At 59.7% G+C, this 57,303-nt stretch carries 51 protein-coding genes; 20 read left to right on the top strand and 31 right to left on the bottom strand.

All coding sequences use genetic code 11. From position 1 onward, the window contains the following. The first annotated feature begins 50 nt into the window (after positions 1 to 50). Positions 51 to 701 (top strand): trimeric intracellular cation channel family protein, encoded by a 651-nt coding sequence (locus GTU76_RS21005; RefSeq protein WP_016987947.1) that lies wholly within the window; start codon positions 51 to 53, stop codon positions 699 to 701. 125 nt (positions 702 to 826) lie between these two features. On the opposite strand, the gene GTU76_RS21000 is transcribed toward GTU76_RS21005, so the two are convergent. Then, the gene (locus GTU76_RS21000; protein ID WP_180699486.1) at positions 827 to 1,594 is read right to left on the bottom strand and encodes an SDR family oxidoreductase; all 768 of its coding nucleotides are present in this window, start codon (positions 1,592 to 1,594) and stop codon (positions 827 to 829) included. A 22-nt stretch (positions 1,595 to 1,616) separates the two neighbouring features. Continuing rightward, positions 1,617 to 2,684, bottom strand: a complete 1,068-nt coding sequence (locus tag GTU76_RS20995) for a phosphotransferase family protein (RefSeq protein WP_180699485.1) — start codon at positions 2,682 to 2,684, stop codon at positions 1,617 to 1,619. A gap of 190 nt (positions 2,685 to 2,874) precedes the next feature. On the opposite strand from GTU76_RS20995, the gene GTU76_RS20990 reads away from it, so the two are divergent. Further along, positions 2,875 to 3,270 (top strand): DUF4280 domain-containing protein, encoded by a 396-nt coding sequence (locus tag GTU76_RS20990; RefSeq protein WP_016985257.1) that lies wholly within the window; start codon positions 2,875 to 2,877, stop codon positions 3,268 to 3,270. 342 nt (positions 3,271 to 3,612) lie between these two features. Here GTU76_RS20990 and GTU76_RS20985 read toward each other — a convergent pair whose 3' ends face one another. The 12 genes from GTU76_RS20985 to tssB all read right to left on the bottom strand — a co-directional run bounded on the left by GTU76_RS20985 (position 3,613) and on the right by tssB (position 17,409). Continuing rightward, complete coding sequence (locus GTU76_RS20985; protein ID WP_016982920.1) at positions 3,613 to 4,155, bottom strand: toxin-antitoxin system YwqK family antitoxin; 543 nt, start codon at positions 4,153 to 4,155, stop codon at positions 3,613 to 3,615. 12 nt (positions 4,156 to 4,167) lie between these two features. Then, the gene (locus GTU76_RS20980) at positions 4,168 to 6,177 is read right to left on the bottom strand and encodes a type VI secretion system Vgr family protein (protein WP_180699484.1); all 2,010 of its coding nucleotides are present in this window, start codon (positions 6,175 to 6,177) and stop codon (positions 4,168 to 4,170) included. A 29-nt stretch (positions 6,178 to 6,206) separates the two neighbouring features. Next, positions 6,207 to 7,175 (bottom strand): hypothetical protein, encoded by a 969-nt coding sequence (locus tag GTU76_RS20975; protein ID WP_016982922.1) that lies wholly within the window; start codon positions 7,173 to 7,175, stop codon positions 6,207 to 6,209. Positions 7,176 to 7,195: 20 nt separating this feature from the next. Continuing rightward, a complete protein-coding gene (locus tag GTU76_RS20970; RefSeq protein WP_180699483.1) occupies positions 7,196 to 8,110 on the bottom strand; it encodes a hypothetical protein in 915 nt (304 codons plus the stop codon). A gap of 36 nt (positions 8,111 to 8,146) precedes the next feature. Then, positions 8,147 to 8,980, bottom strand: a complete 834-nt coding sequence (locus GTU76_RS20965) for a hypothetical protein (RefSeq protein WP_016982925.1) — start codon at positions 8,978 to 8,980, stop codon at positions 8,147 to 8,149. A 35-nt stretch (positions 8,981 to 9,015) separates the two neighbouring features. Next, positions 9,016 to 11,556 carry a type VI secretion system ATPase TssH gene (tssH, locus tag GTU76_RS20960; protein ID WP_180699482.1) on the bottom strand — a complete coding sequence of 847 codons (2,541 nt, stop codon included), beginning with the start codon at positions 11,554 to 11,556 and terminating at the stop codon, positions 9,016 to 9,018. A 1-nt stretch (position 11,557) separates the two neighbouring features. Further along, positions 11,558 to 12,583, bottom strand: a complete 1,026-nt coding sequence (tssG, locus tag GTU76_RS20955; protein ID WP_180699481.1) for a type VI secretion system baseplate subunit TssG — start codon at positions 12,581 to 12,583, stop codon at positions 11,558 to 11,560. After that, on the bottom strand, positions 12,547 to 14,340 hold the full coding sequence (tssF, locus tag GTU76_RS20950; RefSeq protein ID WP_016982928.1) for a type VI secretion system baseplate subunit TssF: 1,794 nt from the start codon (positions 14,338 to 14,340) through the stop codon (positions 12,547 to 12,549). The genes tssG and tssF overlap by 37 nt, the downstream gene beginning before the upstream one ends. Continuing rightward, a complete protein-coding gene (gene tssE, locus GTU76_RS20945; RefSeq protein WP_175554665.1) occupies positions 14,324 to 14,767 on the bottom strand; it encodes a type VI secretion system baseplate subunit TssE in 444 nt (147 codons plus the stop codon). Before tssE ends, tssF begins: the two co-directional genes overlap by 17 nt. A gap of 15 nt (positions 14,768 to 14,782) precedes the next feature. Continuing rightward, entirely contained in the window at positions 14,783 to 15,280 is a 498-nt protein-coding gene (locus GTU76_RS20940; protein WP_016982930.1) for an Hcp family type VI secretion system effector, read from the bottom strand. Positions 15,281 to 15,354: 74 nt separating this feature from the next. After that, a complete protein-coding gene (tssC, locus tag GTU76_RS20935) occupies positions 15,355 to 16,836 on the bottom strand; it encodes a type VI secretion system contractile sheath large subunit (RefSeq protein WP_016982931.1) in 1,482 nt (493 codons plus the stop codon). Between the two features lie 30 nt (positions 16,837 to 16,866). Next, complete coding sequence (gene tssB / locus GTU76_RS20930; protein ID WP_180699480.1) at positions 16,867 to 17,409, bottom strand: type VI secretion system contractile sheath small subunit; 543 nt, start codon at positions 17,407 to 17,409, stop codon at positions 16,867 to 16,869. A 227-nt stretch (positions 17,410 to 17,636) separates the two neighbouring features. Here tssB and GTU76_RS20925 point away from each other — a divergent pair, with 227 nt between their 5' ends. The 5 genes from GTU76_RS20925 to tssA are packed head-to-tail and all read left to right on the top strand — an operon-like array spanning position 17,637 to position 25,140. Beyond that, positions 17,637 to 18,083, top strand: coding sequence for a hypothetical protein (locus tag GTU76_RS20925; protein ID WP_016982933.1), 447 nt, complete (start codon positions 17,637 to 17,639; stop codon positions 18,081 to 18,083). A gap of 45 nt (positions 18,084 to 18,128) precedes the next feature. Then, complete coding sequence (gene tssK / locus GTU76_RS20920) at positions 18,129 to 19,460, top strand: type VI secretion system baseplate subunit TssK (protein WP_180699479.1); 1,332 nt, start codon at positions 18,129 to 18,131, stop codon at positions 19,458 to 19,460. Between the two features lie 18 nt (positions 19,461 to 19,478). Next, a complete protein-coding gene (locus GTU76_RS20915) occupies positions 19,479 to 20,243 on the top strand; it encodes a DotU/TssL family secretion system protein (protein WP_180699478.1) in 765 nt (254 codons plus the stop codon). Further along, positions 20,240 to 24,061, top strand: a complete 3,822-nt coding sequence (locus tag GTU76_RS20910) for a type VI secretion system protein (RefSeq protein ID WP_180699477.1) — start codon at positions 20,240 to 20,242, stop codon at positions 24,059 to 24,061. Before GTU76_RS20915 ends, GTU76_RS20910 begins: the two co-directional genes overlap by 4 nt. Beyond that, a complete protein-coding gene (tssA, locus tag GTU76_RS20905; protein ID WP_180699476.1) occupies positions 24,058 to 25,140 on the top strand; it encodes a type VI secretion system protein TssA in 1,083 nt (360 codons plus the stop codon). Before GTU76_RS20910 ends, tssA begins: the two co-directional genes overlap by 4 nt. Before the next feature lie 8 nt (positions 25,141 to 25,148). Here tssA and GTU76_RS20900 read toward each other — a convergent pair whose 3' ends face one another. From GTU76_RS20900 to GTU76_RS20880, 5 genes are all read right to left on the bottom strand, one after another. Further along, the gene (locus GTU76_RS20900) at positions 25,149 to 26,105 is read right to left on the bottom strand and encodes a 2-hydroxyacid dehydrogenase (RefSeq protein WP_180699475.1); all 957 of its coding nucleotides are present in this window, start codon (positions 26,103 to 26,105) and stop codon (positions 25,149 to 25,151) included. Between the two features lie 170 nt (positions 26,106 to 26,275). Continuing rightward, positions 26,276 to 26,704 (bottom strand): hypothetical protein, encoded by a 429-nt coding sequence (locus tag GTU76_RS20895; protein ID WP_016982939.1) that lies wholly within the window; start codon positions 26,702 to 26,704, stop codon positions 26,276 to 26,278. Between the two features lie 15 nt (positions 26,705 to 26,719). Next, a complete protein-coding gene (locus GTU76_RS20890; protein WP_175554661.1) occupies positions 26,720 to 27,202 on the bottom strand; it encodes a DUF4822 domain-containing protein in 483 nt (160 codons plus the stop codon). 346 nt (positions 27,203 to 27,548) lie between these two features. Further along, positions 27,549 to 28,073 (bottom strand): cysteine hydrolase family protein, encoded by a 525-nt coding sequence (locus GTU76_RS20885; RefSeq protein ID WP_016982941.1) that lies wholly within the window; start codon positions 28,071 to 28,073, stop codon positions 27,549 to 27,551. 219 nt (positions 28,074 to 28,292) lie between these two features. Beyond that, the gene (locus GTU76_RS20880; RefSeq protein ID WP_016982942.1) at positions 28,293 to 28,676 is read right to left on the bottom strand and encodes a tautomerase family protein; all 384 of its coding nucleotides are present in this window, start codon (positions 28,674 to 28,676) and stop codon (positions 28,293 to 28,295) included. Positions 28,677 to 28,915: 239 nt separating this feature from the next. Between GTU76_RS20880 and GTU76_RS20875 the strand changes: the two genes are divergently transcribed. From GTU76_RS20875 to GTU76_RS20865, 3 genes are all read left to right on the top strand, one after another. Beyond that, a complete protein-coding gene (locus GTU76_RS20875) occupies positions 28,916 to 29,110 on the top strand; it encodes a hypothetical protein (RefSeq protein WP_016982943.1) in 195 nt (64 codons plus the stop codon). A gap of 50 nt (positions 29,111 to 29,160) precedes the next feature. Then, positions 29,161 to 29,331: a hypothetical protein gene (locus GTU76_RS20870; RefSeq protein ID WP_016982944.1), complete on the top strand. Its 171-nt coding sequence runs from the start codon at positions 29,161 to 29,163 to the stop codon at positions 29,329 to 29,331. Between the two features lie 254 nt (positions 29,332 to 29,585). Beyond that, a complete protein-coding gene (locus GTU76_RS20865) occupies positions 29,586 to 30,866 on the top strand; it encodes an HAAAP family serine/threonine permease (RefSeq protein WP_016982945.1) in 1,281 nt (426 codons plus the stop codon). 176 nt (positions 30,867 to 31,042) lie between these two features. On the opposite strand, the gene acnB is transcribed toward GTU76_RS20865, so the two are convergent. Then, positions 31,043 to 33,652 carry a bifunctional aconitate hydratase 2/2-methylisocitrate dehydratase gene (gene acnB, locus GTU76_RS20860; protein WP_175555712.1) on the bottom strand — a complete coding sequence of 870 codons (2,610 nt, stop codon included), beginning with the start codon at positions 33,650 to 33,652 and terminating at the stop codon, positions 31,043 to 31,045. A gap of 468 nt (positions 33,653 to 34,120) precedes the next feature. On the opposite strand from acnB, the gene GTU76_RS20855 reads away from it, so the two are divergent. Then, positions 34,121 to 34,591, top strand: coding sequence for a DUF1289 domain-containing protein (locus GTU76_RS20855; RefSeq protein WP_026000439.1), 471 nt, complete (start codon positions 34,121 to 34,123; stop codon positions 34,589 to 34,591). Positions 34,592 to 34,678: 87 nt separating this feature from the next. Here the strand turns inward: GTU76_RS20855 and GTU76_RS20850 are convergent, their stop codons facing one another. Beyond that, positions 34,679 to 35,542, bottom strand: a complete 864-nt coding sequence (locus GTU76_RS20850; protein ID WP_038366282.1) for a universal stress protein — start codon at positions 35,540 to 35,542, stop codon at positions 34,679 to 34,681. A 159-nt stretch (positions 35,543 to 35,701) separates the two neighbouring features. Between GTU76_RS20850 and GTU76_RS20845 the strand changes: the two genes are divergently transcribed. The 3 genes from GTU76_RS20845 (at position 35,702) to GTU76_RS20835 (ending at position 38,440) form a co-directional block, all read left to right on the top strand. Beyond that, complete coding sequence (locus GTU76_RS20845) at positions 35,702 to 36,304, top strand: MiaE family protein (RefSeq protein ID WP_016982950.1); 603 nt, start codon at positions 35,702 to 35,704, stop codon at positions 36,302 to 36,304. Positions 36,305 to 36,445: 141 nt separating this feature from the next. Then, a complete protein-coding gene (locus GTU76_RS20840; protein WP_016982951.1) occupies positions 36,446 to 37,153 on the top strand; it encodes a response regulator in 708 nt (235 codons plus the stop codon). After that, positions 37,154 to 38,440 (top strand): ATP-binding protein, encoded by a 1,287-nt coding sequence (locus GTU76_RS20835; RefSeq protein WP_180699474.1) that lies wholly within the window; start codon positions 37,154 to 37,156, stop codon positions 38,438 to 38,440. It begins immediately after the preceding gene. A 132-nt stretch (positions 38,441 to 38,572) separates the two neighbouring features. Here GTU76_RS20835 and GTU76_RS20830 read toward each other — a convergent pair whose 3' ends face one another. Both GTU76_RS20830 and GTU76_RS20825 read right to left on the bottom strand, forming a co-directional pair. After that, a complete protein-coding gene (locus GTU76_RS20830) occupies positions 38,573 to 40,765 on the bottom strand; it encodes a TonB-dependent siderophore receptor (RefSeq protein WP_180699473.1) in 2,193 nt (730 codons plus the stop codon). Positions 40,766 to 40,995: 230 nt separating this feature from the next. After that, entirely contained in the window at positions 40,996 to 41,484 is a 489-nt protein-coding gene (locus GTU76_RS20825) for a GFA family protein (protein ID WP_175554658.1), read from the bottom strand. A 138-nt stretch (positions 41,485 to 41,622) separates the two neighbouring features. Here GTU76_RS20825 and glsB point away from each other — a divergent pair, with 138 nt between their 5' ends. Further along, a complete protein-coding gene (gene glsB, locus GTU76_RS20820; RefSeq protein ID WP_016982955.1) occupies positions 41,623 to 42,531 on the top strand; it encodes a glutaminase B in 909 nt (302 codons plus the stop codon). A gap of 189 nt (positions 42,532 to 42,720) precedes the next feature. Beyond that, positions 42,721 to 44,223 (top strand): aldehyde dehydrogenase family protein, encoded by a 1,503-nt coding sequence (locus tag GTU76_RS20815; RefSeq protein ID WP_016982956.1) that lies wholly within the window; start codon positions 42,721 to 42,723, stop codon positions 44,221 to 44,223. A gap of 88 nt (positions 44,224 to 44,311) precedes the next feature. On the opposite strand, the gene GTU76_RS20810 is transcribed toward GTU76_RS20815, so the two are convergent. The 3 genes from GTU76_RS20810 to cynS form a co-directional block, all read right to left on the bottom strand. Continuing rightward, on the bottom strand, positions 44,312 to 44,971 hold the full coding sequence (locus GTU76_RS20810) for a carbonic anhydrase (protein WP_016982957.1): 660 nt from the start codon (positions 44,969 to 44,971) through the stop codon (positions 44,312 to 44,314). 12 nt (positions 44,972 to 44,983) lie between these two features. After that, entirely contained in the window at positions 44,984 to 45,220 is a 237-nt protein-coding gene (locus GTU76_RS20805) for a DUF2790 domain-containing protein (RefSeq protein WP_016982958.1), read from the bottom strand. 80 nt (positions 45,221 to 45,300) lie between these two features. Next, on the bottom strand, positions 45,301 to 45,768 hold the full coding sequence (gene cynS, locus GTU76_RS20800) for a cyanase (protein WP_016982959.1): 468 nt from the start codon (positions 45,766 to 45,768) through the stop codon (positions 45,301 to 45,303). Positions 45,769 to 45,889: 121 nt separating this feature from the next. On the opposite strand from cynS, the gene cynR reads away from it, so the two are divergent. Further along, the gene (gene cynR, locus GTU76_RS20795; protein WP_180699472.1) at positions 45,890 to 46,777 is read left to right on the top strand and encodes a transcriptional regulator CynR; all 888 of its coding nucleotides are present in this window, start codon (positions 45,890 to 45,892) and stop codon (positions 46,775 to 46,777) included. Between the two features lie 230 nt (positions 46,778 to 47,007). On the opposite strand, the gene GTU76_RS20790 is transcribed toward cynR, so the two are convergent. The 3 genes from GTU76_RS20790 to GTU76_RS20780 form a co-directional block, all read right to left on the bottom strand. Continuing rightward, complete coding sequence (locus tag GTU76_RS20790) at positions 47,008 to 47,337, bottom strand: hypothetical protein (protein WP_016982961.1); 330 nt, start codon at positions 47,335 to 47,337, stop codon at positions 47,008 to 47,010. Between the two features lie 510 nt (positions 47,338 to 47,847). Beyond that, positions 47,848 to 48,351 (bottom strand): GNAT family N-acetyltransferase, encoded by a 504-nt coding sequence (locus GTU76_RS20785; protein WP_016982962.1) that lies wholly within the window; start codon positions 48,349 to 48,351, stop codon positions 47,848 to 47,850. Positions 48,352 to 48,399: 48 nt separating this feature from the next. Further along, entirely contained in the window at positions 48,400 to 50,343 is a 1,944-nt protein-coding gene (locus GTU76_RS20780) for a DNA topoisomerase III (protein WP_180699471.1), read from the bottom strand. A 277-nt stretch (positions 50,344 to 50,620) separates the two neighbouring features. Between GTU76_RS20780 and GTU76_RS20775 the strand changes: the two genes are divergently transcribed. Together GTU76_RS20775 and GTU76_RS20770 are read left to right on the top strand one after the other, a co-directional pair. Beyond that, complete coding sequence (locus GTU76_RS20775; RefSeq protein WP_180699470.1) at positions 50,621 to 52,027, top strand: serralysin family metalloprotease; 1,407 nt, start codon at positions 50,621 to 50,623, stop codon at positions 52,025 to 52,027. A gap of 290 nt (positions 52,028 to 52,317) precedes the next feature. After that, a complete protein-coding gene (locus GTU76_RS20770; RefSeq protein ID WP_180699469.1) occupies positions 52,318 to 52,686 on the top strand; it encodes a DUF427 domain-containing protein in 369 nt (122 codons plus the stop codon). Positions 52,687 to 52,741: 55 nt separating this feature from the next. On the opposite strand, the gene GTU76_RS20765 is transcribed toward GTU76_RS20770, so the two are convergent. Then, entirely contained in the window at positions 52,742 to 54,364 is a 1,623-nt protein-coding gene (locus GTU76_RS20765; protein WP_016982967.1) for an MFS transporter, read from the bottom strand. Between the two features lie 139 nt (positions 54,365 to 54,503). Next, a complete protein-coding gene (locus GTU76_RS20760) occupies positions 54,504 to 56,156 on the bottom strand; it encodes a GMC family oxidoreductase (RefSeq protein ID WP_180699468.1) in 1,653 nt (550 codons plus the stop codon). A gap of 133 nt (positions 56,157 to 56,289) precedes the next feature. On the opposite strand from GTU76_RS20760, the gene GTU76_RS20755 reads away from it, so the two are divergent. Beyond that, on the top strand, positions 56,290 to 57,174 hold the full coding sequence (locus GTU76_RS20755) for a LysR family transcriptional regulator (protein WP_180699467.1): 885 nt from the start codon (positions 56,290 to 56,292) through the stop codon (positions 57,172 to 57,174). Positions 57,175 to 57,303 lie beyond the last annotated feature (129 nt).

Genomic DNA, 57,303 nt, shown 5'->3' with positions numbered 1-57,303 from the left:
GGTGACATGTACGTCGACGGGCAGGTCACTCGACACATCACCACAACCCGTTGCGTCACGCAGTAGCGCCGGCCGGGCGTAAGTCCCGGGTTGAGCGGATTGTGCTGGTGGCCGACCTTGCCGGTACGGCGGTGTTTGCCGTGGAAGGTGCCATCGCGGCGATGCGCAGCCAACTCGACCTGCTCGGGGTGATGGTGATTGCGTTTATCGTCGCGCTCGGCGGCGGGGTCACCCGTGATCTGCTGATCGGCGCAACGCCACCCAATGCTGTGGCCGACTGGCGCTATCCGGCGCTGGCGTTTTTCATGGGCGGGTGGGCGTTTGTCTTTCATGAACAGGTGCTGGGCTGGTCCGGTTCAACCCTGATTGTGCTGGACGCGGCGGGGTTGGCGCTGTTTGCCGTGGCGGGTGCGCAGAAGGCCTTGAATTTCGGCATCACGCCGTTTGTGGCGATGCTGATGGGCACGATCACGGGCGTTGGCGGTGGGGTGATTCGCGATATTGTGCTGGCGCGGATACCAGTAGTGTTGCAGGCGGATTTGTATGCCAGTTCGGCGTTTGTTGGCGCGGCGGTGTTGATCGTTGCGCGCAGACTGGGCGTTTCGCCGGTCGCGGCGGCGCTGTTGGCCGGGGCGGCGTGTTTGATTCTGCGATTGCTGTCGGTGCATTTCGGCTGGCAACTACCGAAAGTCATTGCCTGATACACAACCCTTGTAGGAGTGAGCCTGCTCGCGATAGCGGTGTGTCAGTCAACATTTATGTATTTGACACACCGCTATCGCGAGCAGGCTCACTCCTACAGGGGGTTATTTGTTTGCAATGGGGATCAGGACAGGAACCCACCGTCGACATTCAGCGCAACACCCGTGGTGTAGCTCGACGCATCACTGGCCAGGTACAACACCGCGCCGGCCATTTCGCTCGGATCGGCTACACGCTTGAGCGGAATCTGCGTCAGCGCTTGCTTGAGGATCGCGTCGTTCTTCACCAGTGCCGAGGCGAACTTGGTGTCGGTCAGGCCCGGCAGCAGGGCGTTGCAGCGGATGCTGAACTGCGCGCATTCCTTGGCGAAGACTTTGGTCATGTTGATCACCGCGGCCTTGGTCACCGAGTAGATGCCCTGGAAAATCCCCGGCGAAATACCGTTGATCGATGCGACGTTGATGATGCTGCCGCCACCGTTTTCGCGCATCAGCTTGCCGGCCTCAACCGACATGAAGAAGTAGCCACGAATGTTGACGTCGACGGTCTTCTGAAATGCGCTCAGATCGGTGTCCAGCACGTTGCAGAATTGTGGATTTGTCGCGGCGTTGTTGACCAGAATGTCGAGGCGGCCGAACTGTTCCTTGATGCCGGCGAACACTTGAGCAATCTGTTCCATTTCACCGATATGGCAGGCCACTGCGGTGGCTTTGCCGCCCGCGGCAATGATCGCATCGGCAACGTGCTGGCAGCCATCGAGTTTGCGGCTCGAGACGATCACGTGGGCGCCTTGCTGGGCGAGCAGTTTGGCGATGGCTTCACCGATGCCACGGCTGGCGCCGGAGACGAAAGCGATCTTGCCGTCGAGGTCGAACAACTGAGTCTTGGACATAAGGGTTCCTGGGTGTGGGCCGTCAGAGGCTCGATTTCGCAATGACCTGCAAGCTCATCTGCTCCAGCAGTTTGTTCATGTGAATGAACTGCGCGAAGCGTTTGTCCTGAGTCTGGCCGTGGTAGAAGCGGTAGTAGATCTGCTGCACGATGCCGGCCAGGCGGAACAGACCGTAGGTGTAGTAGAAGTCGAAATTGTCGATCTGGATGCCCGAACGCTCGGCGTAGTAATCGACGAACTCGCGGCGGGTGAGCATGCCCGGTGCGTGGCTCGGCTGGCGACGCATCAGTTGCACTGGCGCCGGGTCATCGGCCTGAATCCAATAGGCGAGGGTGTTGCCCAGATCCATCAGCGGGTCGCCGAGGGTGGTCAGTTCCCAGTCGAGCACGCCGATGATCTGCATCGGATTCTGTGGGTCGAGGATGACGTTGTCGAAGCGATAGTCGTTGTGGACGATGCTCGAGGTCGGATGGTCGGCCGGCATTTTGTCGTTGAGCCAGGCTTTGACCTTTTCCCAGTGTGGCGCGTCGGGGGTCAGGGCTTTTTCGTAGCGTTCGCTCCAGCCTTTGATCTGGCGCGCGACGTAGCCTTGCGGTTTGCCCAGATCACCGAGGCCGCAGGCGTTGTAATCGACACGGTGCAGTTCGACGAAGCGGTCGATGAAGCTCTTGCACAGCGCTTCGGTTTTCGCTGAATCGAGGCCCAGTTCCGCCGGCAGTTCCGAGCGCAGGATGATCCCTTTGACCCGTTCCATCACGTAGAACTCGGCGCCGATCACCGATTCGTCGGTGCAGTGCACGTAGGCTTTCGGGCAATACGGAAAACCGTCGCGCAATTGATTGAGGATGCGGAATTCGCGGCCCATGTCGTGGGCGGATTTGGCCTTGTGGCCAAACGGCGGGCGGCGCAGGACGAATTCCTGTTCCGGGTATTCCAGCAGGTAGGTCAGGTTCGACGCGCCGCCGGGAAACTGGCTGATCGCAGGCGTGCCGCTCAGGCCCGGAATGTGCGTCTTGAGGTACGGATCGATCAGGCTGGCATCAAGTTCTTCGCCGGAGCGGATACGGGTGGACTGGTCAGTAAGCGCCATGCTTATCCCTTCTGCTTATTTTGGAGGCCAGACATCATTGGCTAATCTAATGGGGCGCTCGGGCGGTCACAAGCGCGGGTCGGTCTTATAGGTTAGCGTGTTGCCGGATAATCACCTTTGGGAATGTGCGCGACGGGCTGCGGCAGACTAAGGTTTAGCGGGTATGCCATGGTCGATAAGGAGCGTTGAAATGGGCTGTCCGCAAGTCTGTGCCACGGCCACGCTGCAATGCAGCTTCGGCGCTGCGCCGTCGATGCTCAATGTGTTGCCAGTGAACCGCACGCTGACCGGCGGGATGCCGGCGGCGAACATCATGGATCACATCCCGTTGGTGAATATCCTGCCGTTTGGCGTGTGCATGAGCCTGGCCAACCCGATGGTGGCCGCTGCAACTGCCGCCGCGCTGGGGGTGTTGACGCCGATGCCGTGTATACCGGCGACGGCCACACCGTGGATTCCCGGCGGGGCGCCGACGTTGTTGCTGGGCGGGATGCCGGCGATCGATGCCAACTCGACGTTGATGTGCAACTGGGCGGGGGTGATCAAGATTGTAGTGCCGGGACAGATGCAGATGCTGATTCCGTGAGCCGCTGAACCGCTGAACCCTCACCCCAGCCCTCTCCCTGAGGGAGAGGGAGCCGACCGAGGTGTCTGCCGAGATACATCGACCTGAACGACCGAGTCGATTACGGATTCACAGCAGGTCTTTCACGTCGGCGTGACTCGCCAATCTCCCCCCATCAGTTCCCTCCCACTCGGGGAGGGATGGGGGGCCGACCGAGGTGTCTGACGAGATACATCGGCCTGAACGACCGAGTCGATTATGGATTCACAGTAGGTCTTTCACGTCGGCGTAACTCGCCAATATCCCGCGATCAGTTCCCTCTCCCTCTGGGAGAGGGCTAGGGTGAGGGGCTCTTCAAGGTTCTCAGGCCTGTTGCGGATCCGCCCACTGCCGATACCACCAACGCACCCGCGAAATCGGCTTGCCATCCGCGCCCAGTGGCCGTCCATCTTCGGCAAAGCCTTGCTCCGGCTCCAGCAACTGTCCGTTCACATAGCGCGCTTCCAGCGCCGGTTTGCCATTGGGATGAAAACGCTGATAACGCCCCTCCCGCACGCCATCGCGATAAAACTCGGCCTCCGCCACTTGCCCATCCGGGAAGTAATTGAACGCTTCGCCATGCAGTAACCCGCGCCGATAGGTTGCCTTGCGCTGTAGAAATCCCTCCGGCGCGTAAAAACTGGCGACGCCCTGCAGCTTGTCACGCACGAACGGCATCTGCGCCGAGACCTTGCCGTTGGGGTGATAGAGCAGCGACGTGCCCTGCAATTCGCCCTGGCTGTAACTCAGGTCCGCCTGCTTGCGCCCGTCATCCTTGATGTTCAGCGGCCCATCTAGCTGACCGTCCTGCAAACGCCCCTTGAGCTGCTTGTCATCCTGTTGCAGATCCAGCGGTGTGATCGCCATGGCTTTTCCCTGTCAGTTGACCTGCACCAGCCCGCCCTTGATGGTCAGCATGCCGCCGCCATCGACTGTCTGCGAGGCGGCGCCCTTGTTGGTCAGGCTGATCCCGGCATCGTTGGTCAATGTGGTGCCGGCCTTGTTGTCCAGAGAAGTGCCGGCCTGATTGGTCAGCGCGGTGCCGGCTTTGTGCGTGATCGAGGTGCTGGCCGAGGTCGCCAGATCGGCGCCGCTCTTGATCGTGAAACTGCCGCCACTTTGCAGGGTGAGGGTGCCGCTGACCTTGATTGTCAGGTTGCCGTCCACCGTCAGGCTGTAATTGCCGGTGACCTTGTCGGTGTAGTTGCCGCCGGTGCTGTGGTTCTGGTCGGCGCCCACCGTTACCGTGCGGCTATCCTTCACATCGAGGCTGTCGCTGCCGGTCTGAATGGTCACGCTGCGCTTGCCTTTTTCCAGGGTCACAGTCTCGTCGCCGTCCTTCACTGTGCGGGTGCGCGCATTTTGCACCGTGAGGGTTTCATCGTGACCGACGGTGGCCGTGGTGTCGTTGAGCACGTTGATATTCAGATCCTTCTGCGCCTGCAAAAACACTTCTTCGGCGTCTTTCTTGTCTTCGAAGCGCAACTCGTTGAAGCCACCGCCACCCTTGGACGACTGGGTCTTGATCCCCGATTGCGTCTGATTGGCCGGCAGCGCATAGGGCAGGGCATTGTCACCGTTGTAGACGCAACCGGTCACCAGCGGCCGATCCGGATCGCCATCGATAAACGTGACGATGACTTCCTGGCCGATGCGCGGAATGAACTGCATGCCAAATCCCTTGCCGCTCCAGGGCAACACCACGCGCACCCAGCAGGAACTGGTTTCATCGTTCTTGCCGTCGCGATCCCACGGGAATTGCAACTTGATCCGGCCGTACTCGTCTGTCCAGATTTCCTCGCCGGACTTGCCCACTACGATCGCGGTCTGCGGGTGCATGCGTGGTTTTGGTGTGACACGTTGTGGGCGAAACGGCGTGGCTTTGGGGATCGCTTCGAAGCGGTTGCGATAGCTTTCATGGCTGACGTCATGGGTGACCCGCGTCACCACCCAATCGATGTTCATGCTCGGGTCATCGTGCCCGTCGAGGGTGAACCAGTGCCCCGGAATCAGCCAACGGCAGTCGCTTTCGCCGACATAACGTTTCTCCTTGCTGCGCAAGCCGTCAACCCGTTGCTTGGTCAACGCATCGCCGCGCGCCTTGGCGTTGTAGCCGCCCGGGTGCTCGTAGATCGAACGCGGCCCGGCGACCGCTTCGGCCTGGCCGTAAAGTGAAGTGGTCGGAGTGGTGAACTCGTAATCCGTCGCCCGATACACTCCGGCCACTGCTTGCAGGCACACTTGCCCGGAGCGAATGCCGTGCAACTCCCGCTCGCCCAACTGCTGGCCCAGATACTTGACCTTCGGCCCGTTGGGGATCTGCACAAACGCGTCATTGCTGTCGCCGAGCACCAGCGTGTGCTTGCCGTCATCGTGGGTAAAGAACCAGAAGATGCCTTCTTCCTCCAGCAGTCGCGAGACGAAGGCGAAATCCGTTTCGCTGTACTGCACGCAATATTCGCGGGGTGTGTAGCTGCCGGTCAGCGAAAGTCTGAAATCACTGAAGCCGTGGGCCTTGAATATCGTGGTGGCGATGTCTGAAGTTGCGAGGTTCTGGAACACGCGGTTGTTGCTGGCGAGGGTCAGCCACCATAACCACGGGCGTAAAACGAGTTGATAACGCTCGGCGGTGGCGTCGGCGGGCAGTTGGCGAATTTCCGCGACCATTGCGTCGAGCGCGCGCAACTGCTCATCGTTGTGCAGAGCGGTGGTGACGTGGGTGGCAACGGCGCTGGTGAGGGTGAGCGAGGCGCCGTCGTTTAGACCGTTGAGGATTTGCGAACCGAGCCCATTGAGGGCTTCTTCACCGGACAGCGACTCAGGATAAAGCGCCGACAATGCGGCGGCGGTCAGGGAGAGCGTTGTATTGCTGTCGGTGGCACGTGGCATTGATTAATCCCAACGATCGGTGAGCGTGATTACTGTTCTTCTTCCGGTGCTGGCAGAACCCACGGCGCGTCAGCCGCGGGAAGATCGGCGAAGTTGTTATTCTTCACGCCATTGAACAGCGCGACGACATACTCGCCATATTCTTCAACGTGGTCTTTTTCGATTTTTGGTCGGTCACCGTCGCCCGATGCACTGGTGCGGGTGTCCGTAGCAGGCAGTTCAATATCTACATCGAATTGCGCCTTGATCCACTTCACATAGATGGCAATCCATCTTGCACAGGACTCGCATGCACGTTTTATCCCGCCAATCGTGGCAGTCTGGTGAGCATTCAGCGGGGACGCGCCGATTTTGGTCTGGGTGAGCAGACGCAAAAGCTTCAACTCTGCATGCGACGGCAAGCTGTCGTTGAGCAAGTTGATGGCATTGGTATTGGTGTTGTAGTTTTTGGTCATCAAGCTCTTGCTGCCGGCAGGTTTGGTCAAGCCGGTGGCAACCCCCGCGTCGGTGAGTTTTCTCACCGCCCACAGTATGCGTTGCGCCTGGGTGTCGACCGGGATTGTCGGATTCTTCTTGATCATGTTGCGAATGAGCGTCAACTCTTCAGCGCTCAGATCTGTCACTGCAGTACTTGCCGCCGCGTAAGTACAGGCGGTTTTTTCCGGGCCGCTGTAATCGGCCGTAAAGGCACGCCCCAGCGAGGGGGTCTTCGTCGTGTGCTCCATTTTCAGCAGCGCGTGGCAGAACCGCATACATTGCAGGAAGGTGTCGAGGTTGGTCACGCCAAATGCCTGGAAGAACTTGTCGACTCTGGCGTGTTCCCCATAGTTGCAGGCGATGAACAGGCGTTCATCGATCTTCATGCACTGAACTTCTTCGACTTTGGTCCCGACGGCCTTGTCACTCAGTTCGCTGTCCCAGTTTTTCTGTCGAGTCGCCGAGTTGATGATGGTGGAAAAGAGCACCAGATCTTTGGCGTTGTAGCTGGAAATAGGCATGATCTTCCTTGTATCCGGAGTTAGCCAAGCGCTGCGTTCAGGTAAAACATGACGGGGAAATGGTCGCTGCGAATCGGGTGACCCAGACAATACGGGGCGATTTCCAGGATGTTGCCCCAGGAATCACTGTTCTGCTGCAGGCTCGCATCACATTCCGCACGCCAGTGCTGTGCATGCATGACGTAGGCATAGTCGAGCAACAACAGCACGGGTTGTAGATCACAGGCTTCGATGCCCTGGTCGAACATGTACTGCGGCAAGTACGACTTGGCCGTGAGGTGGGTGTCTTTGCCGTAGCCTTGAAGGATGCTCAGTTCATGGGCAGCCTGCGCGAGGGTGACATTTTTAATGCTCAAGTGGGTGTAACCCGGATTGGACGGCACCAAGCGGTTCAGGCCTTTTATTTCGGCGTAGGCCTGCGTCGGGATGAGGTTCAAGTCACCACCAAAAAACAGCAGATTCTTGATGCCGAGCATGGCTTTGTTGTCCTGGATGAAGCCGATCGTGTCGACAATATTGCCCGGTGCCATGAACGAGGCGTTGGCGTGATAGAACGCGAACCCGAAGGTTGATTCGATGTGGCGAATGATCAACGGCGCGCGTTGTTCCGTATGAGACAGAATGTAATTGTCGGTGACGTTATCGAATTCAGTACTGATGTCGTTTCGCAACAGCACCATCGAGCCGAGCGTGGTGTGTTTTTTCTTGCCACCTTCCTGCGTCAACGTGGCGATCGCCGTGTAGCTGCCGGTCAGGTCGGCAATCAGGCTTTCATTGATGTTTCCGGTTTTGCCTGCTTCGAACAGGGCGATGATGTGAGGCTTTTTTTGCGCGATATAGAAATCCAGAAACTTCTTTTTGTCGGTATAGGCCTGTGAGTGGTTGCTCTTCTGATTGTCGAAATGTTGAGCATTCCAGATCATGATCGAATACATACAAGCCTCCCTGCGTTTGCGCTACATTCAGCCAACCTAGATGCACCGACGCCACCGGTACCACGTCGCGCCATTGTCAAGAACAGTCGCCCTCACGGGCGTGCGTCCGGTCATCTGCTCCTGGTAGCTCCAGTGCTTCTTATTGAAGAAAGTGATCTTGACGCTGAACAGAAGCTGATCTGCACCGGTCAGGATCGTGAGCAGTTTTTTGGCGCGATCCTTGACCCAGGCTTTACTGTAGTTTTGGTTCTGCTGGGCATTCATCTCATTGATAAAAAGAATCATCGAGGCATATAACTCGGCGGTTTTTATGAAGTGTTTCGAGAACTTTATTTCTCTCAAATGGCTGAAGTCGTCTACGTTGGCATCGCCTGGATCATCACTGCGATGCTGGGGGAGCGGGCCTTCGAGAATATTCCACGATGACCATGAAATAGCTTCAAAGAGGTCGGACTGTTCCTCGCCGTCGAGTTCATCGGCGGGAGCAAGAAGACCATTGGCGATTTGCGCAACCACCGCTTTCCATTGCGCATAGGTCTGGGTTTCCAGCTGCAAGGTAGGCATCAAGGTGGTCTTGATCACTTTCAGTTTTCTCTTGATCTCCGGGAATCGCCCACCTTTGGCTCGCTGGCTGAAAAGATCCACGCACATGTCCAGCAGATCGTCATCGGCAATGACATACAGCCAGTTCCAGAAATCTCTCAAACTGTTGAAGGGTATCTGGTGATGCCAGGTCAACGGGAATGAGCGCTGCGTCGTTTCCGGCACCAGATCAATTTTCCGTGAATAGTGCATTGTCAGGTCCGAGTGAACCCATTCCCGGTGGCCGTTGCTCGGAAAGCGGGCGGTGATGATCGGTGAACTAGCCATGTCCTGTTTTTTCCCCTATTCGCCTGTCTTTGACGTCACTCTAAAACCCATTCCGCCAGCTTCCCGGTCACTTGGGTCATCAATACATTCTCGACATCCCGCGCACCGGCCGCGCTGCACTTGGCGAGCACCGCTTTGACAATTCCCGAATCGAACTCGAACTGCTTTCCGGTGGCCGCCTTATAGCGACCACGTAACTTCTCAAGTTTGGCGAGCACAATCCCTTCCAGCGTCGCCTCATCCAGCGGCCGATACGCAACCACGGTCATCCGTGCCAGAAACGCCGGGCGGAAGGCTTGCAGCAAGACTTTATGCAGGGCTTCGTTGAAGGCATCCGAGCCGAGTTGCGCAACGGGCGTATCGAGCAACAACTCAGCGCCGACATTGCTGGTGGCCAACATCACGGTGTTCTTGAAGTCCACCACCAACCCGGTGCCGTCCTCCATCAAGCCTTTGTCGAAGACGTTGTAAAACGCTTCGAGTACATCCGGGTGGGCCTTTTCGATCTCATCCAGCAACACCACGGAATATGGTTTGCGCCGCACCGCTTCAGTCAGCACGCCGCCGCTGCCATAACCGACATATCCGGGCGGGGCGCCTTTGAGTTGGCTGACGGTGTGGGCTTCCTGATATTCGGAGAGGTTGATGCTGATCAGGTTGCGTTCGCCGCCATACAACGCATCGGCCAGCGCATACGCGGTTTCGGTTTTGCCAACACCCGTAGGGCCGACCAGCAGGAACACGCCGACCGGTTTTTGCGGATCGGTGAGGCCGGCGCGATAAGCCTGCAGACGTTGGGCGATGGTGTTGAGCGCGGCGCTCTGGCCCATCACTCGTTGGCCCATGCGTGTGCCGAGGGTGCGCACGGCATGGGCTTCGTCGGCGAGCATCTTGCCGACGGGGATGCCGGTCCAGCCGGCGATGACGGCGGCAACGGTTTTTGCGTCGACTTGTTCGGGCACCAATGGATCGTCCTGGCGAATCGCGTCCAGTCCGGCCTCCAGGCGCAGCAGTTCGGCAGCCAGATGATCGATGCGGCTGTCGGTGGCTTCATCGGGTTTGTCGCTGTCGGCGCGCTCGCTCAAATCGAGCAGTTCACGGCGCGTGTCGAGCAGTTCGCGCACGGCCACACGCTCCTCGCCCCAGCGGGTTTCCAGTTCGCGGATGGCCTGCACATTACCGGTCGATTCGCTTTCCAGCAGGGTGATGCGCTCGCGATGATCCAGGCCTGTCGCCTGTTCGCGGCGCAGGCGTTCGACTTCATCCTTGAGGCTGTTCTGTCGGTGGCGCAGGCTTTCCAGAGGTGGCGGGGTATCGTGCTGGCCGAGGGCGACCCGGGCGCACGCGGTATCGAGCACGCTGATGGCTTTATCCGGCAACTGGCGACCAGAGATGTAGCGGTGCGAGAGCTTCACCGCTTCATGGATTGCCGCGTCGAGCACTTGCACGCCGTGGTGCTGTTCGAGTTTGGCGGCGACGCCACGGAGCATTTCCACGGCAGTGGTTTCGTCCGGTTCCTCAACCTGAACAAGTTGAAAGCGGCGGGCGAGGGCCGGGTCTTTCTCGAAGTATTTCTTGTATTCCATCCAGGTGGTCGCGGCGAGGGTGCGCAACTCACCACGGGCCAGAGCCGGTTTCAGCAGATTGGCCGCATCGCTGCCACCCTCGGCACCACCCGCGCCGATCAACGTATGCGCTTCGTCGATAAACAGGATGATCGGTTTGTCGGCGCTGCGTACCGCATCGATCACGCCTTTCAAACGCTGTTCGAATTCACCTTTGACCCCCGCGCCGGCCTGCAACAGACCCAGATCCAGAACGCGCAAACTGACTTCCTGCAACGATGGCGGCACGTCCCCGGCGGCAATGCGCAGGGCCAGGCCTTCGACCACGGCGGTTTTGCCAACACCCGGCGCGCCGACCAGAATTGGATTGTTCTGTCGACGCCGCAGCAGAATGTCGATGCATTGGCGAATCTCGCCGTCGCGGCCAACGATCGGATCAATGCGCCCGGCATGGGCGTCGGCGGTAAGGTCCTGGGTGTATTGATCGAGCACTGAGTCCTGGCGTGGTGCCGGGTTTGCAGAAGACACCGCGCGCGGGCCGACATGCTCGCGAGAGTTTTCCGTCCATTCCAACAGGTTCGCGCGCAATGCTTCTTTGGGGATCCGCAGCAACGAGGAGGCACTGTTGAGCAGCAAACTGCGGCGCTCATCGCGATCAACCAGCGCCAACAACAGCAACCCGGAACGAATGCTGTCGAGCCCCAGCACACTGGCCTGCACCACCGCGTCTTCGAGCAAACCCAAGGTGTGTGACGACAGTGCTGGCGTGCGCGTGCTGCCAGCCTTGAACAGATCCAGTGCCTTGTTGATTTCGGCTGTCAGCGCATCACGTTCGAGGCCGAAGCGCGGCAACAGAAAAGCCAGATCGCCACCCTCGATGTCGAGCAGTTCCAGCAACAGATGCTCGATTTCGACAAAGTGATGGCCGCGCTGCAAGCACCGTTGCGCGGCGCGTTCAAGGGCGCGGCGGTTGTCCGGGTTGAGGCGTCCGATCAGGCTGGCCAGTTCCATTTCAGGTGATCTCCAGCTGGCGAAGACGGGTTTCGATACGCTGTACAGCGAGGCTGGCCTGACGCTGCAGACCGCCGTTCCAGGTGACCTGCGCCGGCGTCTGACGATTGAGTTTCAGCGGTCCGGCTCCGCGTATCAGCAGCACCAGCGTCACGTCCAGATCCGGGCCGAAATACAGCGCGGCGAGGCTGGCCAGCGCCGGATGCGCTTCGCCGTCAGGCAGGAATCGCCCGGCTTGCGTCGAGGGCAACGGTCCGAGCGTCAGACGAATACCTGCATGTTCATCCCAGACCCGCGTGCCGGCGACGGCGTTGCGCCCCAGTTGCAGATTGCGCCCTCCCGGTTTGATGACGCTGCGGCTCGCCGACGGAATCTCGCGCCACGCACCTTCGTAAGCGCTCAACTCGACCGGCACGGCAAACTGTTCGCGCACAATCGCGGCGAACCCGGCCAATGAGCGGCGGCCATCGGCAAACAACGCGGTGCAGGCCAGCACCGCACAATCGGGAACCGCTTGGCGTTCCTGCAAAGACTTTGGCAACAGTCCGGTCAGCGCGCGCAGTTGCGCCTGTACCGGAGACGCGCCGGGGGTGACAAAACCGATGGCGATGCGGTGCTTGCGCATGACCTTGTAAAGCAAACTGAGCAGGCGATGCTGGAACAGATCGAGAAACTCGGCAGGCGCATGATCCTTGGCTCGCGCCCGTTGTTGCAGCCATTCCTGCCAAGCATAGGGCAGGGGGCCGTCGGGCCCGCCAAGGCCGAAGATCGGCGTGTCGAGGGTCAGCGATTCACCCGGCACCTCGCGCAGGCTTTCGATCTGGCTGGCGGCGAACATCGGCGTCAGAGGCCCGCGCAGTTTCAATGCTTCCGCTTGCGGCGACGTGCCGCTGCCGAGTGATTGCGCCTGCGGCTGCTCGCGCTCGAGCAACAACAACGCCTGCAGCCAGTCGAACGCCTGCGGATCACGGCGCAGGCGCTGGCTCAGGGTCAGAGGGACAGGGGCATGCCGGCTTGGGGTTGCCATGCCTTGACCTCCTTGTCTTCCTGCATCAACACCGTGCGCACAAAGCGATTGGCCGTGGCGTACACCGAAAAGAACTGCGCGAGCACCGCCGAAAACAGCACCGCGCTGCTGCCGACAAAATGCTGTGGATCAAGTTGCAACTGCACTTCAAGACCATTGCGCCAACCGCGCCACGCATCGCCGCCGACATGGCCGATCACCCGTTCGCAACTGAGGCTCAGCAGGCCTTCGATCTGCCGTACCGCACTGGTTTCATCGCGCAGGTTGTGCAGGTGCAGGATCTCTTTAAGAGCATCGAGCGCCTGCGGACCTTCGACCAGTGACAGATGGTTGAGAGTCAGTTGCGACACCAGCCGCCAGCGTGAATCGCCGTCCAGGCGCGGCAGACTTTGCGGGCTCGGCGGGTTGCGCAGGCGAGCCCATGCCACTGGGCCAGGGCGTTCGAAACCCAGCGGTGTCCCGGCGGTCAGGCTTTGGGCCAAGTGCCGGTTGGTGCACAGCAACTCGGCCGTCAGGCTGTAGTCGGGTAGATCGGTTTGCGGTTCGAAGCGGGTGTCGACCACGCTCACCAACAGGTCACTGCCGAGCCGGTTCGCGGTCATGCCGCTGACCCGGCGTGCATGCCAGTAGCGTTGTTGATCGCCGCCGCTGTGCTGACTACCGTAATAGGCTGGCAGCCTTTGTACGCCGGAGCTGGAGCTGGCACGCATGCCTCGGATGCTGTGAATTTCGACGCTGTTTTCGCGGTGGCTGTCGGCGATAAGACGGTACTCGCTGCGGGTGCCGTCCGGTCGCAGCGGCTCGGAGGTGCGCGGGAACAGGTTGATCACCGGCGCGCAGCCCAGAGCGATATCGCTGGCCTGCAAGTGCAGGCGGCAGCCCGGCGCCCGGTCGAACACGATGTACAGATAAAGCGTCTGACAGTCACTGGCGACACCGCTCAGCGGCAGATCGAAAAAGTGAAATTTGTCCGGGAAGGCGAAGTACTCGGCCAGCAAACGCATGCCCGGATGAACACCGTCTTCATCCGGCAACATGACTTCGTCATCACTGAAACCGACGGTTTTCGGCAGGCCTTTGAGTACGATCGGCACGCTGCCCGGCGACCCGGCCAGCACTTGCACCGCATGGGCGCCGAGCAAGTCATACAGGGCGGCATTCACCACTGGCGACGCGGCCAAATGGATGCGCAATTGCTCGATGCCAAGTTCCGCCCATTGGCTTTCGCCAAGGCAGCGCAAGCTCAGGCGCAGTGCCGAGCGTGATTGCGCGACACCGGTCAGCGCTTGCGCTTCATCGCCGCCAAGCAACAGCACTTCGCTGACTTCGATCGGCCACAGACACACAGCGGACGAAGTGCGAAAGTGAATGCTTTCACCTTTGCCGGTGGTCACGAACAGGGGGGTGTCGCGGGGCAGGGGATAGCCCTCGTCGAGGTTGCCTTTGCCTGGATCAGGTTCGAACTGAACGATGGCGCAGGACGGCAACGGGCGCATGGCCAACGGGTAAAGCTGTTCAAGCAACGCATCGCTGAACTCGGCGTAATCGTCATCGAGCCGTCGTTGCAGGCGTGCGGCCAGCAGGGCAAAACCTTCGAGCAACCGCTCGACATGTGGATCGGGGCATTCGCCGGGGGACAACTGCAGGCGCCGGGCGACTTTCGGATAACGTTCGGCAAACTGGCCGCCGGCATGCCGCAGCCAAGTCAACTCTCGCTGGTAGTAATCGAGCAGTTGCGGGTCAATCGAGTCGCTCATAGCGCACCTCCAGCCCTTGCCCGCCGGGCTCGATGACAAATGCCACCGGCCAGTGTTGCTCGCCGCTGCGCAACTCGCCGATCAAGCGAATGCTCATTCGTTGCGGTTGTTCGGGCACAGGATTGACCTGAACTTCGCCGAGAATCAGGCGCGGTTCGAAATGAGTAATGGCTTCGCGGATGTCCCGTGCCAGCCGCCGACGGTCATCGCTGCGTTGCTGTTGCAGTGCACTCCAGTCGGCGATGCCGTAATCGATCACGCTGGGCGGCTGGGTCAGCGTGCGCGGGCCACGGCGGGTGTTGAACAGGCGCCCGAGCTCGGCGTGCACCGAGTCGAGCAAATCCTGCCGATCGAACGCCCGCGTGCTGTCGGCCTCGCTGGAGGCGAGGCGTTCGAGCAGCGGAGGTAGGATGCCGGTGCCAGCCATGGCCGGGGCGTCCGGTTAGCTGACAAGCTTGTTGGCGGCCATGTCCCAGGTCGACGCGGCGGTGCCTTCTTTGGTGCCATCGTCTTTTTGTGCGGTGAGTTCCCATTTGATCTTGGTGAAGTTCAGCGACAGGGTTTCCACCGGTTTGCCGCCGGTGCCGCCGCTGACGCTGACGTTGGAAATCACCACGTTGGTCAGGGTGTATACGATGAAAGGCATCAACTGTCCGCTGCCCTCGGCGGCGTTGCGACCGATAGTGATAATGGCTTCGGGGATCGGTTTGCCAGCGCAGCAGTATTCGTTGAGTGACGGCGTCGAGCTGTCGATGAACTTGGTCAAGGTGAATTCGCCGACATGGGGTTTACCGGAGGTTCGCTCCGAGTTGCTGACATCGTTGGTCACTTGCATCGCCACATTGTGGCTGTAGGACATGACTTCGATCTTGTCCGCAAAACCTTCGAGCAGGCTGTCACCTTTGATATCGCCGCCGAGGTCGAGAATGATTGCATCCATCGCTTGAAACTCCTGAAAGGTGTCGCGCTAGATAGAGAAAGCCCCCACCGCAGCTGCGGCGAGGGCAAAGCAGGTCAGGCAGCAACCGGTGGCGGCAAAGTCGCCACCAGGCGGATCGACGCGGTGAGCTCTTCGAGCTGGAAGTGCGGCCGCAGGAACACCGTCGCGCGGTAGGCGCCGGGCTTGCCGGCGACTTCGGTGACGTCCACCCGCGCTTCACGCAACGGGTACTGCGCCTTGATTTCCTGTGACGCGTTGTCGTTGATCAGCACGTAGTCGGCGATCCAGTTGTTGAGGTAGCTCTGCACGTTGTCGCGGGTCATGAAGCTGCCGACCTTGTCGCGCATGATCACCTTCAGGTAATGGGCGAAACGCGAGGCTGCGAGCACGTACGGCAACATCGCCGAGATCCGCGCGTTGGCGTTGGCCTCATTGGTGTTGTAGACCTTGGACTTGTTGGTGGTCTGGCCGCCGAAAAACACCGCGACGTCACTGTTTTTCTTGTGGCACAGGGCGATGAAACCGAGGTCGTTGAGCTCTTTTTCGCGGCGATCGGTGATCGCCACTTCGGTTGGGCATTTCAGCGACAGGTCGCCGGAACTGGTGCGGAAGGTATGCGCCGGCAGGCCTTCGACCGCGCCGCCGCCTTCAGCGCCGCGAATCGCCGCGCACCAGCCGTACTTGGCGAAGGCTTCGGTGATGCGTTGCGACAGCGCCCACGCGGCATTGCCCCACAGGTATTTGCTGTGGTCGGTGCCGTTGACGTCTTCGACGTAGTTGATGCCTTCCACCGGCGAGGTGTCGGGGCCGTAGGGCAGACGCAGGAGGAAATGCGGCAGTACCAGCGAGACGTAGCGCGAATCTTCGCTCTCGCGGAACGAGCGCCACTTGATCAGCTCCTGGCTCTCGAACACCTTCGACAGATCACGCGGCACCGCCAGTTCGGTGAAGCTGTTCATGTCGAACAGACGAGGGCTGGCGGCGGCAATGAATGGCGCGTGAGCCGCGGCGGCGACGTTTGACAGTTTCTCCAGCAGGCCGATGTCCTGCGGGTGACGGCCGAAGGTGTAATCACCGACCAACAGGCTGAACGGATGGCCACCGAAGGTGCCGTATTCCTCTTCATAAATTTTCTTGAACAGTGCGCTCTGGTCGAATTCGACGGCTTTCTCCAGGTCGTTCTGCAACTCTTTCTGCGTCACGTTGAGCAGGCGCAGTTTCAGCCGGGTGCTGGTTTCGGTGTTCTGCACCAGCATGTGCAGACCGCGCCACGAGGCTTCGAGTTTTTGCAGGTCGGGGTGGTGCAGAACCTCGTTGAGCTGGGCGCTGATCAGCTCGTCGATCTGGCTGATGCGGTCGTTGATCATCGCCACGGTGTCCTTGTCGATGGCCATGCCTTCGTCGAGGACCTGGGTGGCGAACTCCGCGAGCATGTCGCGGGCGTAATCCTGCTGACTGTCATCGTGGGCCATGCGGCCGTCGAGAATGATCTGGTCGAGCAGGGAAAGTGTCTCGGTCGTACTGTCGCTGGCTTGTTTCTGAGCTGAAGCGGGCATGGCGAATTCTCCCCTCGATTAAGTGGACGATCAGGCTTGCGGTTCGGCCGGGGCCTCGGCGTCAGCGGTCGGGGTAGCGGTGTCCGGGCGGGCCGATTTGATTTCCTGCAGGCCTTCGGTGTTGGCGATGACGTCGCGCAACAGCTTGTCCAGATCATCGTTGCCATCGAGTTTGGTCAGCAGATCGCGCAGGCGCTGGCGGGCTTCGAACAGGCGTCGCAGCGGGGTGACTTGCTCCACCACTTTGACCGGATCGAAGTCGTCGATGTGTTTGAAGTTGAGTTCGATATTGAGCTTGCTGTCGTCGCCGCTCAGGGTGTTGTTGACCTGCAGCGTGGCACGCGGGCTGATCGAGGCGAGCACTTCGTTGAAGTTATCACGGTCGATTTCGGTAAACCGCCGGTCAGTCAGTTTTGCCAATGGTTCGAGCGGCTTGCCCGAGAGGTCAGCGAGGATCCCGACCACCAGTGGCAATTCTTTTTTCTCGATGGCGTTGCCGATTTCGACGTCGTAAGTGATTTGCACTCGGGGCGGGCGCACCCGGTCGAGCTTGTGCTGAGTACTTTCTGCCATGACGGCGGACTCCGATGCGATGAGCGGGCGCAATGCATCGGGGAGGCCCGTTCATCGCTTTCCCTTGCTGGACCGTAGGTTAGAAAGGGAGGCAGATGACCTGTCGTTCCTTTGACAAACCTTCTTGATTCGGCTGTAGGAACCGAACTACCCAAGACGCTAGAACAGGTCTATAAAAAAGCAAGCAAAAACATTTTTGGACAGGCTTGTGAAAAGGAAAATTCATTTTGCGTAGACGACTTTTTCTAACACTGCTGTTTGCGTCCCTGGCCGGTTGTTCCCTCTTCGGGCCGAAGGTGGACCTCGACAGCCTGACCCTCGACGTCGCGCCCAAAGCCAACGACGACACGCCGATTGCCGTGGATTTCATTGCGGTCGCCGACCCCGACCTGCTCAAGCAATTGTCGGGCATCAGTGCCAGCCAGTGGTTCGCTGGGCGCGAACAGTATCAGCGCGACTATCGTCAGTTGATGAGCGTGTGGGGACTGGAGCTGGTGCCGGGGCAATTCATCGACCGCCAACCCTTCCCGCTGGGGGGCAAGAAGGCTGCTGGACTTTTGGTCTTCGCCAGCTATAACACACCCGGAGCGCACCGATTACGCCTCGACGATCAACGCGAGGCATGGCTGAAATTCGACAGTCGCGAGATGAATCTGGTCAGCCGGGAAAATTGAAAACACCGCTCGCCGCCGGCTTGCGGCAGGGTCGAAAGGAGTCGTATGAGTCTGCTACCTGACGCGGTTTGCTGGCATGAAGGCATGCAATTGTTGCCGCAGCATTTTCAGTTGCAGGGGCTGCGGGCCGAAGCGCTCGGTGCGCACCTGGCGCAGGCGTGCAACCCGTGGTTCTGGGGCGTCAGCCACATGGAGTTCGATCCTTCGGCGCTGAGTGCCGGGGTGGTGCGGGTGGTGTCGCTGCAAGGGACGATGCCCGACGGCTTGCCCGTGGATTTGCAGGCCGGCACCGGGCCAACCCTTGAACTGGACGTCAGCGCGGCGATCGATGCCGCCGACGATGCCACCGTCACGGTATTTCTGGCAATCAGCCCGATGTGGCGCGCCGGGCAATTGCTGCCGCTCAAGGGGCGGATGCAATCGGTAGTGGGTGAGGCGTTGCCGGATCTCACCAGCGGTGAGTTTCCCGAATCAATTACCGTGTGGCGACCCAATCCGCGTTTGTGCACGCAACTGAACAAAGCCGATTCAATCTGCCTGCCGTTGCTGAAAATTCGCAAGGAGGGTGGTGGGTTTCTGCCGTTGTCTTACACCCCGCCGACGCCAACCCTGTTGCCGGAATCGGCGCTCGGCCGACGCATCGCCGGGCTCTGCGCGCGGGCGCGGGAGAAATGCCTGTTTCTCGGCGGCCGCTTGCGTCAGGCGCAGCAGGCCGGCAATCAGGACGACGCGCTGGAAATTCGCCGTCAGTTGACCGCGTTATGGGCGCGCCTGCCGGAAGTCGAAGGCACGCTGAACAGTCGCATCGCCCATCCGCAAACGCTTCACGTACAACTGCTCGGGCTGGCCGGCGCGTGGTCGGCGCTCGATCCGCTGGCCGGCGTGCCGGCTTTTGCGCCGCTGGATTTTGTCGAATTGCAGCGCGGTTACGACGCGGTGCTGCAATGGCTGGAAACCACCCTGGAAATGATTCGGGCCGGTTATCGCAGCTTGCCGTTCGAACGCAGTGAGCAGAGCTTTTCGATTCAGTTGCCGGACGAGCAGCCGAGTCAGCGTCTGGTCATCGGTCTGCGCATGCCTAACGGTGCCAGTGAGCAAGCCGCGATCGACTGGTTGCGTGGCGCGATCATCGCCTCGGCGCCGCACATTGCGCTGCTCAGCCGTCAGCGCATGAGCGGGTTATCCCATCAGGCCATGAGCCGCAGCGAACAGGTTGCCTACAGCGTCGGCGAAGACACGCGCCTGTTTGTGATCACCGCCCAGGGCGCGTGGTTCGACGCGCAACTGCCGCTGATGATTGCTGCACCGGCGGCGAAGCTGACCAGCAGTCCATGGCAAGTGGTGCTGTTTATCGCCCAGAACAATGAAAGTGCCTGATCACACAAGGAACGCCGTATGTCGCAGGGAAGTGCCGCAAGCCTTGGGTTGCAGGACGCACCGTTGAGCAGCGCGTTCCGTCAGACCTGGCAGCATTGGCAACAGGATTGGCTGCAATTGCCCAAGGACAGCGAGGACGAAGCGGCGCTGGTCGAGACCGTTGTCGAACTCTCGACTCAGGCTTCGCAGCGATTGTGGCGCACGGCCTATTCGCGGGTCGGCGATTCGGCGACCGAACAGGTCAAGGCATTGGTGTACGCGTTTGTCGCGCTGGTCGACGAAACCCTGCTGTTCACGCCATGGCCCGGCCAAGCGGCGTGGCAGGAAAAACCCTTGGAGTCGCGGCTGTATTCCAGCCGTCAGGCGGGCGAACAAGTACCCGCGGCGATTCAAACCTTGCTCGAAGAACAGCAGCCGACCACTCGCGATCTGGCCAACGTGTACCTGCAGTGTCTGATCCTCGGTTTCCATGGCCGTCTGCGCGGTGAACACAGTCAGGCGCAATTGGAGAAATGGCGGTTGGCGCTGTACAACCTGGCCTGGCAAGACGAAGCCAGTTACGCCGATGTCAGTCAGCGCCTGGTGCAGCCCTCACAGACACCGGCGCTGCAACTGCCGGTGCGCACGGCGCTGCCGGATGGCTTTCGTCTGGCACTGGGTATTCTGGCGATGGTGCTGTTGTTGACCGCGCTGGGGCATTGGTTGTGGCGGGACATCGGCCAGGAGTTGGCGCCGGCACTGCAAAGCGGCGATAGGGTGAGTGCGCCGGAGCAAGCCTCATGAGCCCGCTGACGATCGTTGCGTGGTGCATCGCGCTGCTGTTGTTGCTGGTGATCATCGTGGTGGCGGTGTGGTGGTTGCGCACCCAGAGTGGCGCAGCGATCCGCAGTTTCTATGCCTCCGTGCGCCATATGGAACGCGACCAGGGCAATCTCGACCGCTATCAGATGCCATGGTTGCTGATGCTCGGCGACGAAGTCCAAGGCACGCAACTGGTCACAGAATGGCGCCTGCAACCGACCGATAAACCGGCGTGGTTCGGTCGCTGGTGGTCGGACCCCGAAGGGGCTGTGCTGGTGGTGCCGCAAGCATTGTTTCTGCCGGACGACGGCATGCACTTGCAACGCGGCAGCTGGTGGCGGCTGCTCGGCCTGATCCTGCGGCTGCGCAGTAAACGGCCGCTGGACGCAGTGGTCTGGACGGTGCCAGTCAGTCGGCTAAGTAATCTTGAGCAAGCAACTCAGTTGGGTCTGGCCGCGCGTCGGCGCTTTATCGACCTGCTGCAACGCTTCGGGCTCAGTGTCCCGGTGTATGTGATTGTCACCGGGCTTGAGGAATTGCCGGGGGTTCAGGATCTGATCAGCGCCTTGCCGCAAGAGGCCCGCGAAGCCACGTTGGGCTGGTCGTCACCCTATGCGCGCGATGCCGTCTGGCAAGGGCAATGGAGCGATCAGGCGCTGGATCGGCTGCACCGCGCGGTGGCCGAAGCGGTGATTGAAATTGGCACGTTGTCCGGTCAGTTGAGTGCGGATCTGTATGCCTTGCCGGATCGTCTGGAAACCTTGCGGCGCGGTTTGCAGAACGTGTTGGAGCCGGTGTTTCAGGGCAATGCGCAAGGTGAGGCACCGTGTTTTCGCGGTGTGTATTTCACCGCCAATGTGGCCGGGGAGGATGCGCAGGACGGGTTTTCCGTGGATGACAGCGGCTTGCAGCGCAGCGCCTTTGCCCGACAGCTGTGGCGCCAGCGACTGGTCGGTGAGCGTGGTCTGGCGCACGGCGTACCGCGCCTGTTGCGTTTGCGCCAGCGTTGGCAGCGGCTGACTGCCGGGATCGCGCTGGTCGTCGGGGTGGTCTGGGCGGTGGCGATGCTGTGGGTCTGGCATGCGTCGGTCAAGGATGCTCACGAACTGGCGCGGCAGATGCAGGGCGCGCAAAAGGGCTACGTGGCGATCAGCGATGAAGCGCAGCGGGTCGACTCGACCCGGCGCAACGTGCAGACCTTCTGGCGCGTACTGGAACGCGCGCCGCACTGGAACTATGTCTCGCTGGTGTTCCCGACGTCGTGGTTTTCCTCGCTCGACAACCAGCTCGAGCAGGAAGTCTTGCAATCCACCCAGCGTCATATGGTGGTGCCGCTGCATGACCTGCTGAACGCGGAGCTTACGCAGATCAAGGCGATCCGCAGCACCGACCGGCGCAGCAGTGTCGAAAGCGACGACCCGGCGCAGTGGCAGAACTATCTGAAGGCGACCGATCTGGTGGATCGGGCACTGCGATTGGAGCAGCAGAATCAGCTGTTCAATCAGCTGCAAAACAATCAACGCGCGCCACTGGACGACTTGGTGCAACTGAGCAACACCGCGCTGTCGCTGAACCTCAACACCGGCACCTTGCCCTACGCGAACTTCTACAATCGGTTGCTGGTGGCGGGCGAAGACGGCAGCTTGCCGGCACTCGACCTGAGCGTCGACCGGCCGCTGATCGTCAGCAACTTTTCCGGATTGATGCAACGCTGGCTGGATCAATATTTCCTCGCCGACAACTTTGTCAGCAAGGCCGGTTACCTCAAGTTGCACCTGGATCAACTGGAGGCCGGCAGTGGCAACAGCCTGGGCGAGCTCGAAGAGCTGACTGCGCTGGTCGACGATCTGCAAGCGGCGATTGCCCTGACCAATGCAACGTGGAGCCGTGGCAAAGGCCAGGAATTGGTGCCGGGTTATGGTGACTTTCTCGCCAAAGTGGGCAAGAGCACATTGTTGGGCGCGCAAGTCCAACAAGACCTCGACACGCAAGCGTCACGCTTGCAGCAGAGTTTCCGCGATCAATGGATCGCCCAGGTCGGCTCCCGGGACAATTTGCTGGTACAGCAAGTCAGCGGGCAATTGGCGTTGCAAGAGCAAGTGGTGAAACTCGATAACGCGATACAGGCGCTGTTCAAGCGTGACTTCGTTTCGGTCGCCCTGCGTGCCAGCGAAGACAACGTCAATATGCAAGGCCAGACCGTGGACGGTGATGACCTCAATGAATCGCTGAAATATTTCGCCGACTACAACAGCTACATCGCCGAAGAACTGCCACGCATTCCACCGGACTATCGCGTTGCGGTGCTCAAAGCCGCCGAGCGTGCCGCCGCCCAGGCGATGTGGTTGAGCCTCAAGGATCACAACGATCAGGCGCATCCTTACGCTGTGTTCAATGTGCAGGCCGAGCAAGCCATGGCCCTGCAAAAGGCTTTCGTCGAGGTGCATCGCGCGGATCTATCCACCCGCCTGCAAGCGGCGCTCAATCGCCGCGCCATGGCGCAGCTTATTGGTGGTCTGGATGAAATCACCGCGCAACCACTGTTCGGCGGACGGGCCGAGATCAGCCAGTGGGACGGCTCGAAAAACCTCGGTCTGGAACTGTTCGGCGCCAGCGACGTGCAGGATCTGAAACTGAGCCTCAAGCAGCAGTTCAACACCATGCTCGGCATCACTGAGCGGCGCACGTCTTCGTTGCAGTGGCTGACAACACAGCAAGCCAATCTGTCGGCACTGGATTACGAACGCGTGACGCAGTTCAGTGCGCTCAACGACGAACTGCGCAAATACAAAGAGGCCAACCCGGCCAGTTCGCCGGCACAGATCGAGCAACTGGTCAGCCGCGATTTCGTCGAGATGGACGTCAATTCCTGCCTGCAAATGTTGCAGACCGCCAACGTCGCCGGCGGACGCGGCACGTTGGCGATGCGCGCGATGGAGTTACAGCAGGAGGCCATGCAGCGTTGCCAGTTGCTGCAAGTGCAACAGGCCGCTGCGGCGTGGAATGAGTTGGCCAACTACTTCAATCAATATCTGGCGGATCGCTTTCCGTTCGCCAACGGCGTGCAGATGCAGGATGCCGATCCGGCGCGGGTTGAATATTTTCTGCAACTGATCGACAAAAAACTGCCGGTCGCGCAGGCCGGCCTTGTCACCAACCAGACCCCGGAACGCCTGGCCGCGGCGGATTTTCTCAACCGCTTGAAGCAGGCCGGCACTTGGCTGACGCCGCTGTTCGTGCGTGACAAGAGCGGCATCCTTGGCGTCGAGCTGGACGTGCGCTGGCGCACCGATCGCGATGATGAGCTGGGCGCCGATCAGGTGATTGCCTGGGGCTTGCTCGCCGGCAATCAGCAAATCAACTATCCGGCAGCCGAGCAACCGAACCTGCGCTGGATGGTCGGCCAGCCTGTCCGCCTGACCCTGCGCTGGGCGCGCAACGGCAAGGAACGGCCGGTCAATGATCCACAGCAACCGAATCTGGTGGTGCGTGATCTGGAGGCCGGTTGGGAGTACGGCGGGCCATGGTCATTGCTGCGCCTGATGCGCGCGCATTTCTCGGTGCAACGTCAGCCAAACGTGGATTACACCGATTTCCCGCTGACGTTGCGTTTACCCGTGACCGGGGCGCCGGACAGCGTCACCAGCGACTTCACGCGGATGTTCGTGCGCCTGTCGCTGATGAGCCAGGGCTCGAAACTGCCGCTGTCGATCGCGCCGTTGCCAACTCGCGCGCCGCGTTCGCCGTTTCAGGTGACCGGCAGCACCGCCGCCCTTGAATCGCAGAAGGAAGACTTGTGAGCCTGCCATCGACGACGTTGCCGGACTTGATTGACCAACTGCTCACACCGCTCAGCGCGGATGCGCCGTGCGGCGTCGATTTGCGCTATGAACGTGAGTTCGACCAGTTGCGCGACCTGCGTCGCGAAGACGACGCCAGCCTGCCGACCGGGGTGTGGCAATCGACACTGAAGCGGGCGAACTGGCCCGAAGTGGAAAAAATCACCACCGCGTTATTGGTGGAGCGTAGCAAGGACCTGATGCTCAGCGCCTGGCTCGGCGAGGCGTGGCTGCACTTGCAAGCGCTGGACGGCTTGCCCGGCAGTCTGGCGCTGGTCGCCGGATTGTGTGAGCGCTTTCCCGAGCACCTGCACCCGCAGGCCGAGGACGGCGACCAGTCATGGCGGGTGATTCCGCTGGAATGGCTGGTGCGCCGGTACAGTGAAATATTGCTCACGCGGGTGCCGTTGTTCGGTAGCCGCAACAACGATTTCGAGGCTTACACCCTGGAAGTCTGGCGGCGCTTGCAGGTGCAGCAAGTGCAGACCAACGACAGCAAGAACGCCAAGACCTCGGCGGAAACCGCGCGCAATGAACAGAAGAAACTCAACGAACAAATCCGCGCCACGCCGCTGGCGTTCTGGCTGCGCACTCAGGGCAATCTGCTCCTGAGCCTGCAACACTTGCAACGGCTCAACACCTGGAGTGATGCCTATCTGGGGGATCAGGCGCCGGGATTGCGCCCCTTGCAGGACACCATCCAGGCGCTGCTGAAACTGGTTCAGGAGTTTATCGCCATGCACCCACAACAACCGGCACCGCCACCGCCGCTGGTCGAAACCCCCGACGCCGTTGCGCAGCCAGAAGAACCCGCACCGGTAGCCTTGGCGTTTCGTGAGCCGGCCAATCGCGAAGAGGCGTATCGCCAACTGCTGCTGATCGCCGAATACCTCGCCCGCACCGAACCCCACAGCCCGGTGCCGTATCTGATCCGGCGCGGGGTCGAGTGGGGCAACAAGCCGCTGAGCGAACTGCTCGGTGAGTTGATCAGCGCCGACGCTGAATCGCGGCGTTTGTGGACGTTGCTTGGCGTGCTTTAGTGCACGCGCTAGTTGTTGAGTTTTGGTGGCAGTGCAATGGGCGTCAGTACCGGCTCGCCGGAGAAGAACGCGACGAGGTTTTTACCTACCAGTTCGACCGTGCCTTGCGTCGCTTCCGGTGACAGGCCGGCGACGTGTGGTGTCAGCAGCACGTTGCTCAGGGTTTTCAGCGCATCCGGCACTTGCGGCTCGTGATCGAATACATCGAGTGCGGCACCGGCAATTCTGCGTTGTTCGAGGGCAGTGATCAGATCCGCCGTAGCGATGACACTGGCGCGGGCAATGTTGACGATGAAGCCTTTCGGGCCGAGCGCATCGAGTACCGCACGGGTGACCAGATGCTGTGTGCCGATGCCGCCGGGCGTGGCGACGATCAGAAAGTCCGATGCTCGCGCCAGTTCGGTCGGCGTCGAGCAGAACGCGTACGGCACATCGTTGCGCACCTGACGGCTGTGATAGCTGATCTGCATGTCGAAGCCGAGATTCGCGCGTTTGGCGATCGCCATGCCCACTGCGCCGAGTCCAAGAATCCCCAAGCGTTTGTCGGCCAGCGACGGGCGCATGATCTTCGGCCACTCTCCACGGCGTACGGCAGCGTCGCAACGCGGGATGTCACGGACCAGCGCCAGCAGCATCGCCATCGCATGGTCGGCCACCGACGAGGCATTGACCCCGGCGCCGTTGGTGACAGTGATGCCGCGGTTGCTCGCGGCTTGCAGGTCGACATGCTCGTAACCGGCACCGATCACGGTGATGATTTTCAGCGCGGGCAGGGCGGCGATTTCATCGGCGGTCAGGCCCAACGGGCCACGGGTCAGCACCGCGTCGATGCGCGAGCCATGGGTGGCGATGGCTTGCGCACGTTCGGCGGGTGTGGGAGCGAGAATCAGGTGGAAGCCCTGATGTTCGAGGATCGGCAAATAGTCATTGATGGTTTCAACCAGTACCAGAACGGTTGCGGGCATTGCACGGCTCCTGTGAACGTCGGCGGATTGGTCGCGAAAGTCGTTTCAGAGTGCTGAATCCGCAGCGACTTGGCAATCGTTGTCATTGGCGCAGTGGTGCTTTGATTCTGGACGGCTTCGGACAAGAAGCAAGGCTGCCAGCACACCGGTGATCCGGTGTGCTGTCGGTATCATTGGGCCGCTTGGGCTTTGGCTTGCTCAGCCATCGCGAGCGGCTTGATATCGTAGGTCGGATAGAACTCGGTGCGGTAGCTGCCCCATGCGGTGTTTTCCAGCGCAAGGTTCACTTCCGCCAGACGCGAGACAGGAAAGCGCACGGTTACGACCTGGCCGATCCCCATCATGATGTTCCAGCTCACCACTTCGACTCCGGCCGGGGGGAACGCTTTATGGAAACCCTGTTGCGCAAGCTGAGCCTTGAGTTCACTCAACGGACGGGTTTGATCATGTTTCAGAAACACGGTCAGCATCATCGCGTTGTCGGCGGTGGCGACGGCATTTTTTTCCGGTTGGGTGGCGGCTTGTGCGCTGACCCCGGCGCAATAGACCGAAGAGACAAGTAACGTCGACATCAGCAGGGTTTTAAGTGGCTTTTGCATATCGAACTCCTGGTCTTATTGTTTGATGGCGGACTTGGTTTCTACCGTCCCGGTGTAGGGCGCGTGAACGACATGAATGCGAACGAGAGGATTGTTTTCGACCATGTCGCGAGGGACTTCCCGAGAATAAGTGAACTCTTGGTTGTTCAATGTTTCCAGACGTCTGACCCATGTTTTGGTGGGGCCGATATCCGGCACAAGAATGTGCTGTTGCTGATCGCCGGTGACAAAGAAATAACCGCCACCACCGTTGTTGTACTTTGATTCGCCGGTATCGGCGTAAAAGAACTCGTATCGATTACGCTCGGGATCCCACGTCGATATACCAACGACGCCGGGGTACTTCGCTTTGACGTCGGTTTCCGGGGCGCCGTCGATGTAGACCTTGGTGGTCAGCCATCGCGGCGAAGAAGCCAGCTCGCGGACATCGGCATTGGCGCTGGCGAGCGGGGCTAGCAGTGCGGCCAACAACAGGCCGGTCATCATGTACTTTTGCATGCTGTGTCCTCTTGATCACACTTCAATTATTATTCTTCGAATTCGGGGCGATAAAAATATAGACCTGCCATGGAATATTGTTCAATGGCTGGGTAGTTGCTTGTAACAAATGGCTGGTATTCGGTTTTAAGTAATATTTTGTTGTGAGTTTTTTTGGCTGTTTAGGCTGTAGGAGTATTCTGAAAAGTTGAGGTCCGATTTGCTTGTTTGTTGGCGTTGTCTGTAGTTAAAGTCGCTGGCACCCTTGATTAGTTACACGATGCTGTAGGACGGAGGATACCGTGACAAATGTCTGGTTGACGCAACCGCAGCAAGGCAAGTTGCGTCAACTTCGGAGTGGATTCCCTTAGAACGTCACTTCAGCGCTGTCAATTAATCGTGCAAAGGCGGCACCGAGCGTAGCGTTGTGATGTTTGATGATCGCTTCGGCCGATAGCTCGGCAGTGTCCATGCAAGTGTGGGCATCGGCGACCAGCAAAGGTTTGAAGCCCAGATCGGCAGCGCTGCGACAGGTGCTGTCGATGCAGAACTGACTTTTCATGCCGACCACATAAAGGTCGTCTACCTGCGCGGCTTCGAGTTTCAGCGCGAGGTCAGTGCCATGGAAAGCATCCGGGCGGGATTTGTCGAAGAGGGTGTCGACGTCAGCGTCCAGCTCGAGCGCTGGCAGTAGTTGCCAGAAAGGACTGCCAGCGGCAATCGGTGAGCCGTCCGGGCCGGTGTGGCGGACGGCGAAGATCGGCACTTGATTCGCGCGGGCCGCAGCGATCAGACGCTGGATGTTGGCCAGAATCCGTTCGCCCTGGTAGGGGTTTTCCGGTCCGTGGAACAGACCGACCTGCATATCGATGATCAACAGTGCTGCGGGCATGGTGTTTCTCCTTGGGTGCTGCAGATGCCGCACGGACGGGAGAAACTACAAGGCCCCGTCCATTGCTGGCGGGGCCTTGGGGTTTGCTGCGCTGGGTTTACCTCAGACAGAAACACCACGACCCGCCGGTGGCGGTCGTGGTGGTACGGGTGAGTTGCAGCGCGCGAATGTTCATGGGCCGATCATGCTGGCCCCGGTATCGGGCTGTCAACGAGCGGATCAAGTGACGTACTGCGCGATGCCATTGCCGAATGACCAGTTCTCTTTCTTGACCTCGACCAGATTGATGAACACATCCTCCAGGCGCACCGCCAACTGTGTGTGCAGGCTTTCGGCGATGGTTTTGAACAGCAACTGCTTTTTCTCCACCGTGCGTCCTTCGCTGATGGTGATCTGAATGAAGACCACGCCATCGCTGCGCTGGATCCCCAGATACTGCGGGTCGTAGACGAAGTGCTGACTGTCGTGCTCGGTGAGGATCTGGAAGTTGTCGTGCTCGGGCACATCGATACAACTGCGCAGGGCAGCGTAGATGCGTTCGCCGATGCGTTTGGCGAAAGTGGGGTCGGGGTTTTGTTTGATGTCGACGCGAACCAGTGGCATGGGAAGGCTCCGCAGGGCAGGGGACTCATCTCACGCTAGATCAAGTGGGGCAAATTGAAAGGCACGGGTACTTGATCGCGAGGTGTTTCTAAAAGATCTCTGTATGAGGCTGCCTACTTTACTCACGGATTTTGCCTACGAAACCGCCGGATTCATCCGCTATCTGGCGCGAGATGATTAGGAAATCATGAGGGCACAAAGCAGTCCGGCCAGTCACTGCCAATAGCCAAGGAAGGCGCATGCTTCAGGACGATCGCGAAAACCTGGAGCTCCAAAGGCTCCTGAATGAAACACGGAAACTCGTGGCAGAAAGACAAAAGCTTCTGGCGGAAGCAAAAAAGCTAAAGAGAGAGACGAGTTTTTATCCACTCGCGGTATTGGCTGGAGTGGTGACCGCAATCACTGCGGTAGTAGGCGTTTTTTTCAAGGTTTGAGTGATCACGCTTCACAACAGTCAGACCCATGACCCAAAAAGGAAATCAACATGAGCACATTTGACCGCAAGGCTATGATTGAACTATCGGACCGGGAGTACGATGAGTCGGTCGAAAGAATGCGTATCAAGGACAAGGACGATATGTATCCAATCTGGGGGATGCTGGCGTTCGGCATTTTTTGCATGTCGCTCGGATTCATCCTGGCACGATCAATCTGATCAAGTCCTCGCGACTGCATCAAACATTGGAGCTTGCCAGAAAACGACACAGTACCTACCTGTCACCGACAGTTATTTTCCCGAAAACGACACCCCACTGATCTGCTCCGCACAACCATTCCTCAGCTAAGTCTTTGCTTATGCTCATTTATCACGGAGAATCGCGCCCCTGTTTCGGCCGGAGCATGTCTGTCGGTTTTTTCCGACGCGTCCTGACCGAGTGGCAAGTGACCGGAATGCGGAGATCCGACCGGATGAATGATCAGGCCAATAGCGTCGAAGAGCGCTTTGATGCAGCAGCACCCGCTGAACTTTCGAGCTGGAATCGCCAGGACACCACCTGGATGTTGGGACTGTTTGGGACGGCCATCGGCGCCGGTACCCTGTTTTTACCGATCAACGCAGGTCTGGGTGGCTTCTGGCCGCTGGTGATCCTTGCGCTGCTCGCGTTCCCTATGACGTTCTTTGCACACCGTGGCTTGACCCGCTTCGTGCTGTCCGGTCGCGAGGGCGCCGACATCACTGAGGTGGTCGAGCAACATTTCGGCATCAAGGCCGGTGCACTGATCACGCTGCTGTACTTCTTCGCGATCTTCCCAATTCTGCTGATCTATAGCGTCGGTCTGACCAACACGGTCGCCAGTTTCCTCGAACACCAACTGCACATCACGCCACCACCGCGCGCGCTGCTGTCGTTCGTGTTGATCCTCGGTTTGCTGGCGGTGGTACGTTGTGGCGAGCAGGCGATCGTCAAGGCCATGAGTCTGATGGTCTATCCGTTTATTGTCGCGCTGTTGTTCCTCGCCGTTTACCTGATTCCGCACTGGAACGGCGGCATCCTGACCACGGCATCGCAGGTGCCGGCGCCGTCCGCGCTGCTGCACACGCTGTGGCTGGCGATTCCGGTGATGGTGTTCTCGTTCAACCACTCGCCGATCATTTCGGCGTTCGCGGTGGATCAGAAGCGTCGTTATGGCGCCAATGCTGACCAGCGCAGCTCGCAGATTCTGTGCCGCGCTCACCTGTTGATGGTGGTGATGGTGCTGTTCTTCGTGTTCAGCTGCGTACTGACGTTGTCGCCAGGGCAATTGGCGGAAGCCAAAGAGCAGAATCTGTCGATCCTGTCTTATCTGGCCAACCACTTCAGCAATCCGACCATCGCCTTTGCGGCACCGTTGATTGCGTTTGTGGCGATCTCCAAGTCGTTCCTCGGCCACTACATCGGTGCCAGCGAAGGCCTGAAAGGACTGATCGTCAAGAGCGGTAAGCGCCCAAGTGCCAAAGCGCTTGATCGCATCGTGGCGGCGTTCATGCTGGTGATCTGCTGGATCGTGGCGACCCTGAACCCGAGCATTCTGGGCATGATCGAAACCGTCGGCGGCCCAGTCATCGCGGCGATTCTGTTCCTGATGCCGATGTATGCGATTCGCAAGGTTCCGGCGATGGCGCGCTATCGTGGCCAAGCGTCTAACGTGTTTGTTACGGCGGTAGGTCTGGTAGCGATTTCGGCATTGGTTTACAAGCTGACGATGTAACACGGATTCAGTCGATAAAAACCGCTGTGCCTGCCCGGGCACAGCGGTTTTTTTGGCTCGGGAGCTGAGCCTGCTCGCGAAAGCGGTGAGGCCTGAACAGGCAACCACCCTCCATCAGGCATAAAAAAACGCCGCTCATCTCACGATGGGCGGCGTTTTTTCATTGTGTTGCAACGTTAGGCTTGAACGACCGGGATATTGGCGTTCGCAGCAGCTTCACGGAACTCGGCGATCTGGTCGAAGGACAGGTAGCGGTAGATATCGGCCGCCATGCTGTCGATCTTGCCAGCGTATTCCATGTACTCCTCGACGGTCGGCAGGCGACCCAGGATCGAAGCCACGGACGCCAGCTCGGCCGAAGCCAGGTAGACGTTCGCGCCGTCGCCCAGACGGTTCGGGAAGTTACGGGTCGACGTCGACACCACGGTGCTGTTCGGCTCAACGCGTGCCTGGTTACCCATGCACAGCGAGCAGCCTGGCATTTCCATGCGTGCGCCAGCCTTGCCGTAGATGCCGTAGTAGCCTTCTTCGGTCAGTTGGTGAGCGTCCATTTTGGTCGGCGGCGACAGCCACAGACGGGTTGGCAGCTGACCCTTGACCTGATCCAGCAGTTTACCGGCAGCGCGGAAGTGACCGATGTTGGTCATGCACGAACCGATGAACACTTCGTCGATCTTCTCGCCAGCAACGCTGGACAGCAGACGGGCGTCGTCCGGATCGTTCGGCGCGCACAGTACCGGCTCGCTGATGTCGGCCAGATCGATTTCGATGACTTCGGCGTATTCGGCGTCGGCATCGGCTTCCATCAGTTCCGGGTTGGCCACCCAGGCTTCCATCGCTTGAGCACGACGTTCCAGGGTCCGAGCATCGCCGTAACCTTCGCCGATCATCCAGCGCAGCAGGGTGATGTTGGAGTTCAGGTACTCGGTGATCGACTCTTTCGACAGCTTGATGGTGCAACCGGCAGCCGAACGTTCGGCCGAGGCGTCGGACAGTTCGAACGCCTGCTCCAGGGTCAGACCTTCCAGACCTTCGATTTCCAGGATGCGGCCGGAGAAGGCGTTTTTCTTGCCTTTCTTCTCGACGGTCAGCAGACCGTTCTGGATGGCGAAGTACGGAATGGCATGAACCAGGTCACGCAGGGTGATGCCAGGCTTCATTTTGCCTTTGAAACGCACCAGGATCGATTCCGGCATGTCCAGCGGCATAACGCCGGTGGCAGCGGCAAACGCAACCAGACCGGAACCGGCCGGGAACGAAATGCCCATCGGGAAACGGGTGTGCGAGTCACCACCGGTACCGACGGTGTCCGGCAGCAGCATGCGGTTCAGCCACGAGTGGATGATGCCGTCGCCCGGACGCAGGGAAACGCCGCCGCGGGTCATGATGAAGTCAGGCAGGGTGTGGTGGGTGGTCACGTCGATCGGCTTTGGATACGCCGCGGTGTGGCAGAACGACTGCATTACCAGATCAGCCGAGAAGCCCAGGCACGCCAGGTCTTTCAGTTCGTCACGGGTCATTGGACCAGTGGTGTCCTGAGAACCCACGGTGGTCATCTTCGGTTCGCAGTAGGTGCCAGGACGGATGCCTTTGCCTTCTGCCAGACCGCAGGCCTTGCCGACCATCTTCTGCGCCAGGGTGTAACCCTTGGTGCTTTCGATCGGTGCATCAGGCTTCTTGAACAGGTCGAACGGTGGCAGACCCAGTTCGGCGCGAGCCTTCTCGGTCAGGCCACGGCCGATGATCAGCGGGATACGGCCGCCGGCGCGGACTTCGTCCAACAGCACCGGGGTTTTCATTTCGAAGGTGGTCAGGACTTCGTCGGTGCCGTGTTTGCAGACTTTGCCAGCATGCGGGTACAGGTCGATCACGTCGCCCATGTTCATGTTGGAAACGTCGAACTCGATTGGCAGGGCGCCGGCATCTTCCATGGTGTTGTAGAAGATCGGAGCGATTTTGCTGCCGAAGCAGAAACCGCCAGCGCGCTTGTTCGGCACGTAAGGAACGTCGTCGCCGAAGAACCACAGTACCGAGTTGGTCGCCGATTTACGCGACGAACCGGTACCGACCACGTCACCGACGTAGGCGATCGGGAAGCCTTGACCGCGCATTTCTTCGATCTGCTTCATCGGGCCGATGGCGCCCTGCTGATCAGGAACGATGCCGTCACGGGCCATTTTCAGCATGGCCAGGGCGTGCAGCGGGATGTCTGGACGCGACCAGGCATCAGGAGCAGGGGAGAGGTCGTCGGTGTTGGTTTCGCCGGTTACCTTGAATACGCGCAGGCTGATCTTGTCGGCCAGGGTCGGACGGTTCTTGAACCACTCGCCGTCAGCCCACGATTGCAGCACGGCTTTAGCGTGAACGTTGCCGTTCTTGGCTTTTTCCGCGACGTCGTGGAACGCATCGAACATCAGCAGGGTGTGCTTGAGTTGCGCGGCAGCGACTGGCGCCAGCTCGGCGTCGTCCAGCAGGTCAACCAGAGTGACGATGTTGTAGCCGCCCTGCATGGTGCCGAGCAGTTCTACAGCGCGCTTTTTGTCCAGCAGAGGGGAGGATACTTCGCCCTTGGCCAGTGCAGACAGGAAGCCGGCTTTTACATAGGCCGCCTCGTCCACGCCTGGTGGAATGCGATTGGTGATCAGGTCAACGAGAAATTCTTCTTCGCCAGCCGGAGGGTTTTTCAGCAGCTCGACCAGGCCTGCTGTTTGTTCGGCGTTAAGCGGCTGGGGAACGATACCCAGGGCTGCACGCTCTTCGATATGTTTGCGGTAGGCTTCAAGCACAGTTATTACCCTCATCAGTGGTCCCAAATGGGTGTCCGGGACGCTCATCCCGAAATTGCCGTACTCATGCTCCTCACGACGTTGTGGGTCGTTCGGCCAGAATTACCGGCAATTCCTTACAGAAGCTGCTTTCAAAGTTTTACGCCTGCAGAACGGGGAGCTGATGAGGGTTGGCGCTGGATTTTTCCCCGCTGGAAAAATCCCTCGCCAACACCGTTCTGAAGGAACGACTGTGCTCGTGACGCTTTGAAAACAGCTTCTAACGGACATTGGCGCCTTAAAAGGCTGGCTGATTCTACGGCAAAAAAAATTTAAAGGTAAGTCGCGCTCTATTGGACTTTCGTGGCAATGCGCGCGGCCGGGGCAAACGCGCTGTGCGGCTGAGACCCTGATGTTTGAGGGGTGATCAATGCCCGACAAAGGGCTAACATGCCGACCTGTTCCGCGTTTCAGTGTTTTGCCTATCTTATGCCCAATCAGACCATCAAGACCCCCTGCGTCGGCCTCTGCTCCACTGTTTACGGTGATCTGGTGTGCCGTGGCTGCAAGCGTTTCCACCACGAAGTGATCCACTGGAATGGGTACAACGAGGAGGAAAAGCGCGCGGTATGGTTGCGTCTGGAGCAATTGCTGTCACAAGTGATGGCGGCCAAGGTCGAGATTTTCGATTCGGCGCGCCTGCGCGAGCAGCTGGAACAGCGCAAGATCCGCTTCGTGCCGCATCAGTCGGAATATTGCTGGGCGTATCAGCTGATCGCCCGTGGCGCGCGGGTGATCATTAATCTGGAAGCGTACGGGATGGTGTTGCTGCCGGAGTTTCGCGACTGGAGCCTGCCGGAATTGCGTGACGCCATTGATCGGGAATTCTTCCTGCTGTCGGAAGCGCACTACCAGCGCTACATTGCCCCGGGCTTTCTGAAAGACGCCTTCGGCGCCTGAAGGTCAAAAGATCGCAGCGTGCCGCAGCTCCTACATGGGAATGCGTTCTACCTGTAGGAGCTGCCGAAGGCTGCGATCTTTTGATCTTTAATGTTTCACCGCCAACTCCACCAGATGATCCTCAACCTCCTGCGGCTTGAGCACCAGCACATCGCTCTCCAGCGCATCCAGTACCACTTCTGCAGTATTGCCGATCAACGCCCCGGACAGCCCGGTCCGCGCCACCGTGCCGATCACCGTCACCGCCGCTTGCAGCTTGTGCGCCATGAACGGAATCAACACATCCGCCGGGCCTTCCTCGATGTGCAGGTGCTCATCATCGACATCGAATTCCGCCTGAAACGCCCGACACTGCTCGCGATAGCGCGCTTCGATGGTTTCGCTCAGTTGCAGCGTCGGGTCGGCCGCCGACAGCATCGGCGACGGATGTGCAGCGATCACGTGCAGATGCGCCTTGGCCAGACTGGCGATGTCGTAGCCATGATCAATGATCGTCGTGTGCAGGTGCCGGTGCTCACCGTCGGCGTTGCCCACATCAACCGCCGCCAGAATCACCTTGTCCTTCCAGGAACCTGCGGTTTTCACCAGCAGCACCGGGGTAGGGCAGTGGCGCAAGAGCTTCCAGTCCGCCGGGGTCAGCAGGGCTTTTTTCAGTGAGCTGTCAGGAAAGTGCTGCTTGATCACCAGCCCGCAGCCTTCGGCCTGCTGCACATCGATGATGGTTTCGTGCAGGCTCTCGTTCCACGCCTGCTCGGTGGTCACGCTGTAGCCGTCGGCCACTAGCGCGGCTTTTAGCACACCGAGCATGCCTGCGTGGTCGTGCTTCTTGTCGCACACCAGCAGGTGTAGATGGGCCTGGGTCACGCCGGCGATCAACTTGGCGCGCTTGAGCGCCAGGCTTTCCGAATGTTCGGGTTCGATGACCACCAGAATGCTGCGAATGGCTTGCATGAGCGGAGTCTCCAGCAAAGAAAAGGCACGGCGTTGCACAACTATAGTTGCTGCTCGATCGTGCGCGACTTGATGCATATCAACGCGCGCGGCTGGTGGTCTGCGGACAGGCCGGTATAATCGGCGCCCTTCGCTCGAACACCTTTTACCGTGAGCCCCATGATCCTTCCCGAAATCCACGAATTCCTTGGCTGCCGCACCCCCGACGCCTGGGTTCAGGCCGCACTGGCTGATCAGGAAACCCTGCTGATCGACCACAAGAACTGCGAGTTCAAGGCTGCCAGCACCGCCCTGAGCCTGATTGCCAAGTACCATTCCCACGTCGACCTGATCAACATGATGTCGCGTCTGGCCCGGGAAGAACTGGTGCACCACGAGCAGGTCATGCGCATCATGAAACGGCGCAAGATCGAGCTGCGCCAGCTCCACGCCGGCCGTTATGCCTCGGGCTTGCGCAAGGTGGTGCGCAGCCATGAACCGGTGAAACTGGTCGATACGCTGGTGGTTGGCGCATTTATCGAAGCGCGCAGTTGCGAGCGTTTCGAAGCACTGGTACCGCATCTGGACGAAGAACTTGGCAAGTTCTACTTTGGTCTGCTCAAAAGCGAGGCGCGGCATTTTCAGGGTTATCTGAAACTCGCCTACCAGTATGGGGACGCGAAGGATATTGCTCAGGTCATCGACAAGGTCCGTGCCGCCGAGCAGGAACTGATCGAGTCGCCGGACGACGAGTTCCGCTTCCACAGCGGCGTCCCTGCATAAGATTGTTAAAAACTCTTAAGAGTATGAAACATCACCCAAAGCCGGCCCCAGTGGCCGGTTTTTGCTGCTTGAAACAAACGCCTGTGCCACGAAAGCCGCCATAATGCCGACCACTTCACACATGGGCGGCAGACGGACGTTATGGATAACCTGGGTTTTGGCAAAGTCCTGCTGGTGGAAGACGATGAGCGTCTGGCAGCGCTGATCGCACACTTTCTCGAACAGCACGGTTATGAAGTACGCACCGTGCTGCGCGGCGATCTGGCCGTGGCGGCCTTTCTCGAGTTCAAGCCGAACGTCGTGGTGCTCGACTTGATGTTGCCAGGGCAGAGCGGTTTGCACGTGTGCCGCGAGATTCGCAGTGTATCGGACACGCCGATCGTGATTCTGACTGCCAAGGAGGACGATCTCGACCACATTCTCGGCCTGGAATCCGGCGCGGATGACTATGTGATCAAGCCGATCAAGCCACCCGTATTGCTGGCCCGGTTGCGAGCATTGCAACGGCGACAGGTGCCGGACAGCAATGTGGTCAGTTTTCTGGAGTTCGGCCAGTTGAGCGTCGACCGCAGTTGTCGTGAAGTGCGTCTGGCGGGCGAGATCATCGAAATGACCACCATGGAATTCGAGCTGCTCTGGTTGCTGGCCAGCGCGGCCGGCAAAGTGCTGTCGCGCGACGATATTCTCAATCGCATGCGCGGGATTGCCTTCGACGGACTCAACCGCAGCGTCGACGTGTACATCAGCAAGTTGCGCAACAAGCTCAAGGACAACCCCCGCGAGCCGATGTGTATCAAGACCGTGTGGGGCAAGGGTTATCTGTTCAATCCGTTCGCGTGGGAGCTGTAGATGCTGCGGTTATTTCTCGGGTTGTTTCTGGTCATGACGATTGGTCTGGTGCTGGCGTTGCAGACGGTCGAACGCACCTTTGATGCCTTGCTCGATTATCAGATGCAGGACTACAACCGCGAGGCTGTGCGAGGGCAAGCGTGGACATTGGCTCAGCAGTTGCGTGACCTCGATGGCCCGGCCCGGGAAAACCAGCTGGAAACGATTCGCCCGCATTATGGCTTGGGCCTGACGCTGGTCGATGCGGGTGAACTGGCCCTGAGCGACGAGGAAAAAGTCGAGCTGGCCCAAGGGCTGCTGGTGATTCGTGACAAGTACACCCAGTACATTTCCGCGATTGACGATGGCCCGCAATTGCTCAGCATCCGCTTACCGGCCGAGCCGAGCCTGATGCCGTTCTACATCGCCGGCGCCTACCTGATGATTGCCGTGCTGATCGGCTTTGTCCTGTTTTTCTGGGTGCGCCCGCACTGGCGTGACCTGGAGAAACTGCGCCTGGCCGCCGAGCGTTTCGGCGACAACGATCTGTCGGTGCGCATACAGTTGTCGAAGCGCTCGAACATCCGCGATCTGGCCGAGCACTTCAACCTGATGGCAGCGCGCATCGAAGGGCTGATCGCCAATCAGCGCGAACTGACCAACGCTGTCTCCCACGAGCTGCGCACGCCGATTGCGCGGCTGTCGTTTGAACTCGATCAGCTCAAACAGCAATCGGACCCCAGCCAGAACCGCGAGCTGATTGCCGACATGTACGCCGACCTCGGCGAGCTGGAGGAAATGGTTTCGGAACTGCTGACCTACGCCAGCCTCGAGCGCGGCGCGACGGTGATCAAGCGTGAAAACATCCAGGCTGCCAATTGGCTCGACAGTGTGGTCGGCAGCGTGGCGCTGGAGGCAGAAGCGGCCGGTGTGCAGTTGTTGATTGGTGATTGCCGGCTCGACACCGTGCGCATCGAGCCCCGATTCATGGCGCGGGCGGTGATCAATCTGCTGCGCAATGCGATTCGTTATGCCGAGCAACGGGTTGAAGTGACGCTGGTGCGCAGCGGTGATTATTACGAAGTGCGGGTCAACGACGATGGGCCGGGCGTGCCGCTAGACGGGCGGGAGAAGATCTTTGAGCCGTTTTCGCGACTGGATGCCAGCCGGGATCGCCGCACCGGTGGGTTTGGTTTGGGGCTGGCGTTGGTGCGCCGGGTATCGCAGTCCCATGGCGGGCAGGTTGAAGTGGGCGATTCGCCTTGGGGCGGGGCGTCGTTTCGCATGACCTGGGCGCATCTGGATTAATGGTGGGGGCTGCGCCGGCCCCTTCGCGAGCAAGCTCGCTCCCACATTGGATGTGTGAACGCCACAGATCACTGTGGGAGTGAGCCTGCTAGCGAAGGCGCCATCCATGGCGCTGTTTATTTCAGCCTGGAATCAGAAATCCCACTTGGTCGTCAGCATCAAATTGCGTGGCTCACCGTAGAACGTAGTGTCGAAGTTACCCAGTCCCGTCAGGTAGCGCTTGTCGAACACGTTGTTGGCGTTGACCGTGAAGCTCAGGTGCTCGTTGTACTGATAGCGGCTCATCAGGTCGACGAGGGTGTAGCCGCCTTGTTTGATCCGCGTGTAGTCGCCGGCCGGGGCGCTGTAGATCTTGCCGTAGAACGCGCTCTGCCAGCTCACGCCGCCACCGACGGTGACCTTGTCGAGCACACCGGGCAAACGGTAGGTGGTGAAGGTGCGCACCACATGTTCAGGCTTGGTGGTCGATAGCGGATAACCGTAGATGCGCTGCTCATCGGCATCGCGGGTGCGCGCGTAGGTGTACCCGGCGGAGACGTTCCAGCCTGCGGCCAGCTCGCCGGCCAGTTCCAGCTCAACGCCTTTGGTGGTGGCGCCATCGATGGCTTTGTAGATGCCTTCGTTGGTCACCGCGTTGGTGCCGATCGACTCGGCAACGCCGTCCTGCTCGATGCGGAAGAACGCCAGGCTGGCGTTGAGGCGGCCGTCGAAATACGCCGCTTTCAAACCGGTTTCATAGCTGTCGCCCTCGACCGGCGCGAGGGTCGAGCCGTTGGCGTCTTTGTAGGTTTGCGGCTGATAGATGCTGGTGTAGCTGGCATACAGCGAGTAGGTGTCGTCGAGGTCATAAATCACCCCGGCGTACGGTGTAACAACACCGTGTTCCTTGTAACTGGTGTGGGTGTCGTCGAGGCCGGCGCCGGGGTTGTAGCGGTAGTCTTCGTTGTATTTGAACGTACTCAAGCGGCTGCCAAGGATGACCGACAGATCGTCGGTCGGGCGCAGGCGCGTGGCCAGATAAATGCCGTTCTGGCTCTGAGTGCGCTCGTACTTGCCGTTCTTCGGGAAATCCTGTTTCGGCAAATTGCCGTCCCAGTCGTAGATGCTCCCCGGCACTTCGGAAAACGCACTGGTGTCGTAGGTCGAACCGGTCTGGCGCGAGTGCGAGGTCATCACGCCGGCGATCAGTTCGTGCTCGCGACCACCCAGGGTGAACGGGCCGGAGACGTTGACGTCAGCGGTGTTCTGCACGCGATGACCTTCCCACCGTCCCCAATACATGAACATGCCTTCACCCGTGGCGCGGTTCGGGTTGCCGCCGCTGGCCGAGGCCAGGCGCGTGTCGTGATCGGTGGTTTTCTGGTCGAGGCTGACCTTGAATCTCCAGTCGTTGGCCAGCGCCTGTTCCAAGGAGGCGAAGTAAGTGATGTTGTCGAAATCGCGGCGGCTCCAGTCAGCGGCGGAGTTGAAGTGGCGCCCGAAATCGGTTCGCCCGCCATCGGCGAAATACACCGGGTTGCCGGTCCACGACGAACCGCGTGGTGTGGTGCTGGATTTGTCGACGCCGAAGGTCAGCAGGGTGTCGTCGCTCAGGTCGGCTTCGAGGATGCCGTAGAACAGGTCTTTGCGCTGGCTGTAGTGATCGAGGTAGGAATTCTGATCGGAATAGGCACCGACGAATCGTCCGCGCACGTTGCCTGTGTCGGTCAGCGAGCCGGAAATATCACCCACGGTGCGGTAGGCATCCCACGAACCGACCGTGCCGCTGATTGAAGCCTTGAACTCTTTGGTCGGCTTCTTGCGGATCAGGTTGACCGTGGCCGACGGGTCGCCGGAACCGGTCATCAGGCCAGTGGCGCCTTTGATGATTTCGATGCGATCGATGCTCGCGGCGTCATCGCCGTTGTTCGGGTTCTCGCCGTACACGCCGTCGTAGGGAATGTTGATGCCATCGTACTGGAAGTTGGTGATCGCCAAGCCGCGGGCGGAAAATTCGGTACGGTCGCTGTCGTACTTCTGCATGGAAATGCCGGGGGTATTACGCAGCGCATCACCGACACTCTGCACGCCGCGATCGTCCATTTGCTGGCGAGTGATCACCGTCACAGATTGCGGGGTTTCGCGGATCGACAGCGGCAGGCCGGTGGCCGAGGACATAGCTCCGGTGGTGTAAGAACGGGTGTCTTCGGTAGTGGCGCCGAGGCCTTGGGCGGAAATGTTGGTGGCGCCCAGTTGCAAGGTCTGGTCGGTTTTTTCAGCGGCGTTGGCAGAAATGCTCAGCAGGGCCAGTGCCAACGGGCACAGGGCGAAACGGACGTGCGACATGGAGATCCCTTTGCATCGAATCGATCGGTAGTTGAAGTGCTTCTGAGGGGTTAACCGAACGAGTGCGGGAAAAGGGAACTGAACAGCTCAAAGATTTAAAGCCCTATGGAGTTGGTAATGTGGGAGCGAGCTTGCTCGCGAAGGCGCTGTGTCAGTCGATGCAAATACTGACTGTTACGCCGCCTTCGCGAGCAAGCTCGCTCCCACAGGGATATAGGTTTGCCATGCATCTATCGGGTCAAACCGAGGCGCTCATGCCATTGGGCGATGGACTCTTGGGGGTAGACGTCGAATTGTTTGTCTTTGGTTCTGGCCTCGACTTCGACCCAGGGTGCTTTCGAGCCGAGCATCAAATGCGTGTGTTCTGGCGGCACTGGCAACGGCGTGTCGATGGCCGAGGCAAACGGGTGGATCAGCTCCGGCCATTCCGGGCTGAACAGCCATAAGCCGCTGCCGCAGAGTGAACAGAAATGTCGTTCGGCGGTGCTGCGATGGGCGCGCTGGTCGCCGGCGTCTTTCATCTTCGCGTGGTAAATGCTGATGTGTTTGCTCCCGCGTACCTTGAGGCTGGTCGCGTCGCCGCCGAGGTTGATCGCATAACCGCCACTGCCCTGAGTCTTGCGGCAGATCGAGCAATAGCAGCGTTGATAAGGGTAGGGGTGGGCGCTGGTGAGGCTGAATGTAACCTCGCCGCAATGGCAGGAACCTTCGAGATGCATGGGGTGCTCTCCCGTTTTGAATGTGCGGTTGAGCCTAGAACACTCCGCGCGATTGCGGTCGGTGTGATTCGACGGGCGGGCGCAGCGTCTAGCCCCAGTGTCCCCGCAATCCCATGGGGCGAGACTTCGGAACCCGGCATGCAAGCGCTGTTGAACGAGATTCTTGACGCTGTCCGCCCACTGATCGGGCAGGGCAAGGTGGCTGACTATATTCCCGCCCTCGGCACCGTGCCGGCCAATCAGCTGGGCATCGCCGTGTACAGCAACGACGGCGAGATGTACTGCGCCGGTGACGCCGAGACACCGTTCTCGGTGCAGAGTATTTCCAAGGTGTTCAGCCTGGTGCAGGCGATCGATCATTCCGGCGAAGCGATCTGGGAACGCCTCGGCCACGAGCCGTCCGGGCAGCCGTTCAACTCGCTGGTGCAACTGGAATTCGAGCGCGGTCGGCCGCGTAATCCGTTCATCAACGCCGGCGCGCTGGTGATCTGCGACATCAACCAGTCGCGCTTTGCCGCGCCGACCCTGTCGATGCGTGATTTCGTCCGGCGCCTGTCAGGCAATCCGCAGATCATGATCGACGGCAAAGTCGCCGACTCCGAATACCAACACCGCGCGCGCAATGCGGCGATGGCGTATCTGATGCAGTCGTTCGGCAACTTTCACAACGACGTCGAAGCGGTGCTGCGCAGCTATTTCAGCCACTGCGCGTTGCGGATGAACTGCATCGATCTGGCGCGGGCGTTCTGCTTTCTGGCCAACGACGGTTTCTGCAAACACAGCGGCGAACAGATCCTGACGCGCCGGCAAACCCAGCAGGTCAACTCGATCATGGCCACCAGCGGGCTGTATGACGAGGCGGGCAACTTCGCGTATCGCGTTGGCTTGCCGGGCAAGAGCGGCGTCGGCGGCGGGATTGTCGCGGTGGTGCCGGGTCAGTTCACGGTGTGCGTGTGGTCGCCGGAGTTGAATGCAGCGGGGAATTCGCTGGCGGGGATGGCGGCGCTGGAGATGCTTAGCGCGCGGATTGGTTGGTCAGTCTTCTGACCCGATCACACAAACACCACAAAACCCTGTGGGAGCGAGCTTGCTCGCGAAGGCGTCAGGTCAGCCAACATTGATCTATCAGATCCACCGCTTTCGCGAGCAAGCTCGCTCCCACAGGGTTAGCGGTTGCTTTGGAGGATTGTGTTCCTATACATTTTCCGGCCGCTCCCTGCATGGTGAATCCGCTTCATGTCTCTTGCGCTCGAACGTCTAGTCGCTGGCACGCCGATCCCTTTCGCTGGTAACCGCGTCACCGTGGTCAGCCCCGAACTGGCCGCGCGTTTTCAGCCCGGTGACCATTTGCTGGTGGAGCAGGTGAGTGGCGAGTTGCTGTTGATCCCCGTAGCGGATCAGCAAGCGGCGTCCGTGGCGATCGAGCGCGCAGCAGCGGCATTCACCGCGTTGTCGGCGGTGTCCGATGAGGCGATCAGCCAGTTTTTCGACCTGTTTGCGCAACGCCTGGAAACCCCGGAGTGCTGGGCGCACATCGCAGCCGCCAATCTTGCCGACATCCAACGGGCCAAGGCGCGTGGCCGCTCCACCACCCGACTGCTTGCCGATGAGCGCATGCGCGGCGATATGATTGCCGGCCTGCGCGCCTGGCGTGATGCCGCAGCCACGCGCGGCAAAGTCATCAGCAGCGTTGAGCATGACGGCTGGAAGGTGGAACAAGTGGTCTCGCCGCTGGGCATTGTCGCGTTTGTCTTTGAAGGTCGGCCGAACGTGTTCGCCGATGCGGCCGGTGTCTTGCGCACCGGCAACACCGCCGTGCTGCGCATCGGCAGCGATGCCTTGGGCACCGCGCAAGCCATCGTCACACACGCGCTGAATCCGGCGCTGGCCGATGCCGGTCTGCCGGCCGGTGCGGTGTCGTTGGTGGAAAGCGTCAATCATGCCGCCGGTTGGGCGATGTTTGCTGACCGGCGTTTGTCGCTGGCCGTCGCGCGCGGCTCGGGTCGTGCGGTCAGTCAGTTGGGCAGTATTGCCCAGCAGGCCGGCACCGCTGTCAGCCTGCACGGCACGGGGGGCGCGTGGTTGATTGCCGAGCGTGCTGCCGATGCACAGCGCTTTGCCGCAGTGGTACGCAACTCGCTGGACCGCAAGGTCTGCAATACGTTGAACGTGTGCCTGATCCAGCGTGATCGCGCGGCGGAACTGGTGCCGTTGTTTCTCGATGCGCTGCAGCAGGCCGGCATCGCGCGTGGCCAGGGCTGTAAATTGCACATCGTTGAAGGCAGTGAAAGTTGCCTGCCAAGTGAATGGCAAAACGCGACCGTCGAGGTTTATCGCGCTGAGGGTTATCAGACTGAAGCACTGGCTGAGCCCTTGGCGGAGTCGGCGCTGGGCCGCGAGTGGGAATGGGAAGAAACCCCGGAAGTCAGCCTGATGATTGTCGACGATCTGGATCAGGCGATTGCGCTGTTCAACCGCTACAGCCCGCAATTTACCGTGTCGTTGATCAGTGAAGATGCAGCCGAACAAGAGCGTTTTTACAACGCGGTGAATGCGCCGTTCGTGGGCAATGGCATTACCCGTTGGGTCGATGGGCAGTACGCGCTGAACAAGCCGGAACTGGGGCTTTCGAACTGGGAGAGTGGGCGCTTGTTTGCGCGCAGTGCGATTCTTTCCGGTGACGGTGTATTCACTGTTCGTAGCCGTATGTCCCAGGTCGATCTCACGGTAAAACGTTGATCTGGCGGACAATGATCGTTCCCACGCTCCAGCGTGGGAACGCAGCCCCTGAGGCATTCCCACGCAGAGCGTGGGAACGATCAGTTGCTCAGGCCGCGTGGGTGGTTTGTGCATGGATCGCACAAGTCGCCGGTTGCTCGGCCAGCGGCACAAACGTGCGACGGTCCGAGGACAGCGCATCGATCGAGCCGGTCTCGATGTCGTACACCCAGCCATGCAGATTCAACAGGCCTTTCTCCTGAGCCAGGCGCACGCTAGGGTGGGTCTGAATGTTCGCCAGTTGCGCGATCACGTTTTCCCGCACCATCGAACTCAATTTCGCCGCGTCATTGGCATGTGATCGCGCCTCGTTAACCACTTTCGCCGACTCGGCATGCTGCAACCAGCCGCTGACCGCAGGTAGGTGATCCATGCATTTGCACTGAGCAATCGCGGTCATCGCGCCGCAGTCCGAATGCCCGCAAATCACGATATCGGTCACGCCAAGCACCGCCACGGCGTATTCCACCGTCGCTGAAACCCCGCCCGGGTGCGGGCTGTAGGACGGCACGATATTGCCGGCGTTACGGATCACGAACAGCTCGCCGGGTTCTTGTTGGGTCAGCAGTTCCGGCACGACACGGCTGTCGGAACAGGTGATGAACAAGGTGCCGGGCTGTTGCGTGGTCGCCAGGTGTTTGAACAGTTCGGTGCGTTGCGGAAACGCTTCGTTCTGGAATTTCAGGAAGCCATCAATCAGGTTTTTCATGGTGTTGTCCTCTCAGTTCGAGCAACCGCTGCCGAATTCGCTGTATTGAAGAATGTGTTTGCCGCCGTGGCTGTCCAGATACGTCATCTCCACCGGCACCACGCCACACACGTCGGCAACCGGGGTAATGCTCAGCACTTGGTCGATATCCAGTTGCATGCCGTAGCGGTAGGCGACGGCCTCGTCAGCGGCAGATGCCTGGGCGCAAACGCCGCCGAGCAGGGCCAGAATCAACAGAATTTTTTGCATGGGGCAGCCTCCAGATGTGTTGGGTGACGGGTAGCCATTTGAGGGTGGTGGCCCGCACGCAGGGTGCGGGCCGGTGCGGATCAGAACGGACGCAGGGGCAGGAACTTGCCGTCGAGGGTGACCACGGCGCGGGAGCCGCCTTCCGGGTCTTCGACTTTCTTGATGTCGAGTTTGAAGTTGATCGCGCTGATGATGCCGTCGCCGAACTGCTCGTGAACCAGCGCTTTGAGCGTGGTGCCGTAGATCTGGATCATCTCGTGGAAACGGTAGATGGTCGGGTCGGTCGGCACGCCGCTGAGGCTGCCACGCAGGGGGATGATCTGCATCGCCGCGACGTCTTCAGCGCTCAGTTCCAGCTTGTCACCGACCACTTGGGCGGCGTTTTCCGGCAGCGGGTGCTGGCCGAGCAGGGCCGCGGTGACGTATGCCAGGCTGAGGCCAGTGCCGTCGGCCAGATCTTGCCACGACAGATCTTTGCGTGCCTTGGCGTCGAGAACGCGGGTGGTCAGGGCCAGGCTGGTGTCGTTGTAGGCGTGGGACTGTTGCATGGTGTCACTCCTTTCAGGGGTTGGCTTGCTGTGTGGGATTGATCTTCTGCCGATTGATCCATAGCGTCCAAGACCGATATACAATGCTTGGCATAAGTACTGCCTATAGATGGTGATTCCCATGCTGCTGCGACATTTGCGTTATCTGCTGGCCGTTGCCGATCACGGCGGCTTTACCCGTGCCGCCGAGGCGTTGCATGTGTCGCAGCCGACCCTGTCGCAGCAGATTCGCCAACTGGAGGAAACCCTTGGGGTGAGCTTGTTTGATCGCACTTCGCGTACGGTCAAACCCACCGATGCCGGCGAGGCCTATATCGAATGCGCGCGGCGGGTGCTGGTGGAGCTGGAGGCGGGTAAACGCGCGTTGCATGACGTGAAGGATTTGTCTCGCGGGACGTTACGTCTGGCGATGACGCCGACGTTCATGGCCTATCTGGTCGGGCCATTGGTACGCGATTTTGCCGCGCGGTATCCGGGGATTCATTTGCAGATTTTCGAGCTGTCGATGGACGACATCGAGGCGGGGCTGGCGGATGACTCGCTGGATATTGCGATTGCGTTTACGCCGGTACGCAGTCCGGAGATCGAGTGCATTCCGGCGTTTACCGAAACTTTGGGGATCATGGTCGGGCGGGAGCATCCGCTGTATGACAGTACGTTGGTGCTGACGCCGGAAGACATCGCTTCGCTGAATTTCGCCTTGCTGGCGCCGGACTTTATTACTCGGTTATCGGTTGATGAGTATTTTCGCCAACACGGGATTACGCCTCAGGTGTGGATCGAGGTGAACTCGGTGAGTACGTTGCTGGAAGTGGTGCGTTGTTCGCCGCTGGCGACGATGTTGCCGCAGGCGATTGCGACGGAGGATCGGGCGTTGCGCCGGTTGCGCGTGGAGAGTGAAGCGCCGCAGCGTGGAGCGGCGTTGTTGCGGCGGCGCAATAATTATCACAGTGCGGCGGCGGTGGCGTTTGTGGAATTGGTGTTGGACATGGGAAGCCCCTCACCCTAACCCTCTCCCAGTGGGAGAGGGGACTGACCGAGGTGTTTGTGCAATTTACGTCGACCTGAAAGTTTTGAGCCGAACTAAAATTTTGAGCGCAGCACAAATCGGCTCCCTCTCCCTCGGGAGAGGGCTGGGGTGAGGGGCTACAATTCCAGTCACGCCAAATCAATGCAAGCGAACAAAAAAAGGCCTGCTTCCTTTAAGGAAGCAGGCCTTTCAATTATTTGATGACTAACTCAGCAGAACCGATCAATCACCCGAACTTCATTGTGGTTCTGCATCGAATCCCACGCCTGTTTCAGCGTCTGCAGAACATTACCGATGAAGTCCTTGTCGGCCGCGGCTTTCTTGCCAACATAACCGTGGCCGCGACGGTACATCTTCAGGCGGGCCAGCAAGTTCTGATGGTTGCGGTCGAACTCTTCTTCGCCAGCATGGGGCGCCAGGCAGTCGATATGCACCTGGCCCGACTTGCTGATCCACAGAATATGGCTGTCGTGGCTGTCTTTTTGCGCAGCGAACATACGAGCCAGTTCTTCGATAGTTGGTTGATTGTTCAAATTCATGATTTTGCCCCTTGACCAGTCTGGTGATCTTTCAAAGTTGATTCGCTAATACAGGTAGCCCATCGGTTAGTTGATCCCTGGCACCGAAACCAGGACGTCAGCGCTCGCCCGTGTGAAGTACGGGGTCGTGCATCTGTTGCATGTAGTCGTGTTGAATAACTGCTACGCAATAGCGTCACAACGAGGAGAAGCAGCGAAAACCGGGAGGCTCCTTGACGACATTTACCGTGTCGACCACAAGCGTCTTGAGAATTTTCGCCAGCGCTTCTCGTCCTTGTACTGGACGTTCAGGCCAGGTCAGCTTCTTCAATCTGCCTTGTGGGCAGCGTGTATCCGGAAAAAACAACTCGGCGGTCAGACGAGTTTGCTCAAGCGTGTTACCGATGTTCCCGATCGGGGAACGTCTTCATCATGCAAAAGCAAAACGATGCCGTCAACGGTTTTGTAGTGATTATTTTTGCTCACTACATATTGTCGGACAAAGCTGTTTTGGAATGAGAAAGAATCCGTTCAGGCAACGGAAAAGGGCGTGTGCAGGCGGTAGAACGTGCACGGATAGCCGTCCGCTTCACGCTGCTGCCGGGTGAAATCGCCACCGCTCAATACAGGGATCAGCCTGGCCCAGAAGCGCTGGGCCGGCAGGTTGGCGTCGATATGGAAAATCTGCCATTGACCGGGGATGTGGCTCAAGAGGGCAGAGACGACAAACTGCGCGACGCCTTGGCCACGAAAGCGTCGGGCGACGAAGAAATAGCCAATGTTGTGTTCGGCCCCGGCGATGTGGATTTCGTTATCGACGGTCACGAAACCGGCGAGTTCGCCATCGACGCGGATCAGGAAGGGTTGGGTGGCCGGGTGGCGCCAGTAGTCGATTTTTGGCTGGATGGAGAAGAAGCCGTGTTCGGCGAGCTTCAGCGGCAGCCATGCGCTGAAGTCGTACATGTAAAACTGCATGAGGTTTTCGATGATATCCAGCTCATCGCGCTGGGCGGGGTGCAGTTCGATATTGGCCATGCGCAGGGTTCCTGAAAGTGCTGAGCCTTGCAGAAACACTAGCGGGTTTTATTTGCCTGACGGTTTCGCTGTGCGTTTTGTCGTACCCGTGGTTTTGCTGCGGGTCGATTTGCGTTTTTTCTTCCACGGGGCCGCCGCTTTACCGGCCGGTGGCGGGCCGCTGATGGTCAGGCTGAGGCTGGAGCAGCGCGTCACCTGTTTGCTCATCCATGCCGCTTGTTTGGTAACGAACTCTTCAAGACTCATTTCGCCGCTCTGCACCATGTCCAGCGCCTGTTCCCAGATTGCCGTGGTGCCGGGGTCAGCAATCGCGCGGGGCACCGCATCGATCAGGCTGAACGCGGCCGGGGTGGCGGCGAGGGCCTTGCCGTTTTTCACTAGATAACCACGGTCCAGCAAACCCTGGATGATCGAGGCGCGGGTGGCTTCGGTGCCGATCCCGGTGGTGTCCTTGAGTTTCTGTTTGAGCAGTGGATCCTCGACCAGTTTGGCGACGTTTTTCATCGCCTTGATCAGGTCCCCCTCGGTGTAGGGCTTGGGCGGTTGCGTCCACAGATCCTTGAACTTGACGTCAGCCACCGCGCACTCAACCCCTTGCGCAAGTGTCGGCAAGGTTTGCGGCGCGGGTGCCTCGCGGCCCTTGGCCGGCGCCAGTGCCTCGGGCAGCGCGCGTTTCCACCCCGGTTCGATGATCTGCTTGCCGACTGCGCGCAGGGCTTCACCGGCGCAATCGAAATCGGCCTGGGTGCGATCGTATTCGTGATTGGGCAGGAACTGCGCCAGGTAGCGCGCACGGATCAGCGTGTAGACCGCGCGGTGCTTGCCGCTCAGGCGTTCGAGGTTTTTCGCCGCAGCGGTGGGAATGATGCCGTGGTGCGCGCTGACCTTGGCGTCGTTCCACGCTCGGGAGCGGCGCTGGGGGTCGAGATAGCCTTGCAGTGCGTCAAGACTCGAGTCGGCCTGACGCAATGCCGCAAGAATCCCCGGCGCCTCGCTGTGCTGGCTCAGCGGCAAGAAGCCGCAATCACTGCGCGGATAGGTGATGACCTTGTAGGTTTCGTAGAGCGCCTGGGCAATGTCGAGGGTTTCCTGCGCGCCGAGGCCGAGCTTCTTCGAACAGACTTCCTGCAGGGTGCCGAGATCGAAGGGCAGGGGCGCCACCTCACGCATGCGCTCGGTTTTCAGCTTGACCACCCGGGCACTGGCAGCGCCTTTCATCGCAGTCGCGGCTTGTTGGGCCAACGCCTGATTCAGACAGCGATCCTGATCGTCACAGGCATCCGACGGCGCGCGCCACTGTGCGGTGAACGGAATGCCGTTGTGCAGCAGATCGACATCGATCGCCCAGAATGGCACTGGCACGAAATCGGCGATGCTGCGATCGCGATCGACCACCAGGCGCAAGGTCGGTGTCTGCACCCGGCCTACTGGCAACACGCCTTGATAACCCGATTGTCGACCGAGCAGGGTGAACAGCCGACTCATGTTCATGCCGATCAGCCAGTCCGCCCGCGAGCGGCCCAGCGCCGAGTGATACAGGCTGAACGTCTCTGCCCCGGGTTTCAGGGCGGCCAGAGCCTTGCGGATCGAGGCTTCGTCCAGCGCCGACAGCCACAAGCGGCGGATCGGCCCGCGATAACGACAATGCTCGACCAGTTCTCGGGCGATCATCTCGCCCTCACGGTCGGCGTCAGTGGCGATGATCAGCTCGCTGGCCTCGCCGAGCAGCCGTTTGACCGCTTTGTACTGGCTGGCAGTACGCGGCTTGACGGTCATTTTCCACTTGTCCGGGATGATCGGCAGATCGGCCAGCACCCAGCGCTTGTAGCGCGCGTCATAGGCATCCGGCGGTGCGGTTTCGAGCAAGTGGCCGATGCACCAGGTCACCGTGACGTCCGTTCCCAGCCAGCAGCCGTCGCCCCGACGCCTGGCGCCGAGCACGGCCGCAATGTCTTTGGCCTGAGAAGGTTTTTCACAGAGGTACAGCCGCATAGCCACCATCGTCGATCAAGGTCGGAACAGGTGCACAGAATGGCCGGACTTGGCCTCAGGGGCAACTTTTATCTGTATGGATATACAGATAAAAAGCATTGCAGCAGGTGACGGGTAATACAGGGACGCAGGCAGGGCTATCGAAAAATTGATTAGCGCCCGGTTTGCGCCTGTGTCAGGTTTTTCGCCGATTCAAACATGCGAGTGACAGGACGATCTCGCCAGAAGATCGCCGTGGTCTGTCGACACTGACTACTCAGAAACAAGGACGTCCATCATGGCTCAAGCCAAATCGAAAACCAGCAGCGCCTTCGACGAAATCGATACCTTCAGCCATCTATATGACCGTGGCGTCGGGCTGGTCAACGGCAAACCCTCATTCACTGCCGATCAGGCTGCGGATGAAATCCTGCGCAAAGGCCTGTCGTGGGGCGACAAGAACGCTGACGGCAAGATCGACCTCAGTTACACCTTCCTGACCGAGAAACCGGCGAACTACAACGTCAAACTGGGCAACTTCAGCGAGTTCAGCGCCCAGCAAAAGGCTCAGGCCGTGCTGGCCATGCAATCCTGGGCCGACGTCGCCAATGTCACCTTCACCGAAGGCAAGGGTGGCGATGGCCACATGACCTTCGGTAACTACGATGTCAGCACCGGTGGAGCAGCGTTCGCTTATCTGCCTAGCGGCGGCGGTTATGACGGCCAGTCGTGGTACCTGATCAACGATCAGTATCAGGTCAACAAAACTCCCGACACCAACAACTACGGGCGCCAGACCCTGACCCACGAGATCGGCCACACCCTCGGTCTTTCTCACCCGGGCGCCTACAACGCCGGTAACGGCAATCCGACTTACAACGACGCCAAGTACGCTGAAGATACCCGTGGCTACAGCCTGATGAGCTACTGGAGCGAAGCCAATACCGACCAGAACTTCAGCAAGGACGGCAGTGGCGCGTACGCTTCGGCGCCGTTGCTCGACGATATTGTCGCGGTGCAAAAGCTGTATGGCGCCAACTACGCGACCCGCGCCGATGACACCACGTACGGTTTCAATTCCAACGCCGAGCGCGATTTCTACAGCGCCACTTCGGCGTCCTCCAAGGTGGTTTTCTCGGTGTGGGATGGCGGCGGTAATGACACGCTGGATTTCTCCGGTTTCAGCCAGAACCAGAAGATCAACCTCAATGAAGGTTCGTTCTCCGACGTCGGTGGCCTGGTCGGCAACGTTTCCATTGCTCACGGCGTGACCGTGGAAAATGCCATCGGCGGTTCAGGCAATGACCTGCTGATCGGCAACGCCGCCGCCAACGAACTGGTCGGCGGTGCCGGTAACGACATCATTTACGGTGGTGGCGGTGGCGATACCTTGTGGGGCGGTGCAGGCGCAGACACCTTCGTGTTCGGTGCCGCCAGCGATTCAACCATGACCGCGCCGGACTGGATCATGGATTTCACCAGCGGCCTGGACAAGATCGATCTGTCGGGGATCGCCGGTTTCGCCACGGGCGCGGCGTCGCTGAACTTTGTCAGCGGCTTCACCGGGCATGCGGGCGATGCGATCCTGACTTACTTCGCGCAGACCAATCAGACCAGCCTGCTGGTGGACCTGACGGGGCAGGGGGCGGTGGACTTTGCCGTGGGTGTGGTGGGGCAAGCGGTGGCGACTGATATTGTTGCGTGATGCCTGAATAGCGGCCCTCACCCTAACCCTCTCCCCGAGGGAGAGGGGACCGATTGGGGGATATTGGCGAAATTCACCGACTTGAACGATTGGCTTTGAATCCATAATCGACTCGATTTTTCAGGTCGATGGATTTCGCCAGACAACTCGGTCAGTGCCCTCTCCCTCCGGGAGAGGGCTAGGGTGAGGGGCTTTTGAAGTTGATTGGCCGTTCGGCTGTAAAACCACCCCAACCAGAGCCGATGGGCTATACCTGAACCGGTCTCTTCGCCGTATTCAGGAGAACCTCCATGAAAGCCTCCGGCCCCAGTCCCGTCATTGCCCTAGAACAACTTTCCGGCTGCCTGATAGTGAAATTCCATGGCATCCAGGTTGCCGCTTCTTCCCACGTCATGATCCTCAACGAAGCCAATTACCCGCCGGTCTATTACGTCCCCCGCGAAGACATCGACGAAAAGTACTTCGCCCGCACCGACCACACCAGTTACTGCCCGTACAAGGGCGATGCCAGTTACTTCAGCCTGCAAGTGCCGGGGCATGAAGGGGCTAACGCTGTGTGGACCTACGAGAATCCGAAAGTGTCAGTGGCACCGATCCGCGACTATGTGGCGTTTTATCCCGATCAGGTGAAGTTCGAGGTGATCAAGGCTGATGCCTGAGCAAAAAAAACGGCGAGGGTAAAAGCCCTCGCCGATTGATGTGTCTGGTTGAGTTTCAGTTCTTGTCGAGATCGATATTCTTCGTCTCACGCAAACAGATCATCCCCACCACCAGGCTCACCCCGGTAATCAATACCGGATACCACAGCCCATAAAAGATGTCCCCGGTGTACACCACCAACGCAAACGACACCGTCGGCAGAAATCCACCAAACCAGCCGTTGCCAATGTGGTACGGCAGCGACATCGAGGTGTAGCGAATGCGCGTCGGGAACAGTTCGACCATCAGCGCCGCGAGCGGGCCGTAGCACATGGCCGAGATGATGATCAGCGCCACGATCAGGGCGACGATCATCGGTTTGTTGATCTGCTGAAGATCGGCCTGTTGCGGGTAGCCGGCGAGGGTGATTGCGCCGCGCAGGGCGGCCTCATCGAAGCCATCGAGCTTGACGTCGCCGACGCTCACTTGCACGGCGCTGCCTGCAGGCGCAGCGGCGCTGGAGTAGGGCAGGCCTTGCTTGACCAGGAAGGTTTTGACCTTGTCGCACGGGCTGTCGAATTTGGCTTTGCCCACCGGGTCGAACTGGAAGGTACAGGTCGCCGGATCTGCCAGCACGGTGATTGGTGCCTGACGGCTGGCCTGATCGATCGCAGGGTTGGCGTAGTGCGCGAGGGATTTGAAGATCGGGAAGTACAGCGCCGTGGCCAGCAGCAAGCCCAGCATCAGCACGGGTTTGCGTCCGACCTTGTCCGACAGCCAGCCGAAAAAGATGAAGAACGGTGCGCCGATGACCACGCTGATGATCAGCAAGGTGTTGGCCACCGCCGGGTCCATTTTCAGGAACTGGGTGAGGAAGAACAGCACGTAGAACTGCGCCGCGTAGAAGGTCACCGCTTGCCCGGCGTTGATGCTGAACAGGGCGATCAGCACGACTTTAAGGTTCTCCCATTTGCCGAAGGATTCGCGGATCGGCGCTTTCGAGGTTTTACCTTCCTCTTTCATTTTCAGATAGGCCGGCGACTCGTGCAGGCTCAGGCGAATCCAGGTGGAGATGCCCAGCAGCACGATCGACAGCAGGAACGGAATGCGCCAGCCCCAGACTTCAAACTGATCGCCGGTGAAGTAGCGGCAACCGAGCACCACCAGCAGCGACAGCAGCAGGCCGAGGGTCGCGGTGGACTGAATCCAGCTGGTGTGGAAACCGCGTTTGCCGATTGGCGCATGCTCGGCCACATAGGTTGCAGCGCCGCCGTATTCACCGCCGAGCGCCAGGCCCTGAAGCATGCGCAGCAGCACCAGAATGATCGGCGCGGCGATGCCGATGCTGGCGTAGGTCGGCAGCAGACCGACGCAGAACGTCGCCACGCCCATCAGAATAATCGTCGCGAGAAAGGTGTATTTGCGCCCGATCATGTCCCCCAACCGACCGAACACCAGCGCCCCGAACGGCCGCACGATAAAGCCTGCGGCGAAAGCCATCAGCGCAAAGATGAACGCCGTGGTGTCGTTGACCCCGGCGAAAAACTGCTTGCTGATCACCGCCGCGAGGGCGCCGTAGAGGAAGAAGTCATACCACTCGAACACCGTTCCCAGTGATGAAGCGAAGATGACTTTGCGTGTATCCGGGCTGGTCTCGGCGCTGCGCACGGCGTCCAGCGGCTGAACGTGTTCTGACATATCGGTATCCCTCACAGTGATTGTTTTTGTTGTTCCACTGGTGTTGCGTGTCCGGGTGATGCCTTGAATTAAACGCGGTTCCTTGTAGGAGTGAGCCTGCTCGCGATAGCGGTGTATCAGCCAACGCAGATGTTGAATGTTATTCAGTCATCGCGAGCAGGCTCACTCCTACAGGGGTTGTGTTCACAGCATTAGGGTTGAGAATGAGTTGAGCAGCTTTCTCGGCAATCATCAGCGTAGGCGAACAGGTGTTGCCCGAGGTGATGCGCGGCATGATCGACGCGTCGGCAATGCGCAAACCGGGCACGCCGTGGACGCGCAGTTGCGCATCGACCACCGCATCGCCGTCATTGCCCATGCGGCAGGTGCCTACCGGGTGGAAAATCGTCGTGCCGATCTTCGCCGCTGCTTGCTGCAATTGTTCTTCACTTTGCAGGTTGGCGCCGGGCAGGTATTCCACCGGTTTGAACGCACGCAGGGCCGGGGCGCTGACGATGCGTCGGGTCAGGCGAATGGCATCTGCCGCGACGCGCAGATCTTCAGGATGACTGAGATAGTTGGGCTGAATCAGTGGCGCCTCCTGCGGATCCGCCGAACGAATATCGATCCGTCCACGACTCTGCGGACGCAGATCGCACACCGAAGCGGTAAACGCCGGAAAGCTGTGCAGCGGCTCGCCAAAACGCTCCAGCGACAAGGGCTGCACGTGATATTCCAGATTCGCCGAGGTCTGCTCCGGCCCCGAACGCGCAAACGCGCCCAACTGACTCGGCGCCATCGACAGCGGCCCGCTGCGGTCATACAGATAACGCAGGCCCATGCCCATCTTGCCCCACACGCTGCCGGCAATCTGGTTCAGCGTGCGCGCATTTTCCAGTTGGTAGATCAGGCGCAATTGCAGGTGATCCTGCAAGTTACCGCCGACGCCCGGCAGTTCATGAATCACGCCGATGCCCAAGCGTTCGAGCAATGGCCGAGGACCAATCCCGGAGCGCTGCAAAATGCTTGGTGATCCGACCGCGCCGGCGCAAAGGACGATCTCCTTGCGCGCCTTGAACTGCTTGGTCTGACCTTCGTGGCGCGCACTGACTTTCGAGGCGCGACCGTCCTCCAGCAACACGCGATCCACCTCAACCCCGGTCAGCACCGTCAGGTTCGCCCGGTCGCGCACCGGTTTCAAAAACGCCTTCGCCGCGTTCCAGCGCACGCCGGATTTTTGATTGACCTGAAAGTAGCCACAACCCTCGTTGTCGCCCTGATTGAAGTCATCGATGCTGGCGATGCCGCTTTGCTCAGCCGCACTGCGAAAGGCATCCAGAATCGGCCACGACAGACGCTGCTGCTCGACCCGCCATTCACCCTTGGCGCCGTGAAATTCAGCCGCACCGGCAAAGTGGTTTTCGCTTTGTTTGAACAGCGGCAGCACATCGTTCCAGGCCCAGCCCGGATTGCCCTCGGCCGCCCAGCCGTCATAGTCGTTGGCCTGGCCGCGCATGTAGATCATGCCGTTGATGGACGAACAGCCGCCCAACACTTTGCCGCGCGGATAGCTCAGCGCGCGGCCGTTGAGGCCCGGTTGTTCTTCAGTCTTGAAGCACCAGTCGGTGCGCGGGTTACCGATGCAGAACAGGTAGCCGACAGGAATGTGAATCCACGCATAGTTGTCGCGCCCGCCGGCTTCGAGCAGCAGCACGCGCTGCTGCGGATCTGCCGATAGCCGGTTGGCCAGCAGGCACCCGGCAGGGCCGGCGCCGACCACGATGTAGTCGTATTCATCGAGGGAAGTCTGCATTCCCTGACCTCGCTTTTTGTTTTTATTGTCGGACACTCTAGTTGTTAGCTTTCGTCAAAAGAATGTTAGTTTTTGCGCAGCCGCTGTGCGTTTTCAAACAGCCTGCATTGACCATAGCCGACAAGGACACGCCATGTTCGACTGGAACGACCTGCGGTTTTTTCTCGAACTGCAACGCAGCGGTCGCCTGCTCACCGCCGCCCGCCGCCTCAATACCACCCACGCCACCGTCGCCCGCCATATCGAAGCCATCGAAAAAAGCCTCGGCACTGCGCTATTCGTCCAGCACGCGCAAGGCTACGAAATGACCCCGGCGGGGGAGGCTTTGCTTAAACATGCCGAAGCGATGGAAAACGTTGCGTTGCTCGCGCAGGAAGAGATCACCCAATCCACCGCGCCACTGGGCAAGATTCGTGTCGGCGTCACCGAGGGGCTGGGCATCAAGTTTCTCGCCAGCCGCATGATCGGCTTGTTTGAGCGCTATCCGGGGCTGGAAGTGGAACTGGTCGCGGTGCCGCGCTTTGTCAGCATCCTCAACCGAGAAGCGGAAATCAGCATTCATCTGGAGCGCCCGGCGGCGGACATGCTGGTGACGCGCAAACTCACGGACTATCGACTCGCGCTGTACGCCAGCCAACGCTATCTCGATAAGGCGCCGCCACTGCACAGCCGCGAAGACCTCGGGCGGCATGCGTGGATCGGTTACGTCGATGACTTGCTGTTCAGCCAGGAACTGATGTTTCTCAACAGCTTCTGCCGCAGCCCTCGGGTTGTGTTCCATAGCACCAGTGTCATCGCACAGCAGGAAGCGGCCCGGTCGGGATTGGGCATTGCGGTGTTGCCGTGCTACATGGCCGAGTCGGATCCCGATCTGGTGCCGTTGCTGCCGGATGAAAGCATCGAGCGCAGCTACTGGATCAGCACGCGGCGCGAGTTGCACAAGTCGGTGCGGCTGCGGGTGGTTTGGGATTATGTGGTGGGGTTATGTGAAGCGGAGCAGGGGCTTTTACGCGGTTAAACCAGGCGCATCCAAATCCCCCTGTGGGAGATTCTATGGTTCATGCCTAGCCCCTAAACGGCTTTAGGTGAGTATTCGCTCTGATTTTTCAGCAGAGCAAATACCACCCGGGCAAGCTTGCGGGCTAGT

The organism is Pseudomonas crudilactis, assembly GCF_013433315.1.
In the GTDB taxonomy this organism is placed as follows: domain Bacteria; phylum Pseudomonadota; class Gammaproteobacteria; order Pseudomonadales; family Pseudomonadaceae; genus Aquipseudomonas; species Aquipseudomonas crudilactis.
The sequence above is the reverse complement of the archived record's forward strand: the minus strand, read 5'-3'. Positions and strand labels throughout refer to the sequence as shown.

Bases quoted from the DNA above. Each gene is read 5' to 3' on its own strand.
- GTU76_RS21000 (WP_180699486.1), bottom strand. From the start codon at position 1,594: ATGTCCAAGACTCAGTTGTTCGACCTCGACGGCAAGATCGCTTTCGTC.
- GTU76_RS20995 (WP_180699485.1), bottom strand. From the start codon at position 2,684: ATGGCGCTTACTGACCAGTCCACCCGTATCCGCTCCGGCGAAGAACTT.
- GTU76_RS20990 (WP_016985257.1), top strand. From the start codon at position 2,875: ATGGGCTGTCCGCAAGTCTGTGCCACGGCCACGCTGCAATGCAGCTTC.
- GTU76_RS20985 (WP_016982920.1), bottom strand. From the start codon at position 4,155: ATGGCGATCACACCGCTGGATCTGCAACAGGATGACAAGCAGCTCAAG.
- GTU76_RS20980 (WP_180699484.1), bottom strand. From the start codon at position 6,177: ATGCCACGTGCCACCGACAGCAATACAACGCTCTCCCTGACCGCCGCC.
- GTU76_RS20975 (WP_016982922.1), bottom strand. From the start codon at position 7,175: ATGCCTATTTCCAGCTACAACGCCAAAGATCTGGTGCTCTTTTCCACC.
- GTU76_RS20970 (WP_180699483.1), bottom strand. From the start codon at position 8,110: ATGTATTCGATCATGATCTGGAATGCTCAACATTTCGACAATCAGAAG.
- GTU76_RS20965 (WP_016982925.1), bottom strand. From the start codon at position 8,980: ATGGCTAGTTCACCGATCATCACCGCCCGCTTTCCGAGCAACGGCCAC.
- tssH (WP_180699482.1), bottom strand. From the start codon at position 11,556: ATGGAACTGGCCAGCCTGATCGGACGCCTCAACCCGGACAACCGCCGC.
- tssG (WP_180699481.1), bottom strand. From the start codon at position 12,583: ATGGCAACCCCAAGCCGGCATGCCCCTGTCCCTCTGACCCTGAGCCAG.
- tssF (WP_016982928.1), bottom strand. From the start codon at position 14,340: ATGAGCGACTCGATTGACCCGCAACTGCTCGATTACTACCAGCGAGAG.
- tssE (WP_175554665.1), bottom strand. From the start codon at position 14,767: ATGGCTGGCACCGGCATCCTACCTCCGCTGCTCGAACGCCTCGCCTCC.
- GTU76_RS20940 (WP_016982930.1), bottom strand. From the start codon at position 15,280: ATGGATGCAATCATTCTCGACCTCGGCGGCGATATCAAAGGTGACAGC.
- tssC (WP_016982931.1), bottom strand. From the start codon at position 16,836: ATGCCCGCTTCAGCTCAGAAACAAGCCAGCGACAGTACGACCGAGACA.
- tssB (WP_180699480.1), bottom strand. From the start codon at position 17,409: ATGGCAGAAAGTACTCAGCACAAGCTCGACCGGGTGCGCCCGCCCCGA.
- tssK (WP_180699479.1), top strand. From the start codon at position 18,129: ATGAGTCTGCTACCTGACGCGGTTTGCTGGCATGAAGGCATGCAATTG.
- GTU76_RS20915 (WP_180699478.1), top strand. From the start codon at position 19,479: ATGTCGCAGGGAAGTGCCGCAAGCCTTGGGTTGCAGGACGCACCGTTG.
- GTU76_RS20910 (WP_180699477.1), top strand. From the start codon at position 20,240: ATGAGCCCGCTGACGATCGTTGCGTGGTGCATCGCGCTGCTGTTGTTG.
- GTU76_RS20900 (WP_180699475.1), bottom strand. From the start codon at position 26,105: ATGCCCGCAACCGTTCTGGTACTGGTTGAAACCATCAATGACTATTTG.
- GTU76_RS20895 (WP_016982939.1), bottom strand. From the start codon at position 26,704: ATGCAAAAGCCACTTAAAACCCTGCTGATGTCGACGTTACTTGTCTCT.
- GTU76_RS20890 (WP_175554661.1), bottom strand. From the start codon at position 27,202: ATGCAAAAGTACATGATGACCGGCCTGTTGTTGGCCGCACTGCTAGCC.
- GTU76_RS20885 (WP_016982941.1), bottom strand. From the start codon at position 28,073: ATGCCCGCAGCACTGTTGATCATCGATATGCAGGTCGGTCTGTTCCAC.
- GTU76_RS20880 (WP_016982942.1), bottom strand. From the start codon at position 28,676: ATGCCACTGGTTCGCGTCGACATCAAACAAAACCCCGACCCCACTTTC.
- GTU76_RS20875 (WP_016982943.1), top strand. From the start codon at position 28,916: ATGCTTCAGGACGATCGCGAAAACCTGGAGCTCCAAAGGCTCCTGAAT.
- GTU76_RS20870 (WP_016982944.1), top strand. From the start codon at position 29,161: ATGAGCACATTTGACCGCAAGGCTATGATTGAACTATCGGACCGGGAG.
- GTU76_RS20865 (WP_016982945.1), top strand. From the start codon at position 29,586: ATGAATGATCAGGCCAATAGCGTCGAAGAGCGCTTTGATGCAGCAGCA.
- GTU76_RS20855 (WP_026000439.1), top strand. From the start codon at position 34,121: ATGCCCAATCAGACCATCAAGACCCCCTGCGTCGGCCTCTGCTCCACT.
- GTU76_RS20850 (WP_038366282.1), bottom strand. From the start codon at position 35,542: ATGCAAGCCATTCGCAGCATTCTGGTGGTCATCGAACCCGAACATTCG.
- GTU76_RS20845 (WP_016982950.1), top strand. From the start codon at position 35,702: ATGATCCTTCCCGAAATCCACGAATTCCTTGGCTGCCGCACCCCCGAC.
- GTU76_RS20840 (WP_016982951.1), top strand. From the start codon at position 36,446: ATGGATAACCTGGGTTTTGGCAAAGTCCTGCTGGTGGAAGACGATGAG.
- GTU76_RS20835 (WP_180699474.1), top strand. From the start codon at position 37,154: ATGCTGCGGTTATTTCTCGGGTTGTTTCTGGTCATGACGATTGGTCTG.
- GTU76_RS20830 (WP_180699473.1), bottom strand. From the start codon at position 40,765: ATGTCGCACGTCCGTTTCGCCCTGTGCCCGTTGGCACTGGCCCTGCTG.
- GTU76_RS20825 (WP_175554658.1), bottom strand. From the start codon at position 41,484: ATGCATCTCGAAGGTTCCTGCCATTGCGGCGAGGTTACATTCAGCCTC.
- glsB (WP_016982955.1), top strand. From the start codon at position 41,623: ATGCAAGCGCTGTTGAACGAGATTCTTGACGCTGTCCGCCCACTGATC.
- GTU76_RS20815 (WP_016982956.1), top strand. From the start codon at position 42,721: ATGTCTCTTGCGCTCGAACGTCTAGTCGCTGGCACGCCGATCCCTTTC.
- GTU76_RS20810 (WP_016982957.1), bottom strand. From the start codon at position 44,971: ATGAAAAACCTGATTGATGGCTTCCTGAAATTCCAGAACGAAGCGTTT.
- GTU76_RS20805 (WP_016982958.1), bottom strand. From the start codon at position 45,220: ATGCAAAAAATTCTGTTGATTCTGGCCCTGCTCGGCGGCGTTTGCGCC.
- cynS (WP_016982959.1), bottom strand. From the start codon at position 45,768: ATGCAACAGTCCCACGCCTACAACGACACCAGCCTGGCCCTGACCACC.
- cynR (WP_180699472.1), top strand. From the start codon at position 45,890: ATGCTGCTGCGACATTTGCGTTATCTGCTGGCCGTTGCCGATCACGGC.
- GTU76_RS20790 (WP_016982961.1), bottom strand. From the start codon at position 47,337: ATGAATTTGAACAATCAACCAACTATCGAAGAACTGGCTCGTATGTTC.
- GTU76_RS20785 (WP_016982962.1), bottom strand. From the start codon at position 48,351: ATGGCCAATATCGAACTGCACCCCGCCCAGCGCGATGAGCTGGATATC.
- GTU76_RS20780 (WP_180699471.1), bottom strand. From the start codon at position 50,343: ATGCGGCTGTACCTCTGTGAAAAACCTTCTCAGGCCAAAGACATTGCG.
- GTU76_RS20775 (WP_180699470.1), top strand. From the start codon at position 50,621: ATGGCTCAAGCCAAATCGAAAACCAGCAGCGCCTTCGACGAAATCGAT.
- GTU76_RS20770 (WP_180699469.1), top strand. From the start codon at position 52,318: ATGAAAGCCTCCGGCCCCAGTCCCGTCATTGCCCTAGAACAACTTTCC.
- GTU76_RS20765 (WP_016982967.1), bottom strand. From the start codon at position 54,364: ATGTCAGAACACGTTCAGCCGCTGGACGCCGTGCGCAGCGCCGAGACC.
- GTU76_RS20760 (WP_180699468.1), bottom strand. From the start codon at position 56,156: ATGCAGACTTCCCTCGATGAATACGACTACATCGTGGTCGGCGCCGGC.
- GTU76_RS20755 (WP_180699467.1), top strand. From the start codon at position 56,290: ATGTTCGACTGGAACGACCTGCGGTTTTTTCTCGAACTGCAACGCAGC.